Annotated in this window: 55 protein-coding genes and 1 pseudogene (2 of these 56 running past the window's edge); 16 read left to right on the top strand and 40 right to left on the bottom strand. The window is 55.7% G+C overall.

The features are described 5' to 3' along the window. From smc to CCASEI_RS05800, 6 genes are all read right to left on the bottom strand, one after another. Window positions 1-2,152: the 5' portion of a chromosome segregation protein SMC gene (gene smc, locus CCASEI_RS05825; protein WP_025387440.1), read on the bottom strand. 1,307 nt of this gene lie to the left of the window's left edge; 2,152 of the gene's 3,459 nt are visible here — the first part of the coding sequence; it begins with the start codon at window positions 2,150-2,152; its stop codon lies off the left edge, out of view. 42 nt (window positions 2,153-2,194) lie between these two features. Then, window positions 2,195-2,473, bottom strand: a complete 279-nt coding sequence (locus tag CCASEI_RS05820) for an acylphosphatase (protein ID WP_006821675.1) — start codon at window positions 2,471-2,473, stop codon at window positions 2,195-2,197. Beyond that, window positions 2,474-3,958, bottom strand: a complete 1,485-nt coding sequence (locus CCASEI_RS05815) for an alanine/glycine:cation symporter family protein (protein ID WP_006821674.1) — start codon at window positions 3,956-3,958, stop codon at window positions 2,474-2,476. A gap of 607 nt (window positions 3,959-4,565) precedes the next feature. Then, window positions 4,566-5,366 carry a bifunctional DNA-formamidopyrimidine glycosylase/DNA-(apurinic or apyrimidinic site) lyase gene (gene mutM, locus CCASEI_RS05810; protein ID WP_006821673.1) on the bottom strand — a complete coding sequence of 267 codons (801 nt, stop codon included), beginning with the start codon at window positions 5,364-5,366 and terminating at the stop codon, window positions 4,566-4,568. A gap of 21 nt (window positions 5,367-5,387) precedes the next feature. After that, window positions 5,388-6,122 carry a ribonuclease III gene (rnc, locus tag CCASEI_RS05805; protein WP_006821672.1) on the bottom strand — a complete coding sequence of 245 codons (735 nt, stop codon included), beginning with the start codon at window positions 6,120-6,122 and terminating at the stop codon, window positions 5,388-5,390. Continuing rightward, window positions 6,119-6,634: a YceD family protein gene (locus CCASEI_RS05800; protein WP_006821671.1), complete on the bottom strand. Its 516-nt coding sequence runs from the start codon at window positions 6,632-6,634 to the stop codon at window positions 6,119-6,121. Before CCASEI_RS05800 ends, rnc begins: the two co-directional genes overlap by 4 nt. A gap of 127 nt (window positions 6,635-6,761) precedes the next feature. Here CCASEI_RS05800 and CCASEI_RS05795 point away from each other — a divergent pair, with 127 nt between their 5' ends. Next, window positions 6,762-7,259: a hypothetical protein gene (locus tag CCASEI_RS05795; RefSeq protein ID WP_006821670.1), complete on the top strand. Its 498-nt coding sequence runs from the start codon at window positions 6,762-6,764 to the stop codon at window positions 7,257-7,259. Window positions 7,260-7,307: 48 nt separating this feature from the next. On the opposite strand, the gene CCASEI_RS05790 is transcribed toward CCASEI_RS05795, so the two are convergent. Further along, window positions 7,308-8,009: a DivIVA domain-containing protein gene (locus CCASEI_RS05790; protein ID WP_006821669.1), complete on the bottom strand. Its 702-nt coding sequence runs from the start codon at window positions 8,007-8,009 to the stop codon at window positions 7,308-7,310. A gap of 132 nt (window positions 8,010-8,141) precedes the next feature. Beyond that, complete coding sequence (gdhA, locus tag CCASEI_RS05785) at window positions 8,142-9,482, bottom strand: NADP-specific glutamate dehydrogenase (RefSeq protein WP_006821668.1); 1,341 nt, start codon at window positions 9,480-9,482, stop codon at window positions 8,142-8,144. A gap of 188 nt (window positions 9,483-9,670) precedes the next feature. On the opposite strand from gdhA, the gene CCASEI_RS05780 reads away from it, so the two are divergent. After that, the gene (locus CCASEI_RS05780) at window positions 9,671-10,798 is read left to right on the top strand and encodes a glycerate kinase (protein WP_025387439.1); all 1,128 of its coding nucleotides are present in this window, start codon (window positions 9,671-9,673) and stop codon (window positions 10,796-10,798) included. Window positions 10,799-10,812: 14 nt separating this feature from the next. On the opposite strand, the gene CCASEI_RS05775 is transcribed toward CCASEI_RS05780, so the two are convergent. Then, window positions 10,813-11,211 (bottom strand): hypothetical protein, encoded by a 399-nt coding sequence (locus CCASEI_RS05775; RefSeq protein WP_006821666.1) that lies wholly within the window; start codon window positions 11,209-11,211, stop codon window positions 10,813-10,815. 34 nt (window positions 11,212-11,245) lie between these two features. Between CCASEI_RS05775 and CCASEI_RS05770 the strand changes: the two genes are divergently transcribed. The 4 genes from CCASEI_RS05770 (at window position 11,246) to CCASEI_RS05755 (ending at window position 17,548) form a co-directional block, all read left to right on the top strand. Then, window positions 11,246-12,454 carry an amidohydrolase gene (locus tag CCASEI_RS05770; RefSeq protein WP_006821665.1) on the top strand — a complete coding sequence of 403 codons (1,209 nt, stop codon included), beginning with the start codon at window positions 11,246-11,248 and terminating at the stop codon, window positions 12,452-12,454. Between the two features lie 139 nt (window positions 12,455-12,593). Next, complete coding sequence (locus CCASEI_RS05765; protein WP_006821664.1) at window positions 12,594-15,086, top strand: glycogen/starch/alpha-glucan phosphorylase; 2,493 nt, start codon at window positions 12,594-12,596, stop codon at window positions 15,084-15,086. Between the two features lie 69 nt (window positions 15,087-15,155). Further along, window positions 15,156-16,247 carry a PrpF domain-containing protein gene (locus CCASEI_RS05760; RefSeq protein ID WP_006821663.1) on the top strand — a complete coding sequence of 364 codons (1,092 nt, stop codon included), beginning with the start codon at window positions 15,156-15,158 and terminating at the stop codon, window positions 16,245-16,247. A gap of 194 nt (window positions 16,248-16,441) precedes the next feature. Then, entirely contained in the window at window positions 16,442-17,548 is a 1,107-nt protein-coding gene (locus CCASEI_RS05755) for an HNH endonuclease signature motif containing protein (protein ID WP_006821661.1), read from the top strand. Here the strand turns inward: CCASEI_RS05755 and CCASEI_RS05750 are convergent. The 17 genes and pseudogenes from CCASEI_RS05750 to CCASEI_RS05670 form a co-directional block, all read right to left on the bottom strand. Continuing rightward, window positions 17,537-18,157, bottom strand: a pseudogene (locus CCASEI_RS05750) (copper homeostasis protein CutC); the annotation flags it as partial. The gene CCASEI_RS05755 and the pseudogene CCASEI_RS05750 overlap by 12 nt on opposite strands. 156 nt (window positions 18,158-18,313) lie before the next feature. Next, window positions 18,314-19,732 carry a pyruvate kinase gene (pyk, locus tag CCASEI_RS05745; protein ID WP_006821659.1) on the bottom strand — a complete coding sequence of 473 codons (1,419 nt, stop codon included), beginning with the start codon at window positions 19,730-19,732 and terminating at the stop codon, window positions 18,314-18,316. A 145-nt stretch (window positions 19,733-19,877) separates the two neighbouring features. Continuing rightward, the gene (lgt, locus tag CCASEI_RS05740; RefSeq protein ID WP_025387437.1) at window positions 19,878-20,843 is read right to left on the bottom strand and encodes a prolipoprotein diacylglyceryl transferase; all 966 of its coding nucleotides are present in this window, start codon (window positions 20,841-20,843) and stop codon (window positions 19,878-19,880) included. Between the two features lie 36 nt (window positions 20,844-20,879). Next, complete coding sequence (locus CCASEI_RS05735; RefSeq protein ID WP_025387436.1) at window positions 20,880-21,707, bottom strand: indole-3-glycerol phosphate synthase TrpC; 828 nt, start codon at window positions 21,705-21,707, stop codon at window positions 20,880-20,882. 89 nt (window positions 21,708-21,796) lie between these two features. Continuing rightward, entirely contained in the window at window positions 21,797-22,432 is a 636-nt protein-coding gene (locus CCASEI_RS05730) for a TIGR02234 family membrane protein (protein ID WP_006821656.1), read from the bottom strand. Between the two features lie 17 nt (window positions 22,433-22,449). After that, the gene (hisI, locus tag CCASEI_RS05725) at window positions 22,450-22,869 is read right to left on the bottom strand and encodes a phosphoribosyl-AMP cyclohydrolase (RefSeq protein WP_025387435.1); all 420 of its coding nucleotides are present in this window, start codon (window positions 22,867-22,869) and stop codon (window positions 22,450-22,452) included. Further along, entirely contained in the window at window positions 22,866-23,630 is a 765-nt protein-coding gene (gene hisF, locus CCASEI_RS05720; protein ID WP_025387434.1) for an imidazole glycerol phosphate synthase subunit HisF, read from the bottom strand. Before hisF ends, hisI begins: the two co-directional genes overlap by 4 nt. A gap of 33 nt (window positions 23,631-23,663) precedes the next feature. After that, window positions 23,664-24,455, bottom strand: coding sequence for an inositol monophosphatase family protein (locus tag CCASEI_RS05715; RefSeq protein ID WP_025387433.1), 792 nt, complete (start codon window positions 24,453-24,455; stop codon window positions 23,664-23,666). Then, entirely contained in the window at window positions 24,452-25,237 is a 786-nt protein-coding gene (priA, locus tag CCASEI_RS05710; RefSeq protein WP_025387432.1) for a bifunctional 1-(5-phosphoribosyl)-5-((5-phosphoribosylamino)methylideneamino)imidazole-4-carboxamide isomerase/phosphoribosylanthranilate isomerase PriA, read from the bottom strand. The genes CCASEI_RS05715 and priA overlap by 4 nt, the downstream gene beginning before the upstream one ends. Window positions 25,238-25,252: 15 nt before the next feature. After that, window positions 25,253-25,888, bottom strand: coding sequence for an imidazole glycerol phosphate synthase subunit HisH (gene hisH / locus CCASEI_RS05705; RefSeq protein ID WP_025387431.1), 636 nt, complete (start codon window positions 25,886-25,888; stop codon window positions 25,253-25,255). A gap of 3 nt (window positions 25,889-25,891) precedes the next feature. After that, window positions 25,892-27,253 carry an MFS transporter gene (locus CCASEI_RS05700; RefSeq protein ID WP_025387430.1) on the bottom strand — a complete coding sequence of 454 codons (1,362 nt, stop codon included), beginning with the start codon at window positions 27,251-27,253 and terminating at the stop codon, window positions 25,892-25,894. 3 nt (window positions 27,254-27,256) lie between these two features. Continuing rightward, window positions 27,257-27,418: a hypothetical protein gene (locus CCASEI_RS15015; protein ID WP_006821649.1), complete on the bottom strand. Its 162-nt coding sequence runs from the start codon at window positions 27,416-27,418 to the stop codon at window positions 27,257-27,259. An 8-nt stretch (window positions 27,419-27,426) separates the two neighbouring features. Continuing rightward, on the bottom strand, window positions 27,427-28,029 hold the full coding sequence (gene hisB, locus CCASEI_RS05690) for an imidazoleglycerol-phosphate dehydratase HisB (protein ID WP_006821648.1): 603 nt from the start codon (window positions 28,027-28,029) through the stop codon (window positions 27,427-27,429). A 1-nt stretch (window position 28,030) separates the two neighbouring features. Further along, window positions 28,031-29,143 (bottom strand): histidinol-phosphate transaminase, encoded by a 1,113-nt coding sequence (locus CCASEI_RS05685; protein ID WP_025387429.1) that lies wholly within the window; start codon window positions 29,141-29,143, stop codon window positions 28,031-28,033. An 8-nt stretch (window positions 29,144-29,151) separates the two neighbouring features. Continuing rightward, entirely contained in the window at window positions 29,152-30,465 is a 1,314-nt protein-coding gene (hisD, locus tag CCASEI_RS05680; protein WP_025387428.1) for a histidinol dehydrogenase, read from the bottom strand. Window positions 30,466-30,606: 141 nt separating this feature from the next. Continuing rightward, window positions 30,607-31,161 carry a hypothetical protein gene (locus tag CCASEI_RS05675; RefSeq protein WP_006821645.1) on the bottom strand — a complete coding sequence of 185 codons (555 nt, stop codon included), beginning with the start codon at window positions 31,159-31,161 and terminating at the stop codon, window positions 30,607-30,609. A gap of 28 nt (window positions 31,162-31,189) precedes the next feature. Then, window positions 31,190-31,909: a hypothetical protein gene (locus CCASEI_RS05670; protein WP_225868446.1), complete on the bottom strand. Its 720-nt coding sequence runs from the start codon at window positions 31,907-31,909 to the stop codon at window positions 31,190-31,192. 211 nt (window positions 31,910-32,120) lie between these two features. Here CCASEI_RS05670 and CCASEI_RS05665 point away from each other — a divergent pair, with 211 nt between their 5' ends. From CCASEI_RS05665 to CCASEI_RS05645, 5 genes are all read left to right on the top strand, one after another. Beyond that, on the top strand, window positions 32,121-32,690 hold the full coding sequence (locus tag CCASEI_RS05665) for a TetR family transcriptional regulator (RefSeq protein ID WP_006821643.1): 570 nt from the start codon (window positions 32,121-32,123) through the stop codon (window positions 32,688-32,690). 79 nt (window positions 32,691-32,769) lie between these two features. Further along, window positions 32,770-35,028, top strand: coding sequence for a glycogen debranching protein GlgX (gene glgX / locus CCASEI_RS05660; RefSeq protein WP_025387427.1), 2,259 nt, complete (start codon window positions 32,770-32,772; stop codon window positions 35,026-35,028). 27 nt (window positions 35,029-35,055) lie between these two features. Continuing rightward, window positions 35,056-36,507 (top strand): exonuclease domain-containing protein, encoded by a 1,452-nt coding sequence (locus CCASEI_RS05655; protein ID WP_025387426.1) that lies wholly within the window; start codon window positions 35,056-35,058, stop codon window positions 36,505-36,507. A 167-nt stretch (window positions 36,508-36,674) separates the two neighbouring features. Beyond that, on the top strand, window positions 36,675-37,343 hold the full coding sequence (locus tag CCASEI_RS05650; RefSeq protein ID WP_006821640.1) for a hypothetical protein: 669 nt from the start codon (window positions 36,675-36,677) through the stop codon (window positions 37,341-37,343). A 26-nt stretch (window positions 37,344-37,369) separates the two neighbouring features. Continuing rightward, on the top strand, window positions 37,370-38,359 hold the full coding sequence (locus CCASEI_RS05645; RefSeq protein ID WP_006821639.1) for a GTP pyrophosphokinase: 990 nt from the start codon (window positions 37,370-37,372) through the stop codon (window positions 38,357-38,359). A gap of 29 nt (window positions 38,360-38,388) precedes the next feature. Here the strand turns inward: CCASEI_RS05645 and CCASEI_RS05640 are convergent, their stop codons facing one another. The 5 genes from CCASEI_RS05640 to ilvA form a co-directional block, all read right to left on the bottom strand. Further along, complete coding sequence (locus CCASEI_RS05640) at window positions 38,389-38,943, bottom strand: hypothetical protein (protein WP_006821638.1); 555 nt, start codon at window positions 38,941-38,943, stop codon at window positions 38,389-38,391. A 289-nt stretch (window positions 38,944-39,232) separates the two neighbouring features. Then, window positions 39,233-39,631, bottom strand: coding sequence for an RNA-binding S4 domain-containing protein (locus tag CCASEI_RS05635; RefSeq protein WP_006821637.1), 399 nt, complete (start codon window positions 39,629-39,631; stop codon window positions 39,233-39,235). Beyond that, window positions 39,603-39,845: a hypothetical protein gene (locus CCASEI_RS05630; protein WP_006821636.1), complete on the bottom strand. Its 243-nt coding sequence runs from the start codon at window positions 39,843-39,845 to the stop codon at window positions 39,603-39,605. Before CCASEI_RS05630 ends, CCASEI_RS05635 begins: the two co-directional genes overlap by 29 nt. Window positions 39,846-39,863: 18 nt before the next feature. Beyond that, window positions 39,864-40,514 carry a YigZ family protein gene (locus CCASEI_RS05625; protein WP_006821635.1) on the bottom strand — a complete coding sequence of 217 codons (651 nt, stop codon included), beginning with the start codon at window positions 40,512-40,514 and terminating at the stop codon, window positions 39,864-39,866. After that, window positions 40,514-41,809, bottom strand: a complete 1,296-nt coding sequence (ilvA, locus tag CCASEI_RS05620) for a threonine ammonia-lyase IlvA (RefSeq protein ID WP_006821634.1) — start codon at window positions 41,807-41,809, stop codon at window positions 40,514-40,516. Before ilvA ends, CCASEI_RS05625 begins: the two co-directional genes overlap by 1 nt. A 185-nt stretch (window positions 41,810-41,994) precedes the next feature. On the opposite strand from ilvA, the gene CCASEI_RS05615 reads away from it, so the two are divergent. Beyond that, on the top strand, window positions 41,995-43,974 hold the full coding sequence (locus CCASEI_RS05615) for a choice-of-anchor I family protein (protein WP_006821633.1): 1,980 nt from the start codon (window positions 41,995-41,997) through the stop codon (window positions 43,972-43,974). A 115-nt stretch (window positions 43,975-44,089) separates the two neighbouring features. Next, a complete protein-coding gene (locus CCASEI_RS05610; protein ID WP_006821632.1) occupies window positions 44,090-44,623 on the top strand; it encodes a hypothetical protein in 534 nt (177 codons plus the stop codon). Window positions 44,624-44,724: 101 nt separating this feature from the next. Here the strand turns inward: CCASEI_RS05610 and CCASEI_RS05605 are convergent, their stop codons facing one another. Both CCASEI_RS05605 and dnaE read right to left on the bottom strand, forming a co-directional pair. Then, the gene (locus CCASEI_RS05605; RefSeq protein WP_025387424.1) at window positions 44,725-45,927 is read right to left on the bottom strand and encodes a cobalamin-independent methionine synthase II family protein; all 1,203 of its coding nucleotides are present in this window, start codon (window positions 45,925-45,927) and stop codon (window positions 44,725-44,727) included. Between the two features lie 110 nt (window positions 45,928-46,037). After that, window positions 46,038-49,607, bottom strand: coding sequence for a DNA polymerase III subunit alpha (dnaE, locus tag CCASEI_RS05600; RefSeq protein ID WP_025387423.1), 3,570 nt, complete (start codon window positions 49,605-49,607; stop codon window positions 46,038-46,040). Window positions 49,608-49,800: 193 nt separating this feature from the next. Between dnaE and rarD the strand changes: the two genes are divergently transcribed. Beyond that, the gene (gene rarD, locus CCASEI_RS05595) at window positions 49,801-50,724 is read left to right on the top strand and encodes an EamA family transporter RarD (protein ID WP_006821629.1); all 924 of its coding nucleotides are present in this window, start codon (window positions 49,801-49,803) and stop codon (window positions 50,722-50,724) included. Here the strand turns inward: rarD and CCASEI_RS05590 are convergent. From CCASEI_RS05590 to lspA, 4 genes are read right to left on the bottom strand one after another with little or no spacing between them, the layout of a single operon-like run. Then, window positions 50,702-50,953, bottom strand: coding sequence for a hypothetical protein (locus tag CCASEI_RS05590; RefSeq protein WP_006821628.1), 252 nt, complete (start codon window positions 50,951-50,953; stop codon window positions 50,702-50,704). The two genes, rarD and CCASEI_RS05590, sit on opposite strands and share 23 nt — an antisense overlap. Next, window positions 50,937-51,626, bottom strand: coding sequence for a hypothetical protein (locus tag CCASEI_RS05585; protein ID WP_006821627.1), 690 nt, complete (start codon window positions 51,624-51,626; stop codon window positions 50,937-50,939). The genes CCASEI_RS05590 and CCASEI_RS05585 overlap by 17 nt, the downstream gene beginning before the upstream one ends. Beyond that, window positions 51,619-52,545 (bottom strand): RluA family pseudouridine synthase, encoded by a 927-nt coding sequence (locus CCASEI_RS05580; protein ID WP_006821626.1) that lies wholly within the window; start codon window positions 52,543-52,545, stop codon window positions 51,619-51,621. Before CCASEI_RS05580 ends, CCASEI_RS05585 begins: the two co-directional genes overlap by 8 nt. Next, window positions 52,502-52,999, bottom strand: a complete 498-nt coding sequence (lspA, locus tag CCASEI_RS05575) for a signal peptidase II (RefSeq protein WP_081466606.1) — start codon at window positions 52,997-52,999, stop codon at window positions 52,502-52,504. The genes CCASEI_RS05580 and lspA overlap by 44 nt, the downstream gene beginning before the upstream one ends. 59 nt (window positions 53,000-53,058) lie before the next feature. On the opposite strand from lspA, the gene CCASEI_RS05570 reads away from it, so the two are divergent. Beyond that, window positions 53,059-53,988, top strand: a complete 930-nt coding sequence (locus CCASEI_RS05570; RefSeq protein WP_006821624.1) for a hypothetical protein — start codon at window positions 53,059-53,061, stop codon at window positions 53,986-53,988. A gap of 38 nt (window positions 53,989-54,026) precedes the next feature. Here the strand turns inward: CCASEI_RS05570 and CCASEI_RS05565 are convergent, their stop codons facing one another. Continuing rightward, window positions 54,027-54,593 carry a hypothetical protein gene (locus CCASEI_RS05565; RefSeq protein WP_006821623.1) on the bottom strand — a complete coding sequence of 189 codons (567 nt, stop codon included), beginning with the start codon at window positions 54,591-54,593 and terminating at the stop codon, window positions 54,027-54,029. Between the two features lie 136 nt (window positions 54,594-54,729). On the opposite strand from CCASEI_RS05565, the gene CCASEI_RS05560 reads away from it, so the two are divergent. Next, window positions 54,730-55,644: an asparaginase gene (locus tag CCASEI_RS05560; protein ID WP_006821622.1), complete on the top strand. Its 915-nt coding sequence runs from the start codon at window positions 54,730-54,732 to the stop codon at window positions 55,642-55,644. On the opposite strand, the gene CCASEI_RS05555 is transcribed toward CCASEI_RS05560, so the two are convergent. Both CCASEI_RS05555 and xylB read right to left on the bottom strand, forming a co-directional pair. Further along, the gene (locus CCASEI_RS05555) at window positions 55,641-56,972 is read right to left on the bottom strand and encodes a DNA polymerase IV (protein ID WP_006821621.1); all 1,332 of its coding nucleotides are present in this window, start codon (window positions 56,970-56,972) and stop codon (window positions 55,641-55,643) included. The genes CCASEI_RS05560 and CCASEI_RS05555 overlap by 4 nt on opposite strands. Window positions 56,973-56,982: 10 nt before the next feature. Continuing rightward, on the bottom strand, window positions 56,983-57,671 hold the 3' portion of the coding sequence (gene xylB, locus CCASEI_RS05550) for a xylulokinase (RefSeq protein ID WP_006823525.1). The gene runs 682 nt beyond the window's last position; the window shows 689 of its 1,371 coding nt (coding positions 683-1,371); its start codon lies beyond the right edge, outside the window; the stop codon is at window positions 56,983-56,985.

Raw genomic sequence — 57,671 nt, 5'->3', positions numbered from 1 at the left:
CGAGCTTCTCATGGTCACGCTGGCTGCTGTCGACTTGCGATACCAAACGCCGGTAGTCGCGCTTCCAGGCAGATACCTGCGCGTCGTGCTCACGCAGTGCAGCTTTTGCGCCGGCGGCAGTAACTCGTGCATCTTCGGCCGCAAGTTTCGCGCCTTCTAAGGTGCCGGAAAGTTCTTCTAAGTCCTGAGTTGCCTGTTCCAGTTCTTGTTCAGCAGCCTGAATTTTGGAAGTAACCTCCACCGTGGACTGCGAACCGGTACCGGCGGATACCCAGCCCTCACCCACCATGACGCCATCGGGAGTCACCGCGCGCAAGCGAGGATCCTCTTTGACAAGATGACGCGCTGTGGCGAAGTCCTTGACCAAGACGACATCGGCAAGCACGCGGGTCAGGCCCTGCGATACTTCTGGAACCGCCACAATATGATCAAGCAACCATGCGGCGTCCTTTGGCAGATTCGCGTCCATGCGCCATTTAGCTTCAGATCCACCGGAAGTATCAAAGACGGTTGTGCGCTGCGCATGTTCCAGAGCTCCAATGAGGTCATCGCCCACTTCACCAGCTTGCGACTCAGCGAAAGCGCCCAGCGCAACAGCAACGGCCACGTCATACTTGGTGGAGATCATCTGTGCCAGTGGTTGGAGGTCATAGCCAATTTCTGCCGTTGGAGGAATGGTGCTGTTCAGCGTTTCAATACGCGAACGCAACGTGTACACAGCACGCTCACGCACACGCTGTTCATCGCGCAACTGCTCCAATCGCAGATCCGCTGCCTGAGATTCACTCAACGCACGAACATGTGCCTCATCCAGTGGTGTGCGCTCACGGTCGAAACCAGCGAGCTTTTCTTCCACTTCACTGGCTTCCTGCCGGGAGGTGCGCAGCTTCTGCGCTGATTCGTTGACGCCATCTTCGCTGCGCGAAAGCTCTTGTTCAGAGGCTTCAGCCTGACGGGACAAAGCTTCTTCTTCGGCGATAAGACGCACGACGCCCTCGCGCCTATCGGCGATTGCGCGCAACTGCGCCGCATGCTCTTTATCCGCAGCATCGAATGCTTCACGGCGCTCGGCGACTTCTTCGCGGATGGACTCCAAGGCTTCCGCTGCTTCTTCGGCAGCCTCAACTAACTCAGCGTGTTCTTCATCAGCCTGGTTAGCGCGTGCCTCTAAGTCTTCTGGGTCCTGGCCTTGATAGCGGGCAACCGCGCCAGCGTTGTTCGCTCGTTCTTCGGCAATACGCAAAGTCGCTGCAAGACGCTCCACCAACGTGGAGAGGTCGAACCACAATTTCTGCGCGGCTTCAGCCTGAGGAGCTACTTCATTGAGCTCATCTTCAAGCTCCATTTGTTGCCCCGAAGCTTCTTCAAGGGCCTCAGTTGCGACCGCTACCTGTTCGTCTAGCAGTTCGGCTTGGCGCTTCGCATCCGCAAATTCGGCGCGCACACGCACAACGCGGTCACCTGCCAACTGCAGGCGAGCATCACGCAGGTCCGCTTGGACAGTCGCAGCACGCTGTGCTGCTTGCGCCTGACGTTCCAGTGGTTTGAGCTGCTTGCCCAGTTCTTCCGTCAAATCTGTCAGGCGGTCCAAGTTTGCCTGCATGCCGATGAGCTTGCGCTGCGCTTTTTCTTTGCGCCGACGGTGCTTGAGCACGCCAGCCGCTTCTTCAATGTAGCTGCGGCGGTCCTCGGGCCGGGACTCTAGAATTTCTGCGAGCTTTCCCTGCCCGACAATGATGTGCATTTCGCGTCCGATGCCAGAATCAGACAACAGCTCCTGGATGTCCATCAAGCGGGCTTTAGCGCCGTTGATTTCATATTCGCTGGCGCCGTCGCGGAACATGCGTCGCGTTACGGATACTTCCGTGTAATCAATAGGAAGCGCGCCGTCGGCGTTATCAATAGTGAGGGTGACTTCAGCACGGCCCAAAGCCTTGCGTTCACCAGCGCCGGCAAAGATGACGTCTTGCATCTTGCCACCGCGCAGCGTCTTCGCGCTGCCCTCACCCATAACCCAGGCCAGGGCATCCACTACGTTGGATTTGCCCGAGCCGTTGGGCCCAACCACGGCACAGATGCCGGGTTCAAATTTTAGGGTCGTCGCGGACGCGAAGGACTTGAAGCCTTTAAGCGTCAACGATTTCAAATGCATTTGGATAATTCTACAGGCCGAACCTGCAGTGGATTCAAACTCTTAGCGTTCGATGAACCCGGACTCGCCTTTAGGCTCAGCCCACTGCTCTACTACCAATTCCACATGGCCGGGGCGGTTAGTAGTAGAAGGTTCTTCTTTGAGCAGCTGCAGAAGTTTCTCGCAGTCTTCTTTAGAGCCTTCTGCCACAACCTGCACGCGTCCGTCTGCCTTATTGGTGGCGTGTCCCGCAAGACCCAACTCTAGGGCGCGGGAGCGTGTCCACCAGCGAAAGCCAACTCCTTGAACATTGCCACGGACGAATGCGGTCATGCGTTGCATTTAATCTACTCGATTCTTGTTTTCAATCATTTCCAGGCCACGGCGAGTAACCGGGTCAGAACCATCCCAAACCTCAACATTCTCGAGTTCAGGCAGCATGTCGCGGTGGAAGACCGGATCGATACCCTGGCGACGCTGGTCATTGAAGTTCTTCAACAGCTTCAACGCGACGCCCGAGAGCGGCACAATCGCCAGAATGTTGAGAATAACCATAGTACCTGCGCCGGTATCTGCCAGTGCGAATACGAGTGGCAGGGAGCCAACCGCACCGAACCAGACGAAGAAGATAACTACAGCGCGGAAGAGAAAGAGCCAGATTCGGGACTGAGTGAGGTACTCAACATTGGCTTCAGCCAAGTAGTAGTTACCCAAGATGGAAGAAAATGCCAGGAAGAAGAGGATGAAGGTCACCATGTGCGCGCCCCAGTTACCAACTTCGTTGGACAGCGCCAACTGGGTCAGGGATACGCCTTCTGCTTCGCCGCCGTATTCCAGGTCGGTGCCCAGCAAAATAATGAAGGCAGTGATGGAACAAACAACTAGGGTGTCAAAGTAAACGCCCAGGCTCTGAACCAGACCTTGCTTGACCGGGTGGGACACAGTTGCGGTAGCCGCAGCGTTTGGCGCGGAACCCTCACCAGCCTCATTGGAGAACAGGCCACGCTGAATACCCTGCATCATCGCAGCACCCAAACCAGCACCGGCAATCTGCTGGAAGCCAAGCGCGTGGGTGACAATGTCAGAAATAACACCAGGAACTGCATCGATGTTGGTGATGACCACGTACAAACCAATGATCAAGTACGCAACCGCCATGAATGGAACGATGATCTGGGTCATGTTCGCAATACGCTGAACGCCACCGAAGATGATGCAGCCGGAGACCACAGCGATGACGACACCGACAATCGCGCGGAAAGTAAAGGAGTCATTGTCGAAGGAAGTAGCAAGCGATTCAGCGATAGCGTTGGTCTGGAAAGCGTTGTAGACAAAGCCGAAAGTAAAAGAAATTGCTACCGAGAAGATAATTGCCAGCGGGGTCCAGCCCAGGCCCTTCTTCATGTAGTACGCCGGGCCGCCGCGGTAGTTATCACCGTCGCGGATCTTCCATAGCTGCGCCAGGGTGGACTCGATGAAGGCGGTAGCACCGCCAAGGATTGCAATCATCCACATCCAGAAGACGGCGCCCGGGCCACCAACGGAAATAGCCACCGCAACACCAGCGACGTTGCCGGTGCCAACGCGGGACGCAGCGGAGATGGTAAACGCTTTGAAGGCGGAAATTCCGCCGTACTCTTCGTCAGCGTCCTTACCGGGTCCCTTCGGACGTTCCACGACGGACTTGAGCATGGACGGAATCATCCGAAGCTGGACCAGCGCGGTGCGGAAGCCAAAGAAGATGCCCGCACCCACTAGAAGCCACGGAACAATGTAGGTCCATAGGCCGTCGTTAAACGTGCCCACAATATTTTCGAGGAAACTCATAGGGATATTAAAGGGGATCATTAATAGTTGGGGCAACCTGAGTCACACAATGGAGTGGGCTGAAGCAAACAATTTTCGCAGTGTTTTATCTCCGACAGGTTCCGTTTATTCCCCCTTTACAACTATTCATAGGCAAATGCCTAAGCATTCAAAGTGGTTTTTCTATTACTCAATCAGAATGCGTCGTAGTCCCGCATTCGGTTCACGCTTGAAGCAATGCTATCCCTCGTGTGAGATTCACTGATTTCACTAAAGCGCGCATGACAAAACCAAGGTGCACATATCAACAATCTCTTCCTGCACGTCACGCGGCCAAGCCTAAGTTTTTCACTTTCCCGGACAGGCAATGCTTCCAGAATCAAAACCATTCACACCAGTCGCCCCTCTGCCAAGTTCGCAGCATTGGAGGCTTTGGCTACAGTATCCAGAGGTACTAGCTTGCCGATACCCCACCGGACTCATCCCGCTTCCCACAGTGACAAATATCGCCCTGAAGATTTTTACATCTTTTCCCGCAAATGACAAGAATATGATTTGTAGCACTAATCCACTAAAGGGGGTGCTGAATTAAAACGGGTGATCTCGCTTTTACATTTGTCGGAAGGTCCTAGTACTGGCAAGCAGGACAAAAATGCGAGGAGCGCGCATTCAAGATGACGCGAGCGATGGGAGTTCCGCAGTCGTCGCAAGGTTCATCGGTGCGGCCGTAGGCATGTAAGGATCGGGCAAAGTACCCGGATTCACCGTTGACATTGACATACAGTGAGTCAAAGCTGGTGCCGCCCTGCGCGAGGGCCTCAGTCATCACAGCAGCGGCAGCCTCATAAATCGCGATGGCTTCGCGTTGCAGTAAGCGGTTGGCTTTGCGCAGTGGAGATACTTTGGCACGCCACAGTGCTTCATCGGCGTAGATATTGCCGATACCAGAGGCAATTGTTTGGTCCAGCAGCGCGGTCTTCACGTGTGTCTTTTTGGTCCGCAGCTTGCGCGCCGCGGCGACAATATCGAAGTCCGGGCTCAGTGGATCGTGGCCAATATGGTCAATCTTTGACAAGGGTGCTGCGAGCCAATAGCCGAAAGTGCGCTGGTCAATAAAGCTTAGATCCACCCCATCGGTGAGATGGCTGCGGATGCGCACGTGCTTGGAATCAGTATGACCAATTCGAAGTTGCCCCGACATCCCTAGGTGCACGAAGAGGACATCGTCTTCCCCATTGAGCTCACACCACAAGTATTTACCCCGACGCGCAAGGCCGCTAATAACGCGACCTTTTAGGAGAGCACCAAGTGGTGCGTCCTGTCCCCGATTCGCACGCGGATGTAGAACCTCCACTGCCTCGAAGGCACGACCAACGACGTGAGGTTCTAGTCCACGGCGGACTACTTCAACTTCAGGTAACTCAGGCATAAGAGATTGCTTTAAGTAGCACTACTTCACGCGAATGATCAGCGAAGCCTTTTCAGCAGCATGCTGCTCAGCCTGCTTCTTGTTTGGGCCCATGCCTTCACCGAGCAATTGCCCTTCGACAAATACCTGAGCGGAGAACAACTGATCATGCTCAGGACCGGTCGATGTGGCGGTGTACTCCGGCATCGGCATCTTGCGCTCCGCGCACAGCTCCTGCAGGGTGGTCTTCCAGTCCATGTGGTTACTGGTGGACACAGCAGCTTCCAGCTTCTCAGCAAAGAGGTTCAAAATGACGCCACGCGCAGTCTCAAATTCGTACTGCAGGTAGATAGCGCCAAACAGCGCCTCCATGGTGTCCGAAAGGATGGAATCCTTCTCACGCCCCTTGGAGTTATGCTCACCTTTGCCCAGCAAAATGTAGGCACCGAGCCCGATTTCACGCGCAACGTCAGAAAGCCCATAACGGGAGACGATGGATGCGCGCATCTTCGAAATGTCAGACTCGGGGCGCATTGGGAACTTCTCATACAGCCGGGCTGCAATCGACAAACCCAGAACAGCGTCGCCGAGGAACTCAAGGCGCTCATTGTTCGGCAGATGCCCATGCTCATTCGCGAAAGAACGGTGGGTCAATGCCAAGCGCAGGTAGTGCTCGTTGATATCCACACCCAAGCTCTTGAGTAGCGGAGCCTTATCAACCGCGGCGTAGGCCTCTTCTAAGGCCTGCTCACCGCTAATCTTCTTTTTCCTACTCACAAGAACTTCTCCAAGCCGGACCAGCGTGGATCAACGCGCTCTTCTTCCTCCCCGGATACGCCAACTTCAACGCCTTCTGGAGTGTTGATGTCGCAGCCGCCCTCACACGTTGGTGCGAAAGGCAGGACTACTCCGGCTTCATCGATGACGGTCTGAAGCAAATCAATCTCATCGCCGACTACCGATGGAACATCATCCTCTTCATCAGCGGGATCACCAGTGATGAAGCCTTCACTGATGGCAAAGACCTGGTTGACTTGGAGATCGAATGGGCGCTGCAAAGGCTTGAGGCAGCGTGCACATTCGCCGTCCAAAGTGCCGGTGATACGTGCATCAACCATTAGTCCTTCACCCAGTGGGGTCAGGTCAGCGTTAACAGTAATTTCGCTTCCCTTTGGAACCGCAATCATTTCCAAGCCAATGCGCTCGGGCGCGGGACCAGTCTGTTCGCGTTGTTCAAAAGTGTTGGCACGCAACAGTTGTGCCACGTTGAATTTCAGTGGAGAGTTCATAACATCCTTAAGCCTACCCTGGATTCTGTACTTCACCTGTCTAGGAGGTCACAATGCTCTATGTACAGGTGATATAGGCGTTTGTCGGCTTTATTTCTTAACCAATTTCGCTCTAGGATTGCTAAACATGAATGGTCAGGATTTAAGTGCGACACCACTGATTTTTGGGTCGCTGCTCCCCGCGGCAATCCTGATCATTGTCAGTTTTATCTTGGGCCGGATTTCCAAACGCAGGTTCCGGCACGCCATCAATAGCGACGGCGTGAACCAAAAAGGCGTTGTGCGCTGGTCAGTCATTTCTGGGCTGGTCATTTTTGTACTCACGTTATTCCCATTGCCCAATGACATCGCCATCATGGTCATAGCCTTGGTATTTTCTCTGGCTACCGCTGCCATTACCTTCTATGCACGCAACATGGTCGCCACAGCGCTGCTCAGTGTCGCCATTATCGGCGGCATCATCAGCGCCGGCACTGCCTTAAACGCACTGGCCACTGATTCACTCAATCAATTTCAACAACTCGGTCTGGTTTTGTCCACCTGGCCAATTCTCGCAGGACCTGCCTTCGTCGCAGCCGCGATTTCGGCGGCGTTGAGTGCCTCTGCAAAATCCCCCTCCTACTAAGTATCTGCACGCTTAACGGCAGCACTCAGTAGGAGTAATGAATATGTGTTACTCGCGCTCGTAAGAGGAGTAACCGCCGCGGGCAGCACGGCTACCGGAAGCGCCAGCACCACGGCGCAGCGCTGCGCGGTCAGAATTTACGGTTCGCAAGATGCCAGTTAGTGACTCTTCGAATTCACCAAGCTTGGAATCCACAAATTCATCGCACTCATTGCGCAGACGATTGGATTCTGAGTGTGCGGAGTCAACAATGCGGTTGGCTTCTTCATTGGCGCGGCGAACAACCTCAGACTCAGAGACCAGACGCTCTTGCTCAGCGTGGCCTTCTGCAACGGAACGCTCATAAGACTCGTTGCCCTTGGCAACGGTGCGCTCTGCCTCGGCACGTGCGCCTTCAACAATGCTTGCAGCCTTATCCTGAGCCTGACCGATGGCGGTGGTTGCGCGGTGGTTCGCGTCATCAATCATCGCCTGGGAATCAGCCTCAGCGCGGCCGATGGTTTCATCAGCCTGTGCTTCAGCATCAGCAATAGTTTGTGATGCGCGCTCTTCTGCCGCACGGATAATTTCGTCCTGGTTATCCAGAACGTCTTGTGCGTCATCCAGTTCTACAGGAATGGCATTACGCATTTCATCGAGCAGTGCCAACATTTCATTTCGTGGCACCATGCAGTTGGAGGTCATGGGAACACCCATGGCCTGTTCGAGGTGGTTGACCAGCTGATCCATGCTTTCAAATACGCGGTACATGGGAGCCAAGTATATATAAACTTCAACTTTAGGTTCATCTCCCACGCCACAACCCACCTGAAGTCTCGCCGCGGGCGAATTTACAGGTGGGTTGGAGGGAGAATATCCAGGCCATAGGCCTAGAAAAAGTGCTTAGATGACACCCTGCGCGAGCATGGCATCTGCAACCTTCTTGAAGCCAGCGATGTTTGCGCCAGCAACGTAGTCACCTTCACGGTCGTATTCAGATGCCGTGGTGGAGATGTTGACGAAAATGCGGGTCATAATCTGCTTCAGACGCTCATCGGTGTACGCGAAGGACCAGGAATCGCGTGATGCGTTCTGCTGCATTTCCAGCGCGGAGGTTGCAACGCCGCCGGCGTTTGCTGCCTTACCCGGAGCAAATGCGATGTTTGCGGACTGGAAGACGTGAACTGCATCTGGGGTGCTTGGCATGTTCGCACCTTCAGCTACGTAGCGAACACCGTTCTTCTTCAGCAGCTCAGCAGATTCGCCGTCGAGCTCGTTCTGGGTCGCACAAGGAAGAGCAACGTCTGCTTCAACTTCCCAGATGTTTCCACCCTCAACGAACTTCACGCCAGCTTCCTCGGCGTAGGTGTTGATGCGCTCACGACGGTTTTCCTTGATGTCCTTCAACAGGTCTACGTCAACACCGTCTGGGGTGTAGATATAGCCAGAAGAGTCAGACATTGCCACCACGGTCGCACCGTGTTCCTGAGCCTTCGCCGCAGCGTAGATTGCAACGTTGCCAGAGCCGGAAACAATGACCTTCGCGCCGCTAAGAGATTCACCGTGGGTGCGCATCATTTCAGCTACCAGGTAGACGGTGCCGTAGCCGGTTGCCTCGGTACGAACCAAGGAACCGCCCCAGGTCAGACCCTTGCCGGTGAGAACACCGGACTCATGCTGGTTGGCAAGACGACGGTATTGGCCAAAGAGGTAGCCGATTTCGCGGCCGCCAACGCCGATATCGCCGGCAGGCACGTCGCGGTACTCGCCGATGTGGCGATGCAGCTCAGTCATGAAGGATTGGCAGAAGCACATGATTTCCAGCTCAGACTTACCCTTTGGGTCGAAGTCGGAGCCGCCCTTGCCGCCGCCGATTGGAAGACCGGTCAGAGAGTTCTTGAAAATCTGCTCAAAGCCCAAGAACTTGATGATGCCAAGATTGACGGATGGGTGGAAGCGCAGGCCACCCTTGTATGGGCCGAGTGCGGAATTGAATTGCACGCGGAAGCCGCGGTTTACGCGGACCTGGCCGTTGTCATCGATCCAAGGAACGCGGAAGATGAGCTGGCGTTCTGGTTCACACAGACGCTCCACCAGGCCGTAATCAGCGTAGTGAGGGTCTTTTCCCAAAACAACCTTGAGCGAGTCCAAGACTTCTGAGACTGCTTGGTGGAATTCTGGTTCTCCGGCATTGCGCTTGAGAAGCTTGTCGTAATACTCAGAAATCGTGTTATCTACGGTCACTTTGGGCTCTTTCCTTCGTGTCTTAAAGGCACTGTTCCTTATTCTTCGATGCCCTCTCTAAAAGGCAACTGCCAAACCATTTATATCGGTTAATAGAAACAAATTTACCTATTGCTCAACCAATATGGCAAGTGTCAAAGGTAAACGAGCATATTTGGGCGCGAGATTCAACAGTTATAATCAACCGCATGCTCATTGTTGTCGCCCCAGATTCGTTCAAATCCACAGCCACCGCCTCCGAGGCGGCCCGCGGTATCGCTCAAGGTGTCGCAGAGGTGCTTCCCGATGCCACCATCAAGCAGCTGCCGATGGCCGACGGCGGCGAGGGCACCGCTGAAGTAGTCGCGCAGACTTTAGCAGCGTCGAAGTCATCCCCCGCAGTTGAGAAGGTTGAGATTCCCTCCACTGACGCGCGCGGAAGACTGATTTCTGCGTCTTATTTCCTGCATGAAAAGACTGCCTACATTGATGTTGCTGCAGCGTCGGGTTTGCCCGCCGTGGAAGACGACAAGGACGCCCTGCATGCCGATTCCTACGGCACGGGAGTATTGATTGCGGACGCCGAATCTCGCGGGGCAACCCACATTGTTTTGGGCCTGGGCGGTTCGGCCACCGTGGACGGCGGTATGGGAATTATCACTGCTTTGGGCGGTGCCCCGATGGATGATCGCGGCTATCCGCTGCCCAAAGGCGGCGCCCCTTTGGTCATGTTGGATTCCATTGATACGGCACAGCTCAACATAAAGGCGGCGGGTCTGAAGTTCACTTTGTTGGGTGATACCACCTGCCCGCCATTGCATGCAGCCAGCATGTACGGCCCACAAAAGGGCGCCTCGGATCAGTATGTTCCACTGCTCACCGGTGCGCTGATGAAACTGTGTGAGGTCACGGGCATCGACGTGGAACGCGAGGGTTTTGGTGCCGCAGGTGCGACTCCTGTCGGCATGACCTGGTTGTCAGCACTACTTTACGGCTCTGAGTCCAACATTGAGTTGCAGCCCGGCGCGCAGTTTGTAGCAGAACTGCTTGGGCTGCGGGCCGCGCTCGAAGAAGCACAGGCCGCAGGCGAGCAGGCATTGATTATTACCGGCGAGGGCGCCTTTGATGAGCAGTCTCTCACCGGCAAGGTCGTGGGCACCATCGCGGATATCGCTGACGCTTCAGGCGCAAGCCTCGGCATCGTCGCCGGACGCTTGGACTCCCCAGTTCCCGAAGGTGCACTATCCGCGCAGTTGTCACAAAACGGCCGGATGCACGATCAGCTCAAAGAAGCTGGCCGTGCAATCGCGGAAGGCCTCAGAGGCGCATCGCGGTAAAAGCAATATTGCTTTTACTGGCTGACAGCGAGGGTCCAGGGGAAGATGGCAGGAAGCTCGTGCGCTTCCTCGTCTTCCAAAAGCACCCAGTCCTTAGGAAGAACCGCATGTGGAGTCAGTAGACGTCCGAGGACCATACCTAGCTCATTGAGGGAGCCTTTAACGCCTTCGAGCTTAATGAGGTAGCGGTATACCTCGGCATCTTCTAGGTCGTGATCTTCGTGTTCATCGCGGTAGGTCTGTCGAAGCTGTTCTTCCAAGCCTTCTTGCAGGCGTGGGGTATCGTTGATTTCTACCTGTGCGGAATCAATACGTTCTGCTGTGACCAGGCGGTTTAGCGCTTCATCGAAGACTTCGCCAACGCGCTTGGCTTGAGCGTGTGGAACCAAAACATCAAACTGAATAAGTGGCATAAAAGTAAGCGTACCCTAACTAAAAAGATGGATCATGAATCAGTCGAATTCTATTTCTCAACTCCTAGCTTCTCACAGTGCCGACCTGGATTGGCAGCGTGAATTTTATGAGGATCTTCACCGTCATCCAGAGCTGAGCCACCACGAGGAGCGCACAGCGTCGAAGATTGAGGCGAAGCTGGCGGAGTTTGATTGTGAACTGGTCACCGGTATCGGTGGCTTTGGCATTGCTGCTATTTTCCGTTCTCCTGATGAGGGTCCAACGGTGTTGATGCGCGCTGATTTTGATGCCCTTCCGGTAGTTGAACAGACTGGGGTGGATTTCGCCTCAATGAATGGCAATATGCATGCGTGTGGTCATGACATGCACGCAACCGCACTGTTGGGCGCCTGCGCAATAATTAATTCCTTGCGTGGTAAGTGGTCAGGAACGTTCATCGCGTTGTTCCAGCCGGCAGAGGAGACTTCGGATGGCGCAAAGCGCATGCTTGCCGATGGCCTCATTAGCCTCATCCCCCGCCCCGATGTCTGCTTGGCGCAGCACATCATGCCCGGCCCAGCTGGCCAGGTGCAGACCGCCGCGGGCCCAATTATGGCCGGCTGTGATTCTATTCGCATTCGCATTGCGGGCCGCTCTGCGCATGCCTCCATGCCTGATAAATCCATCGATCCGACACTGATTGCAGCGATGATCGTGGTGCGCTTGCAAGCGATTGTGGGCCGCGAGGTTCCTCCCGGTGAATTCTTTGTCATCTCCGTCGGCGAATTACATTCCGGCGATAAGAACAACATCATTCCCGACTCCGCAGAGCTGGTTCTCAACACGCGCTACTACGATCCCGCGTTGGCCGAGCGCGTATACGCAGCGTTGCACCGCGTGGTGGAGGCGGAATGTGCGGCATCGGCAAGCCCTGCGCAACCTACCTTTGAGTACTTTGCCCACGGCGAAGTTACTGACAACGACCCTGCCACGGCCATAGCCGTGCGTGCAACCTTCGACGATGTCTTTAGCGACAATGTCATCGATGCCAAGCCCTCAACTGCCTCCGAGGACTTCTGCTACCTCCCGCAGGCCTGGGGCGTGCCCTATTACTTCTGGCTCGTCGGCTCCACTCCGGAAGAACTGCTGGACAACCCACCGGTCAACCACCAATCCAACTTCATCCCGGATTTCGAGCCAACCTGCCACTCCTCCACCCAAGCTGGCGCCGCTGCAGTCTTAAGCTTCTTGGCCAAAGCCTAAAATCTGGGTTCCCCACCCCATGGCGAAATGGGAAGCTTGCTCACCTTAAACTCCACTTTCCCAGCAACGCGTGAGTTTTTCAATTAGGCTTCAAGCGGTTACACCTTAGGAACCCTAGTCATAAGGAAGTCTCACGTTCATGAATACCTCACGCTTTGAACGATCTTTGCCTGGTCACATCCGTGCTGCCGCTGGCGTCTCCCCATCCTCCGCCACCAACCGCAAGGCCTGGTCTGGCTTGTCCTCGGCCGTTATGGAGCAAATCGCCGATGACTGGGAGAAGACCAAAGAGGCTTATGTCAAGGGCCGTCAGCAACACTACTTTTCCGCAGAATTCCTGCAAGGCCGCGCGTTGCTGAACAACCTCACCAACTTAGGTCTTGTTGAGCAGGCTAAAGAAGCCATGGATGGCACGGGCCACGAGCTTGTCGATGTCCTTGAAGCCGAACACGATGCCGCCTTGGGCAATGGCGGCCTGGGCCGTCTGGCTGCGTGCTTCCTCGATTCTGCTGTCACCCAGGACTACCCGGTCACTGGTTATGGTCTGCTCTACCGCTACGGACTTTTCCGTCAGTCCTTTGACAATGGTTTCCAGAAGGAAGAGCCAGATGCGTGGATGGAAAACGGCTATGACTTCATTGTCCGCCGCGCATCTGAGCAGTGGCGCGTGCATTTTGATGACATGGAAGTCCGCGCAATTCCTTATGACATGCCGATTACCGGCTACGGCACCTCCAACGTGGGCACGCTGCGCCTGTGGAAGGCCGAGCCGATTGATGAGTTCGACTATGACGCGTTTAATTCCCAGCGCTTTACCGAAGCGATTGTGGAGCGCGAAAAGGTCATGGATATCTGCCGCGTGCTGTATCCGAATGACACCACCTATGAAGGCAAGGTGCTGCGCGTGCGCCAGCAGTATTTCTTTGTCTCAGCCTCCCTGCAGGAGATGATTAATAGCTTCCTCAAGCACCACGGTGATGACCTGACGAAGTTTGATGACTTCAATTCCATTCAGCTCAACGACACACACCCGGTGCTGGCTATCCCTGAGCTGCTGCGCATCTTGTTGGATGAGCACGGCATGGGCTGGGATGAGGCGTGGAAGGTTGTCACCAACACCTTCGCGTACACCAACCACACCACCTTGGCTGAGGCGCTGGAGACCTGGGAAGTATCCATCTTCCAGAAACTATTCTGGCGACTGTGGGAGCTCATCGCTGAGATTGACCGCCGTTTCCGTGAGGACATGGCGCAGCGCGGTCTGGACCAGCAGCGCATTGAATACATGGCGCCGGTCTCTAATGGTTATGTGCACATGGCGTGGATTGCGTCTTATGCCGCCTACTCCATCAACGGCGTAGCCGCCTTGCACACCGAAATCATCAAGGCTGACACCTTGAGTGAATGGCATGAAATGTGGCCGGAGAAGTTCAACAACAAGACTAACGGTGTGACTCCACGCCGCTGGGTGGACATGTGCAACCCGGGTCTTTCGGCTTTGCTCACGCGCCTTTCCGGTTCAGATTCTTGGGTCACCAACCTGGGTGAGCTCAAAGAACTGCGCAAGTATGCCGATGATGACGCAGTGATGAATGAGCTAATGAGCATCAAGAAGGCCAACAAGGCTGACTTCGCTACTTGGATTCACAACCACCAGGGTGCAGAAATTAACCCTGACACCATCTTTGATGTGCAGATCAAGCGCCTGCATGAGTACAAGCGTCAGTTGATGAACGCGCTCTATATTCTGGACGTCTACTTCCGCATCACCGAAGACGGCGAGGAAGTACCCCCACGCACCTTCATCTTCGGTGCGAAGGCCGCGCCTGGCTATGTCCGCGCAAAGGCGATTATCAAGTTGATTAACACCATCGCTGACCTGGTCAATAATGACGAACGTACCCGCGACATCATCCGCGTGGTCTTCGTGGAAAACTACAATGTCTCCCCCGCTGAGCACATCATTCCTGCCGCAGATATCTCTGAGCAGATCTCCACCGCCGGTAAGGAAGCTTCCGGTACGTCCAACATGAAGTTCATGATGAACGGCGCTCTGACCTTGGGCACTCTGGACGGCGCCAACGTGGAAATCGTGGAATCCGTGGGCGAGGAAAACGCCTACATATTCGGCGCTAAGAATGAGGAACTTCCGGGACTGAAGGAAACCTACAATCCTGGTGAGCTCTACAGTTCTGTGCCGGGTCTCTCCCGCGTTCTGGACGCACTGACCAACGGCACCTTGGGTTCTGAAAACACCGGCGTCTTTGGCGAAATCCGCTCCAGCTTGCTCGACGGCTTCGGACCTCACGCGGAAGACACTTACTACGTCCTCGGCGACTTCGCGGACTACCGCGAGACCCGTGACCGTATGGCCAATGACTACGTCAATGATGAACTGTCTTGGGCTCGCAAGTGCTGGATCAATATCTGCGAATCCGGCCGCTTCTCCTCAGACCGCACCATCGCCGACTATGCGCAGGATGTGTGGAAGATTAAGCCAACCCCTATCGCTTCCGCACCAGCTGCTGCCAAAGCCGACAAGCCTGCGGCCAAGAAACCAGCCAAGACCGCCGCCGATAAGAAGGCAAAGCGTGCGAAGGCTACTAAGACGGTTCCTCCGAAGACTTCTTAGTTCAGAGTTAAAAATTCCACATACCAAAGCGTCCAAATGACGTGATGTTCACCACTAGTCTTAGTGTGTATGACGGAATGGATTAACGCGTGCTTCATTCGTGGCGGCACTAGCAAAGGCCTCTTTTTCAACGCAGCAGACCTCCCAGCTGACAAAGCTGAGAGAGATGCTGCGATATGTGTTTTCATTGGCTCCCCTGATACACACGGCCGCCAGCTCAACGGCATGGGCGGCGGAATTTCCTCGCTGTCTAAAGTCATGCTGGTCTCAGCCAGCACTCGCGAGGGATTCGACTTGGACTACACCTTTGGCCAAGTTGAGGTCGGAGTTGAGCACATCGACTACTCCGGCAACTGCGGCAATCTTTCCTCCGGCGTTGTGCCATTCGCGCTGGAGGCCGGCATCATTGACGCCCCTGATGGCACGCATGAATTCACCTTGTTCAACACGAACACCTCCAAAACGGTCAAAAGCACCCTGGAGGTTGTCGATGGCCGCGCCGCCACAACCGGAGATGTGGAAATCCCCGGGGTTTCTGGCACGGGCTCAGCCATCACGTTGAGCTATCCGCAACCAGCCGGCAGCCGCACTTCCGGGCTTTTGCCCACGGGTTCCGCGACCGATGTTTTAGGTGGCGATGGCACTCCGATCACTGTGTCCTTGGTGGATTCCACCTTGCCGGTGGTCATCGTGCGCGCTGAAGATGTTGGACTCAGCGGAGCTGAGCTACCCGGTGAGATTGATGCCAATAAACCGGTGAAGTCGCTTCTGGAACGCCTGCGTCAAGCGGGTGCCGCCGCCATGGGCTTTAGCAAATGTCCTGAAGTAGTTCCCAAGATTGCCGTTATTGCTCCCGCACAAGATTCCACCACCTTGGACGGCGCCGTTTTGGAAGCAGACTCGGTGGACATCATGGTGCGCATGATCTCCATGGGCAAGGCGCACCTGGCGATCCCTGGGACCGGCGCCATGTGTTTGGCTGCAGCAGCTGCGACTCCTGGCACGCTAGTTGCCGAAATCGCCGGAGTGAAAAATACCGTTCGCCTTGGTACCCCATCCGGCGCGGTTATCGCCGCTGCCGAATACAAGGATGCCGAATTAGCCTTCACATCTCTTATCCGGACTGCCCGCGTGCTTATGCGCGGACAGGTTCCGCTCTAAAGAATTCTGGCGTTCTGAAAACTTCTTAGGCAAACCCCGAAAGCACCGCACCACAATGGATTTTCGGACCAATTGGGCTCCCGCAGCACATCTTTGGATAACTTGCCCTGTTGAGTGACGTGTCAACGTAGTTATCCACAGCTTTTCAGACTTGCTCTGTTGCGGGGTTGCGCTTTCGGTTTAGCGTCGAAGTCATGAAAAACTACAAAGCATTCATACGACAAGCCACCCAGGCGGTGAGCGTTTTAAGAGACATGGCGGAACTATCCGTTTATGACATGGCCGCCGATGACATGGCGTTAAAGACGGCGAGAAAGTACGCCAAGTTAGCGGATGTCTTCTTCGGCTCCACCGACTCACCACGCCTTCAGCACGAGTCCGTAGCACTCGCCGAAGAGCGCGGGTTGAGTATGGAGCGCCTTCAGATGATTGATAGTCACGCTCAGAAGTTAAAGAAAAAGCGCGGTGCCGCCTGGAAACTCCGTGCTGAGTTAATTGCACATGAGGGCACTTATGAAGAAGTCAATGCTCTGGGCAACCAGCGCGTCGACGGACTCGTTGGTGACAAACCAAAAGAACCCGGTATGCGTATAAGCCGCCCGAAAAATGGCATGGTCACTATGAGCATCACCGATACTCAACGTCGCATCATCGACTTTGAGAAGACCCTTGATGCCATAGAGACCTCATCAGAGCCGAGGTCGAAGGCACTGTTAGAAGCGTTTTGGAAACATATCGATGGTGGCGGTGGTGTGCTCAAACCCGAATACCGCACTGTTATTGCTATTGGTTTGGATCAATCCGCAACGATTATTCGCGGCGAAGGCGACGAATCCATCATCGGCGCCTCCGACGGCACGACGATGACTGGAGCCGAAATCGTTAACCTTGCGATGTCCGGCGCCCTTGGCGACAAGATTTACGCCGGACTCTTCCACCCCACCGCCGGACCAGTCAATCTCTACGAAGCGCGGTTCGCGTCAGGCAAACAGCGAATCTTGGCCATCGCAGAAAACCTGGTGTGCCCATGGCCAGACTGCAAAGTACCGGCAGACCGATGCCTGGTCCACCACATCGACGCGCATAAGAACGGCGGCCAGACGAACCCGTCAAATCTGTCCGCGCTGTGTGCTTACCACAACGGTGTCAACGACGACGGCGCCCGGGCAAGGCGCCGCGAGAAAAATCGAGGTCGGATGATGAGCCACCGCAGCAAGGTCAAGCTTGTTACCTCAGGTAGAAACCTGCTGGGCAACACACATGAGCTAAGCACGGTGGGAGCTATGGATTTAATCAAATAGCCTAGGTTTCTCGGTCAGCTCAACCCAGCGAGCCACTGCCTTCGGGTCAATGCGCTCATCGAAGCTGCCGTTGAGCCGCGCTGCTGAGCCAATATGAAAATTCCTGATACCCGCTGCTGTGAAGCGCGGCACGAACTCAGCTTTTAATCCACCACCGGCCAGGATCAGCTCGGGGGTCGCTTTGGCGCGGGCAAGTAAGGTTTCAATCCCCTCTCCTACACCGAGTGGGCTTCCGGCGGTCAGGACATGCCGTGGTGGATGTTCTAGGGCCAGCAACGTTTCCCTCGCGCCTTGTGCTGCATAGTCAATCGCACGATGAAACGTGTAGTCCATCCCTGGAGCCGTGGAACTCAGGATGTCTTCTAGGACCGCAATGTCGATCTGTGAATCTGGCGTGAGAAATCCTAGGACCACACCTGCCGCGCCCGGGTCTGCGTACTGCACGGCAAGCTGTTTAAGCTGTTCAACCTCATTCGCGTTGGTGGCAAATCCGTCGCTAAGGCGCAGCATCGACCGCACTGGGATGTTTACCGCTGTAACGACGTCTGCAGCCAGCGCCGGTGAGGGTGACAGTCCATCTTTGTCGATGGTGCCCACGAGCTCTAATTGGTGTGCGCCACCTTCTTAGGCCTTGCGGGCATCATCGACGTTGAGCGCAATGACCTCAAGCATGAGTTCCTCCTCGTGCGATCTAACTCGTGCGATCTAAACAGCCGCTGCCCGCCACAATACGTGTGGAACAGACAGCGGCTGATTAGCAAGTGCTTAGTTAACTACTTCACCAAGACCGTGAGCGTGAATCATGTTAGTGTTACCAGCGATACCGGCCGGAGTACCAGCAACGACCACAACCAGGTCGCCCTCTTCGTACTCATCCATGGAAAGCAATGCTTCATCCATAGCCTGCATCATCTCATCCGTTGTCTCCACATTTGGAGCCAAGAATGTACGAGCACCCCAGGTCAATGCGAGCTGGGAACGAACCGCCTGGGTTGGGGTAAAGACCAACAATGGCAACTGTGAGTGCAGACGCGCCACGCGCTTCGCGGTATCACCCGAGGTGGTAAACGCTACGATTGCCTTCGCGTTCAAGCGCTCTGCGATATCGCGTGCGGAGTAAGAAATAACACCGCGCTTGGTGCGTGGAACGTGAGACAGCGGTGGCACGCGGCCATCGGTCTCAGCCCGCTGCACAATACGTGCCATGGTGCGCACAACGTTGTGTGGATCCACACCAACGGAGGTCTCACCAGAAAGCATGACCGCGTCAGCACCATCCAGAACAGCGTTGGCTACATCGGATGCTTCCGCACGGGTTGGACGGGAGTTCTCAATCATGGAATCCAGCATCTGTGTTGCCACGATGACTGGCTTCGCGTTCTCACGAGCAATCTGAACGGCGCGCTTCTGAACCAGTGGAACCTGCTCCAGTGGAACTTCCACGCCTAGGTCACCACGAGCAACCATGACAGCGTCAAACGCCAAGATGATGGACTCCAGAGCATCGACAGCTTCTGGCTTTTCCAGCTTCGCAATAACTGGAACGCGGCGGCCTTCCTCATCCATGATTGCGTGAACAAGGTCAATGTCTGCTGGAGAACGCACGAAGGATAGAGCGATGAAGTCAACGCCCAGCTTCAAAGCGAAACGCAGGTCAGCAATATCCTTTTCACTCAAAGCAGGAACGGAGATGTCCATGCCCGGCAGAGAGACGCCCTTGTTGTTAGAAACCGGGCCGCCCTCAGTCACGCGGCAGATAACATCATTGCCTTCGACCTTTTCGCAGACAACGGCGACCTTGCCGTCATCGATAAGCAAGCGATCTCCTGGCTTCGCATCCTGCGCCAGGTTCTTATAAGTGGTGGACACTCGGTCATGGGTGCCCTGAACGTCATCGACGGTGATGCGAACGGTCTCACCATTGGCCCAGATTTCTGAACCGTTTTCAAAGCGACCCAAACGGATCTTTGGACCCTGCAAGTCAGCCAAAATTCCGACTGCGCGACCGGTGGCATCCGTTGCAGAACGCACCCAGTTGTAGTTTTGTTCGTGGTCAGCGTGGTCGCCGTGGGAGAAGTTGAGACGGGCAACGTCCATGCCATCTTCAACGAGGCGCAAAATGGCATCCTCGCTGGCTACGGCAGGGCCAAGAGTACAAACGATCTTAGTTCTTCTATCCAGCATGTTTGAGCCTAACCTCTTCATCTCTAGCAGTATTCAACGTCTCCTAACCTACCCGCAGTTGGAGCCCGCTGCTACTAATACCGCATATCTCAATACAAAAATGATCCAACCGAATCGGAAATACCCGGTCGGAACTGATTAGCTACTAGAAATTGGGCTTGGACGCATCTGACGTTCCAGCAGAACCGTACGCATCCGTCGCTTCCGCTTCATCGTTTTCTTCCGATGCTTCCTCTGCCAACTTTGCTTGGTATTGCGGATCCACTTCTTCCGGGGTTTCTTGCCCCTTCTTTAGCGAGAAGAACACAATGACGGCGATGATAAAGACCACGACGGAAACAATTGCGTTGATGCGGAAACCAAAGACCATGGTGGCTTCATCGGTACGCATGTTCTCAATGAAGAAACGGCCCAGGGTGTAGCCGGCGACATAGAGCGCGAAGATACGGCCATGGCCGAGCTTCCAGGCGCGGTGTGCCCAAAGCAAGAACAAGCAGACTAGGACGTTCCAGATCAGTTCATAAAGGAATGTTGGGTGAACGGACGCAATAACTTCACCGGTGGAGCGACCTGAGATTGGTGCGTAGCTGCCCGCTTCGTCCACGCGGTAGTAGATATCCAGCGCCCACGGAACGGTGGTCTCGGCGCCGTAGAGTTCCTGGTTGAACCAGTTGCCCAGACGGCCAATACCCTGTGCCAGGACCAAGCCTGGCGCGACGGCGTCGGCGAACGGTCCCATCGGGATACCCTTGATTTTGAACATCACCCAGATAGCCAGCGTGCCCAAGGCGACTGCGCCCCAAATACCTAATCCGCCGTTGGTGAGTTTGAACGCATCCACGGGATTACAGTCGGCACAGAAGTACTTATCGTAATCTGTGGCCACGTGATAGATACGTCCGCCGATGATGCCGGCGGGAATGATGACAATGGCTGCGTCCCACACCGTGTCAGGGTTGCCACCCGCCGCGGTATAGCGGCGCTGTGTTAGCCACAAAGCCACCAAAATACCGACGATAATGCACAAGGCATAAGCACGAATGGGAATAGGACCTAAATGCCACACGCCTTGCGGCGGGGACGGAATATTAGCCAAAATCATCGTTTGCACATAGTTTAGTGTGCCATACTTCTTTGGCTTTGGGCACTAGAGCTTGCGTGACGGGCAGGCTGGATGTTGGCCGGTAGCAACAAGGCCGCGCGCCAACGCCGATGGGCTCTGTGCCGTCATTACGGACTCGCCCACCATGACGGCATCTGCGCCGGAGGAGGCATAGCTTAGAAGGTCTTTCGGGGATTCAACGCCGCCCACGGCGATGCGGATAACACTTTCCGGTAGCCCCGGCACGATTTCCGCAAATGCTTCCCGATGCAACGCGTCTGAAGTCAATGACCACGCGTTTATCCCCACGACTGTTCCCCCGGCGTGCATGACTCGGTCTACTTCTTCTGGGTTTCGAACTTCTAATAAGGCCACCATGCCTAAGGACTCAATGCGGTCCAGCAATGATTCCAGGCGGGCTTGTTCCAAAATCCCAACTTGAAGCGGCACTACGTCAGCGCCATAACATCGAGCCTCATGGATTTGGTACGGGTCCACTATCAGGTCGCGGCAAATCATTGGCACCGTTGTGGCTTCACGTGCTGCGGTCATGTCCGCGAGCGAGCCGTGGAAACGCCGCCGCTCAGTCTGACAGGCCATCAGATGCACGCCGACTTGCTCGAGTTGAATTGCGAGGTTCGCCATTGACTGCGGCGATTCCAATTGTGCAATCTGGCCACGGTATGGGACTGCACGCTTGAGTTCAGTAATAACGGAGCAGCCATTGCGCAGCAAGGCGGCGCGGGCATCACGCGGTGGTTCCATGCTGCGCGAGCGAGCTTTGACGTCTTGGAAAGACACCTTTGCCTCGCGCGCAGCGACGTCATCTAAAACGTCGCGTAAAATACTTTCCACCGCGATCGGGGCTGGCACTCCACACCTCCCGTTCTGAACTCAAGAATAAGTGAAGTCTAGATCACAACTAGGCTATCGCGCGCAGTGAGAGTTTAAGAAATCGTGCCCTATTTTTGGCTAGGAAGGTCCGTCGGATCGATGTCCGCATCCAGCGCATCCCACATAACGCGGCCTGAATCTGGAGAATTCTGCAGGTCTTCGGCCAGTGCTTCTTCACGCGCCGCAGAAGTCTCATATTTGTGGGAGCGTGGTTTGTCTACCCCCGGCTGTATGGCCAACAAGACTCCACCGAAGACTGCGGCCGCACCGGCAATCACGGCGAAGATAGGTCCCAACTGAGAAACCTCAACGGAGACTACTTGCGCCCACGCCGAAATCGACACATTGTCCACGGCGTTCTGGTTGGCTTCACTGGCTTGGAGCAGCTCCTGCGCGCGGACCGGGTCGGCACCAGTGGTCAGCAACTGCAACGGTCCCCATGCGGCAGCAGCACCGGCGAGTGCCACAATGATGCCCACGATTCGGCGACCGATACGACGCAACGCAAGACCAGCGATTGAGCCAGCCAACAGCAGCAAGGTCAGGCCCATCAGTTCCAGCGACCAGAAGCCACCGTTAAGCGGCAAGGTTTGCGCACCAGACAGCTCATCTTCCACGTGTGCCGTGACCCAGGTAGCGCGGGAAGACAGCCACAAGACAATGGCGGCTACTGCAAATAGGAGGGGGCCAATACGCCTGCCCATAAAAAGATCACTTCTCCTTAAGAAGGATTCTTAGATCGCGGATGAAGTAAGTCGTCTGCATCAAAGCAGGTCCTATCACCCGTATGGCAGGCACCACCCGACTGACGCACGGTCAGCAAAATGGTGTCGCCATCACAATCTAGTCGTGCACCGACTACCTCTTGTACATTGCCAGAGGTCTCCCCTTTTACCCAATACTCATCACGAGATCGGGAAAAATATGTGCCTTTGCGCGTCATCAGAGAATGCGCCAACGCGTGGTCATCCATCCATGCCATCATGAGCACCTCACCGGACTCTGCTTGGACGATGGCGGGGACAAGTCCCTGCTCATTGCGCTTGAGACGCGCGGCAATATCTGGCGCTAGGTCATACTCGGAAGGATTGGTGCGTTCTGCGTCTTGAGCAGCCTCACTGCTCGAGGTGTTATTACTCACTTGCGTACCTCAAATCCCGCATTCACCAGTTCATCCTTTACTTCCTCAATGGTAACTTCACCGAAGTGGAAGATGGAAGCCGCCAGCACAGCATTGGCGCCGGCTTCAACTGCCGGTGGGAAATCAGCAGCCTTGCCTGCACCGCCGGAGGCAATGACGGGAACGGAAACTACTTCGCGCACTGCCTTGAGCATTTCGATGTCAAAGCCGCTGCGGGTGCCGTCCCCATCCATGGAGTTGAGAAGGATCTCTCCCACGCCGAGTTCTTCGCCACGGCGCGCCCACTCCAGTGCATCTAGGCCAGCGGACTTGGTGCCACCATGGGTGGTCACCTCAAACCCGGAAGGCTGCTCTGCGGAACGGCGTGCATCAACGGACAGGACAATGCACTGGGAACCAAAGATATCGGCCAGCTCGCGCAGTAATTCTGGACGCGCGATAGCGGAGGTGTTGACAGAAACCTTATCCGCGCCAGCGCGCAGAAGCTCACGCACATCGTCTGCGGAGCGCACTCCACCGCCAACCGTCAGCGGGATGAAAACCTGGTCTGCGGTACGGCGGACAACATCCAGCATGGTTCCACGACCGTGCTTGGAGGCAGAAACGTCCAAGAAGGTCAGTTCATCAGCACCAATATCGTTGTAGCGCTTGGCCAGTTCAACTGGGTCGCCAGCGTCGCGCAGGTTTTCAAAGTTGACGCCTTTAACCACGCGGCCTTGATCAACATCGAGGCATGGAATGACGCGGATTGCCACAGACACGGCAGACTCCTTATTTAAAAAGTGTGTAAAAGATTAGGACTGGCGGTTGCCTACGCCGGTGCGTTCAATGGCATCAAGGATGGTGGCGTGAACTTGCTCAGTTCCCACAACGAGTCCTTTGGACGCGGTGGTCCACGGATTGCCCTGCGGATCGGTAGCTACACCGCCGGCGGATTGAACAAAAAGTACGCCAGCCGCGTTATCCCACGGGTGCGGCGAGAAGTTCACCGCACCATCGAATACGCCTTGGGCAACGAATGCCGAATCCAAGCAGACCGAGCCGGACATGCGGGGGCGCAGTCCGATGCTGCGCAAATCATCAAAAAGCGTGGTTGGAAGATGCGAAGAGCAACCAATGTGGCCACGCGAATCTTCAAAAGCGAGCGCATCCTGGCCACCACCAAAGCCGGACTTCGGCCCACCCAGGGTGCGAAGTTCCATGCCGTGGGCTGCTACTAAGCGTCGGCCCACGAGCGGGAAATTCGCGATAGCAACAATCGGTTTACCTTCATGCACCAAAGAAACCACAGTGCCGCACATCGGGTTACCGGCGGCGTAATTCGCTGTGCCGTCGATAGGATCTACTACCCACGCTGTCTGGTTGAGATCAGCATCCCCGCCGCCTTCTTCGCCATAGACTCCAATGCCAGTCATCTGGGTCAGCGTACTACGCAGGTGCGCCTCAATAGCCAGATCGACTTCGGTGGCAAAGTCACCTTCGCCTTTAAACCGGGCAGGAGGTGCGCCGAGGCCATCGATGAAAAGCTGCTCTACGTCATCAACAACAGCTTCTGCCATGGCAACCAGCTCTAATGGTGAGGTCATTCGCGCGACTCCAGCAAATCAATAGGGGCTTCTTCTGGCAATGGTTCAACCTTAGCCACTGCGTCAAGCGCTGTCGTGAGATCGAAACGGCCCTCATACAAAGCTTTACCAATGATGGCAGAATCAATGCCCTCATTTTCATACAGCGCAAGCTCCGTGACGTCCTCGAGTTTGGAAATGCCGCCGGAAGCAACAATCTTGGCCTCAGTTGCCATGGCTACCTCGCGCAGCAGCTCCACGTTTGGGCCGGTCAACGTGCCATCCTTGGACACATCGGTGACCACAAAGCGAGTACAGCCAGCGGAGTCTAGACGCTCCAGAACTTCCCAGAGATCTCCGCCGTCAGATACCCAACCATTGCCACGGGTACGCCACTCGCCGTCAATCTGACGCACAGCTAAATCGACGGCAATCTTATCGCCGTATTCCCCCAGCACCTTGGCAATCCACTCTGGATTCTCCAATGCCGCGGTTCCAATGTTCACGCGCTGCACGCCGGTATCTAGTGCGCGCTTGAGCGAAGCATCATCACGGATGCCACCGGTCAGCTCCACCTTGATGCCAAGGTTAGAGATAACCTCCGCCATCAACTCATGGTTGGAACCACGATTAAACGCTGCGTCTAGGTCAACAAAATGCAGCCACTGCGCACCCTGCTCCTGCCATTTCAGGGCAGATTCCAAAGGCGTGCCATAGGACTTTTCAGTTCCTGCTTCGCCTTGATCAAGGCGAACGGCCTGGCCGTCAACAACGTCTACTGCGGGCAATAAAGTAAAGGTCATGGTGTCCTATCCTACCTAGAGTTGTCCCAACCAGTTACGCAATAAATGCAGGCCGGCTTCCCCTGATTTTTCAGGGTGGAATTGGGTTGCCCACAACGGGCCGTTTTCTACTGCCGCCACGAAAGGATCGCTCTCATGGCGTGACCAGGTCACGGTCGGCGGAATAGTGATTTCAGTTTCCAGCTCCCAGCGGCGCACGCCATAGGAATGCACGAAATAAAAGCGGGTGTCTTCATCCAGCCCTGCGAACAGTTCGGAGTCCGCGTGCATGTCCACCGTGTTCCAGCCCATGTGCGGCAAAACATCGGCATGCAAGCGCTCTACTAACCCCGGCCATTCGCCGCAGCCTTGGGCATGCACGCCATGCTCATTGCCAGCATCGAACATGACCTGCATGCCCACGCAGATGCCTAAGACCGGGCGGCCGCCAGCAAGGCGCTGGCCGATGATCCGTGGTCCCTGAATCGCATTCAGTCCTTCCATGCAGGCGGCAAAGGCACCCACGCCTGGCACCAGAAGGCCATCGGCTTCCGCTGCCACCTTGGGATCGGAAGTCACGGTGACATTCGCGCCAACGTGTTCTAAAGCGCGCTGCGCCGAGCGCAGGTTGCCTGCCCCGTAATCCAACAGGGCGACGTTGTTATTGGCCATAATTTATCTGTCCTTTCGCAGGCGCTTGAGGCGAGTTTTAATATTGTCATATTCACTAATTCGATGCTTGCCCATAAACCTGTCCAGGCTGGTCAGACCAACACCAATGACGATGACCGCGGCACCGGCAGCGTAGCCACCGGCATAACCGGCACCTGCAACAACACCGGCAAAGACCATGGAGCCAAGCCCCGTTCCGCCGTCATAGGCGATATTCCACAACGCCGATGCCTCGGATGATCGGTTGCGAGGCAGGCGCTGGAACATCGACAGCAATGCTTCTTGCTGCACCACACCAAAGCCCAGGCCGAACAGTGCGGCCGCAACGACCAGCCACCACACGGACCAGCCTGCAACAATCGCACCAGACATCAGTGCCATGCCGAAGAAGGACACCAGCTGTCCTGGGATATACAGCCGTCCTGCTTCCCCGAAGCGGTCGGCCGCAGAGCCAGCCAAGTAGCGCGAAATCATGGCCGAGCCACCAACGATGGACAACATGATGCCGCCCAAGGTGGCGCCCGTGAGCGGGTCAAGCTCGGTGACAGTAGCCGGCAAGAAGGAAGACACCACGCCGTAGCTCATGGAAATTGCGCTCAGCCCAAGTGCAGGCACCAGAACAAGTTTCCACATCGACACCCGTCGGCGTGCATGCTCGCTGGTCCCCTCACCTGCTGAATTTTCCGACTCATTCTTGGGATGAATATCAGGGATTCTAAAGACCATGCCGACTGCGACAACGGCGATGACAGCAGCCGCAATGTAGGTGATGTCATAGCCCCACGACGAGGACATGAAAAGACCGATTGGGAGGAAGACCATTTGGGCAGCACCCACGAACACACCCAGCAGGCCGGTGGCTTTGCCCAGGTACTTCAGCGGAACGAGCTCCGCCATCAACGCTGCCTCAGCAACAGTTAACGCGCCGAAACCAGTGCCGCGCAAGGCCGAAAACAGCAAGACCGCCCAGGCTTCAGTACCAAACAGGTGACCTAAAGCTGGCACACCGAGCATGAAAGCGGATACCGCCATCAACGGGCGATATCCGAATTTGCGCAGCATCCACGGGGTAAATATCTGCGTCAGCACGGTAGCAGCCATGAAAATGCCGGTGGATGCACCCGCGAGTGCAGGTGCACCACCGTTTTCAATGACCTGGGTTGGTACAACAGGCAACAAGATTGACCAAGCACCGAATGCTGCCGCCACGGCAACCATGGTGGGTGAAAAGCCAGGGACTTTCCACAGACTCATCTTTTCCGGAGCCTGGGAAGCATCCGGCCCCAGCTTGGGCGCTGGGGTATTCGCGTCATCGACGGTGTGAAGGCGGATCTCGTTGTCGGCGTTCTTGCGGTTTTTAGCCAATTACTACATCTCTCCTATCATCCATGCAATAGCAGTCGCCGAAGCTGCCAGGGCCAGGATTGCGGCAATCGCTGTCCAAAACTTAGCGCCTTGTTTATACGCTGTCCACGCTCCTCCCACCAACATGCCGGCGACGAGGAACATCAAAATTACAACTAGGTACACGGCGGAGTCTACAGAGCTCCCTTGGTGGATGGAATACCTGATTGACGTGGGTCATTTTCCACCGCTTGGCGCAACGCGCGGGCCACAGCCTTGTATTCTGCTTCGGTGATGTGGTGCGGGTCGCGGCCGTAGCGCACATTGACGTGCAGTGTGGTCTGCGAGTGGATAGCAAAGGTTTCAAAGAAGTGGCGGTTGATCACGGTGGCATAGTGACCGCCGATGATCTGCCAGTCCATGTTTTCTGGCTCGCCGTTCATGACGTAGTAGGCGCGGCCAGAGATATCGATGACGGCTTCAACCAGCGCCTCGTCCATCGGCAGCCACTGCGATCCGAAACGACGAATACCCTTCTTATCCCCAATGGCTTCGCTAAAAGCGCGGCCTAAGACAATCGCGGTGTCTTCGACGGTGTGGTGGGCGTCGATCTCTACATCGCCTTTCGCGTGCACCTTCAAGTCGAAGCTGCCGTGCGTAGCAAACGCGGTGAGCATGTGGTCAAAAAATGGCAGCCCAGTGGAAATGTCGGACTTGCCGGTACCATCCAGGTTGATTTCAACCGTGATGTCAGATTCAGATGTTTTGCGTTCCGCCATACCTACTCGTTGCGCCATATTAAATCTCCTTAACAATCGCCGCTGCTGCCTCTAAGAAGGCGTCATTTTCCGATGGCAACCCGATGGTTGTGCGCAGGAAGCCAGTAATTCCTACATCACGAATCAGCACATCGCACTCTAGGAACTTCTTCCAGATCTCGTGCTGGTCTTCAAATTCACCAAAGAACACGAAGTTGGATTCACTCGGAATAACTTTAAAGCCCAGCTTATCCAATGTTTCTACCACGCGAATTCGTTCCGCAGAAAGCTTCGCCACGGTAGAGAGGGTGTCTTCGCTGTGGCGCAGTGCCACCACCGCTGCCGCTTGGGTCAGGCTGGACAGGTGGTACGGCAGGCGCACCAGCATGACGGCTTCAATAAAGGCCGGTGCCGCTACGAAGTAACCCAAGCGGCCACCGGCGAAGTCAAAGGCCTTAGACATGGTGCGCGAAACCACCAGCTTGGTGGGGTATTTCTCCAGAAGGGTTACAGCCGATGGGCTGGGGCTAAACTCCGCATAAGCTTCATCCACGATAACAATTCCGGGTGCGGCTTGGATGAGGGTTTCAATGCCATCCAGGCTGGTCACATCGCCGGTTGGGTTGTTCGGGGTGGTGATAAACACCACGTCGGGAGCATTCTTTTCGATGCTTTCTAAAGCCTTCTCAATATCAATAGTGAAGTCTTGAGCGCGTGGGCACTCGATGAATTCCGTTTGGGTTCCACCGCTAAGAATCGGGTGCATGGAATAAGACGGGGTAAAGCCCAGCGCCTTGCGGCCAGGACCAGCAAAGGCTTGAAGTAGCTGCTGCAGGATTTCATTAGAGCCGTTGGCTGCCCAGACTTGTTCCTTGGTTACCGCTACCCCAGTTTGGCCCGTGATGTACTGAGCCAATGACTCACGCAACTCCACTGCATCGCGCTCTGGATAGCGGTTGAGGTCGCTTGCAATCTTGCGGATTTCTGCAATCAAATCAGCGATCAGCTCATCCGATGGCGAATAAGGATTCTCATTGGTGTTGAGCTGGTGCGCCACGTGCAACTGCGGTGCACCATAAGCTGACTTGCCGCGGAGTTCGTCCCGCAATGGCAAGTCATCCAATGTGATGTTCTGCAAAGAATTTTCAGTCATGGCGTCCTTTAAAAGTTGTCTTCAAATCGTGCACGGATTGCCTCACCGTGTGCTGGGAGGTCTTCGGCATTAGCAAAATTGACCACGGCATCTGCTACCTCTGCGAGCCCCTGGCGGTCATACTCAATGAGGTTGACCGGGCGCAGGAAGGTGTGGGTGGACAGGCCTGGGTTAAAGCGCGCGGTGCCGGAGGTGGGCAGCACATGGTTGGAACCTGCTGAGTAATCACCCAGCGGCACCGGCGAGTAGTCGCCGACAAAGATCGCACCGGCGTGCTTGATACGTTCTGCAACTGCGCGGGCATTTTCCGTGTGCACTTCTAGATGCTCGGCGGCATAGGCATCCGCAACAGCAATACCGTGCTCGAGGTCATCAACTAGAACGACTCCAGACTGCTCACCGCGCAGGGCTTCCTCAGCGCGTTCTGCGTTGGCGGTTGCGGTGTAGCGCTGCTCGATTTCGCGCGAAACAGACTGCGCCAATTCTTCAGAATCCGTGATAAGAACACTCGCTGCCATCGGATCGTGCTCAGCCTGGGAAATCAGGTCATAGGCCACGTACACAGGATTCGCGGTGGCATCCGCCAGCACTGCGATTTCGGTTGGACCTGCTTCAGCATCGGTCCCGACGAGTCCACGTACCAGGCGCTTTGCGGCCGTGACAAAGATGTTGCCTGGACCAGTGATCATATCCACTGGCTCAAGCTCAGCATCATCATCGCCATACGCTAGCAGCGCAATACCCTGGGCGCCGCCGACAGCCCAGACTTCATCCACGCCCAAGATGGCGCAGGTAGCCAACACGGTTGGGTGCGGCAAACCGCCGAATTCTTTCTGCGGAGGTGACGCCACAACTAGCGTGGATGCGCCAGCTTCTTGTGCCGGCACGGTGTTCATGATGACCGAAGATGGGTACACGGCCTTACCACCTGGCACGTACAAGCCCACACGTTCTACGGGCAGGAAGACCTCAGTTACGGTCGCGCCCTCAGCCAACGTGGTGGTGTGGGAATCTGGTTTTTGCTCAGCGTGCACCTTGCGCACGCGCGCAATGGAAGTCTCAATGGAGTGCTTGACCTGTGGGTCCAGCTGCTCAAGCGCGTCGAGCAATGCTTGCTCTGGCACACGGACAGCATCAGGGCGGATGCCATCGAATTGCTCGCAGTAGTCGAGCGCGGCTTCGGCGCCACGATGCTGGATATCGCTAACGATCGGTGCGACTTTTTCCACGACGGAGGCGACTGAAACGCCACCGCGGGGAATTACTCGGCGCAACTGGGAGGTAGTTAATTTCCGACCTCTAAGATCGATGACGCGCAACATTGAGCTGGCCTTTCCAACGAGTGTTATTAGGTGCTTTAACCTATCATACGACCGCTATTCCTCTTCTTAAGAATGAACACCCGTATTCCATGCACAACCACGCATATCAACCCTTAGACTCACGCCTCAATGCAACCGAAATCAATAAAGGGGTTGTCCTACTTCAACGGGCTGTGAGCTCCCCAACCCACCGGCTGCGTCATCATCACGGGAGTCGCCAATAACCAAGTAGAGCCCCGACCAATACACCAGTAAAGATAGAAATGGTGCTGCGCTCAAGCCAAGACCAGGCGCGAAGGTCGGTGTCCATTCCACCTGGCTTCCCACTTCAGAACTGACATCCGGCATTGTTTGGGCAACGAATCCGCCCACGAGCCAAAAAGCCAGCGAACCAATGACTGTCAAAATAGCTAGGTACATCATGGTGCCAAGTCCGCGGCGGGCTTTGGCGTACTTAAATACACCGAAGGAAATGACTCCGGCCAAAAGTGCGGTGGCGACAACAAAGGTGCCGAAACCTTGAAATTGCGCATTGGAGGTTGAATCGATGGCGAAACCGCCGCCTTCAACAGCGGTCGCTGTCATTGTTGGGCGCCATAGGCCCCACAAGATTCCGAATACGGAATAGACAACCAAAACTAATGCAAGAAGCCCCGCACCAAAGCCGACGGTGCGGGGAAAAATTGAACGTGCCACGGTTGCTAAGAGTAACTAATTTCTTGCCTTAGTTACAGAATAACCAGCTACCGCCCTCATTCTTGAAGCGCATAACTGAGGTGTCTACGCCTTCACCGGTGTTAACGGTGACTGTTGCAGAAGCATCATTGCCGTTGACAGTCAGGTCATCAATGGACTGAACGCCAGCAGCGTTCCAGTTGGTGCTCACCTGAGCCATAGGGATCTGCGGGAACATGTTGTAATCAACATTGTTCACGTCTGGGTTTTCTGCCAGAACCTGGGAGCAAGTGTTGTCCGGGATGTAGCGCATGTAAGCACGCATATCCGGAACCTCATACCAGCCGTTCACCAGCGCGGAAATCTGGCCACTAGTTGCTTCATCGGCAGCCTGGCCGCCTTCGACTGGCTGAAGTTCTTCGGTACCCAATGGGTTACCAGCAGCTGCGTCTGCCGCAGCACCGGCACCGGCAGCAGCGCCGCCATCTTGTGCGGCTGGCTCTTGCGGAGCAGCCTGTGCCTGAGTATCTGCCTCAGTGGTTTCCGCGGCCTCCGACGTGGTGGTTTCCTCCGACGTGGTGGTTTCCTCCGACGTTGCTTCCTCAGAGGTGGTCTCCTCTTCGGAGGTAGCTTCTACGGTCGAGGTGACTGCGGACGTGGTTGCCGCAGCTTCATCCTCGCTTTCGCCGGAGCTACAAGCAACAAGCGCTAATGGTGCTACCAGTGCGAGCGCGGCGGTGGACAATTTCATCGGGCGTGGAAAAGACAAGTTTTCTCCTGAATTAGTTTGTGCTTGCTGCGTTGTACGAAGTTTTGAAAAATCTCAGACGCCAAAACATCTTACTTGTACATCGTGGCAGACATCGTGTGCGTTATATCCTAACAATTCAATGTTCCCCAGCCCTTTAAGGAAACCTCAAAGCTCCCTGTGAACATGTCAACTAATCTCAGCTATCGCACATTGGGTAGACTCCGGTGCTGTGCAGTTGACCCGCGAAGACATCATCACAACAGCCGTAGAGCTCCTAGACACCTACGGTTTTGCGGACATGACTATGCGCCGAATCGCCACCACACTAGGGGTTGTGCCCGGCGCGCTGTACTGGCATGTCGCAAACAAGCAGGCGCTTATTGCGGAAATCGCTTCAAGTTTTGTTGCCCACCTAGATGGGGATTCAACGCTGGACTTGGTAGCAAAGCTGCGCAAGATATTGTTGTATCACCGTGACGGTGCAGAGCTTGTCACCGCAGCGCTTTCCCAAGCAGACTCCCCCACATGGACGGTTCTAACGCAGAAGTTTGCTGATTCTCTGCGGGAGGTCAATGCAGAAGAATCGACCCGCATCGTTGCCGCGCAGACACTTGTGCACTTGGTCTTGGGCGCAACAGTGATGGATCAAAACCGGGCCCAATTGGCGCAACTTATGCAAGCGGCCAAGGGTGACTCCGCTTCTGAGGACTCCAGCACGCCTGAGAATCCCTTCGATGATGCGGCACTGATGCGAGGTGCTGAGATCATCATCGCCGGCGTAGCAGCTTCTGCACACTGATTGCCTCTATCCTCTTCTAGTTTCTTTTAGGTGCTGGATAAGGCGCCAGAACGCGCCTTATGCATTAAGCTTCTCAACCATGACCTCATCTATTAGTTCATACACACAACAGTGGCCAGGAAGTTCTTATCCTTTGGGTTCTTCCTTCGATGGCGCGGGAACCAACTTCGCGATCTTTTCCGATATCGCCGAGAAAGTTGAATTGTGCCTCATTGATGAGGACATGAATGAGGCGCGCATTGAGCTCGAAGAAGAAACGGCTCATGTCTGGCACTGCTATCTTCCTACTGTGGGTCCAGGCCAGCGCTACGGCTACCGTATTCACGGCCCCTATGATCCAGAAAATGGCTTGCGTTGTGATCCCAGCAAATTGCTGGTTGATCCCTATGCTCATTCCTTTGAGGGTGGCTTCGATGGTCACGCGTCGCTGTATTCCTATGACATCGACGCTGAGCCAGCCGGCTCTGGGCGCAATGAAGAAGACTCATTGGGCCACACCATGCTGTCCGTGGTCATCAACCCTTATTTCAACTGGAAGGGCGACCGCCGGCCGCGTACGCCAGAGACGGAAACTGTCATCTATGAAACCCACGTGAAGGGTATGACGATGACCCACCCAGACGTGCCTGAGCATCTTCGCGGCACCTATGCAGGCATGGCTCATCCCTCCGTCATCAAGTACTTCCAGGACCTGGGCATCACCGCGGTGGAACTGTTGCCTGTACACCAGTTCCTGCAAGACGACCGCTTGCGCAATCTGGGCCTGCGCAATTACTGGGGGTACAACACCTTTGGTTTCTTTGCGCCTCAGCAAGATTATTCTTCCGACCGCACCCCGGGCGGCGCGGTAGCGGAGTTCAAATCCATGGTGCGCGCCTATCACGCCGCGGGCATTGAGGTCATCTTGGATGTGGTGTACAACCACACCGCTGAGGGTAATCACTTGGGCCCTACCATTGCGTTCCGCGGTATCGATAACCCTGCGTACTACCGCTTAGTGGATGAAGATAAGTCCAAGTACATGGACTACACCGGTACCGGTAACTCTTTAAACGTTCGTCACCCACATTCTTTGCAGATGCTCATGGATTCCTTGCGTTACTGGGTGAAGGAAATGCGCGTCGACGGCTTCCGCTTCGACTTGGCGGCAACACTGGCCCGTGAACTCGACGACGTGGATAAGCTAGCCACCTTCTTCGATCTGGTGCAGCAAGACCCCGTGGTCAGCCAGGTCAAGCTCATCGCGGAGCCGTGGGATATTGGCCATGACGGCTATCAGGTGGGTAACTTCCCTCCGATCTGGAGTGAGTGGAACGGTAAGTACCGCGACACCGTGCGTGATTTCTGGCGCGGCGAGCCCGCCACTTTGGGCGAGTTTGCATCGCGTCTAACGGGTTCTTCGGACCTTTATGCCAACAACGGCCGTCGCCCAACCGCGTCCATCAACTTCATCACCGCCCACGACGGGTTTACCTTGCGTGACTTGGTTTCTTATAACGAGAAGCACAATGATGCCAACGGTGAAGATGGCCGCGACGGCGAGTCCCATAACCGCTCGTGGAATCATGGGGTTGAGGGCCAAACTGATGACGAGGACATTCTGCGTTTGCGCCGCCGTCAACAGCGCAACTTCCTCACCACCTTGTTGTTGTCCCAGGGCACGCCCATGATTTCACATGGTGATGAAATGGGTCGCTCCCAAGACGGCAACAACAACGTCTATTGCCAGGACAATGAAATTGCGTGGATGGACTGGTCACTGCTGAACATGGCGAAGCCATCGGAGCTGTACGCCTTTACCAAGCGAGTGATTGCCATTCGCCGTAACCACCCAGTCTTCCGTCGTCAACGTTTCTTCTCCGGCGGCCCCCTCGGCGCGGATGTACGCGAACGTGATGTGGCATGGTTGGTGCCTTCCGGCCGGCTGATGACGCAGGACGATTGGGATCATGATTTCGGCAAAGCGCTGATGGTCTACCTCAACGGCAACGCGATTACAGAACGTGACCGCTCGGGGCAAGAAATCAAGGATGATTCCTTCATCATGATGTTCAACGCGCACGATGAAGAAATTGAGTTCCGCCTGCCTACCAAGGATTTGGGCGCGAAATGGCAACTGATCGTTGATACCGCTTTTCCTGGCGGGTACCCCAAAGAGGACACCATCCATGACGCAGAGGGTACGATTTTAGTTCAACCCCGTTCGACTCTTGTTCTGAAGCAGACCGAACCACCGGTATTTGAATCCGCAAACTCAAGTCTGGTTGGCGCAGATTCACATTCTGAGGCAGAAGCTGAATCTGAGTCAGAGTCTGAATTTGGGGAACAAGAGCAGTAATTTCGCAGAAAGGCGTGAGCACTTAACGTGACGGTTTCAGCACTCGGAGCCTCTTTGTCCATATCGCAGGGCAACTTGGTCTATGTTCCATCGCAGCTTACGGCCTCGCTCAACAGCGAAGAACGCCGCGACATCGCTCTTGATGAGATCAAGAGCGTTAATGCCATGCAGCCAAGCGCAACCTCTAACGGTGAGATTGTCATTTCTTTCACAGGCAAGGCTGCCGATGCCTTGACGATCGTGTTCGCGCCGAACCAGGACGCGGAGGCCTGCGCGCGCTGGATTAATGATGTGCGCTCTGGCAAGGCATCGACAAGCTCTGCACCTGCTGGCGCCGATAGCGAACGCGTTTTGGCTGCTACTGCTACCCCTGGCTTGGACTTTGTCGCCGTCGACGTGGAAACCGCCAATGGCAACTGGGGCTCTATCTGCCAGATTGGTGCCGTGCGTTTTGTAGCCGGTGAGGAAACCGAATCCAAGGTCTGGCTGTGCAAGCCACCAGCGGGCATTGAGCACTTTGATGACATCAATATCTCCATCCACGGCATCACCGCCGACGACGTCAAAGACGCCCAGACTTTCGCGGAAGCAGCCTCTGAGCTGTTGACGTTTATGCGTGATGATGTGTTGGTCGCGCACAATGCACAGTTTGATTCCACTGCGCTTCGCTCAGCTTTCCTTCGCTCCCAGATGCCGGTTCCAGAAATGAAGCTGGCGTGTTCTTTGGCATTGGCTCGCCATGCTTCCAAGTCCAAGGTTCTCGCAGTTGCTAACCACAAGCTCCCAACCGTAGCGAAGGCCGTGAGCTTTGGTGAATTCAAGCACCACGATGCCTTGGATGATGCCCGCGCGGCTGGCCACATCATTTCGGCTTTGGCACCGGCGTTTGACTCCCCTGTGGAAGGTGAGCAAAGCATCCGCGACGTATTTGATGCACAGGGATTCCAACTGGGCACCATGACCCCGGAGCACATCATGCCGGTGCTGCGCAAAGACACCGCGCCAATTTCTCCGGAAGATTTGGGCGCAGGAACCGACTTCCGCGACCGCACATCCTCGGACCCTTGGAGTTCTTCTGAATCTCCCGCCACGTCTGAGAAAAAGTCTGCAGGTGCCGGTGAGAAGAAGGCCCAGCGCCGTCCAGCACCTTGGGAGTCGGTGGCAACGCCGGATACTATCCCCGATCCGAACCCGGACGCGGACAAGGATTCCCCACTCTATGGCCAACATGTCACGTTGACCGGTGACTTCGAGCCCTTTGACAAGGGCGTGTTGTGGAACGGTATCGCGCACCACGGCGGTCAGATTGGCAAGAACGTGACGAAGAAGACCACCGTTTTGGTCCTCGGTGAGTGGGCCACCACCACGTCGAAGGAAAAGCGAGCGGACGAGCTCAATGAGAAGGGCCAGAGCATTGAAAAATGGCCGGCTTCCAAGCTCTTTGAGGTCCTTGAGCTAGAAACTGAACCTCCGTTCTAGGAATCTAGGTTTTCAGCGAGGCCCTCCCCAACCGCTTCATTTAAGGTGCAGAGACACGATAGTCTCTGCACCTTTCGCATTGCTGAGGGAACCTTTCCTATGGCGTGAGCAGTCCATAAAGGCATAAACCCTATTTAGCCCTTTTTGGACACCCTTGGAGAACAACAATGCTGTCTCACGCAACCACCGTTATTGACCACGCCACCGGCGAGCTTTCCCTGAGTGACTCCCCGAGCCCCTTGTCCCAACCACTCATTGATGTAGAAGTCTCCAGTGCACTCTCTGTCCGAGAAATCACTCCGAAGCTGCATGCGAAAGATTGGGTGGATACCCGCCCACTTTCAGATGATGGGTTTTCAGATTCGCTTGCAACTCTCGCATTGTCCCCGGGACTGCGCCTAGGTTTGCAGGCTAATGAGCTCAACATCAGCCAGCGCGGTCTTGACCTTCTGGGGCTAAGCATTCACACCGCCTGGGACTTGGCGGCCTTAAACTTAGAACGAGCCGCACGAACCCCGGCAGGACTAGAGTTCTCTACGCGTTCTGCTTCCGTCCGTCTGGGCCGTGGCATGCCGACTGGGGTGGAAGTCAAAGTTCGCGGTGCTGCTGCACAAGCATGGTTGGCACACCCTCAGACCTTCACCATTTTGCACCACCACTTGCTGCGTGTCCTGCGCGTTCAGTCATTGGTTTATGTTTTGCCGGACGCGAATTCGCTGCTAGCTTTCATTGATTTACCCGCAAAAGCTTTACTGGGCTTGGCAGCGTCACGGCCAAGCCCATGCTCATACCCGTTACTATGGTCACATGGATTTCCACAGGAATTCCGTGGCTAGCCTTTGTTCAAGGAGGACCAATCATCATGGCTGAATCCCCCATCTCGAAGCTGAGCAATCAGTACCACGAATGGGTTCGCGTGCACCCTCGAGCAGCACGCGAATTTCGTGATGCCATTGAAGACCTCCTCAATGACGCCGGCATTATCTTTGATCGCGTCGCAGCCCGCGTCAAGGGCTGGCCATCACTAAAGGCCAAGGCGAAGAAGCGCAATATTGATGGCGAATTAATGTATCCGAATCCGTGGGATGACATCCAGGACATCGTTGGTGTGCGCGTCAATGTCTTTCACTCCACCGTCATCCCGGAAGCCATCACTATTTTTGGTGACTCCTTTGAAGTAATTAAGTCCGTGGATAAGGCCGCTGAAACTCGTGTGGCTGGCGGATTTGGTTATGGCTCCCACCACCTTGTGCTGCGCGTGACCGAAGATATGGAAGACCTAGCGGACTTTGTGGGTATGCGCTTTGAGGTACAGATTCGTACCGTGCTGCAGCACGCGTGGGCTGAGTTTGAGCACGATATTCGCTACAAGCAGGGACTTGGCGCGCCATCGCCACAGGTGGACCGCTTATTCACCTTGGCCGCTGGGCTCATTGAACTGGCGGATAACCAGTTTGATGAGATTGCTGCGCTAAAAGACCCTGCCCATCACGCGGATTCAGATATTGAGATCTCAGCAGAAACACTACCGGGCATTCTTGCAGTGCTTCTCGATGGCCGCTTCCCGCGCTCACGCTCGGAGCACTACCGCTGGCTCGCGGACTTGCTGGAAACCAATGGCATCACCACCATGAACCAGTTGGAGAACCTGCTGTCTGAACGCGATATCGAGACTGTCCACGACGCCATGAAGTACCGTTTCCGTCCCGGGCAGGTGCGTCTGATTGATGATTTGCTGCTCAACCGCTTTGGCAAGGACCACATTGAGGCAACCGGTGATACCGGTACTCGCCGGGATCGTCGCCAGCGGCTTGTCTCCCGCCTCAAAGCCTTGCGTGCCACGCGCAAGTAAAGCGCTCAATCGGCACGGCGGCTTCTCCGCTATTCTGCGGCTGCGGGACGCACTTTGCCGTGTCGCGCGGTCTGCTCAATCTTCGACAAGGTCGGAATGAGCAGCGCTGCCATGCGTTGTGGAGACAGTTCCTTCCCCGATTCTGACAACGTCTCCCCTGTCATCAGCATCCGCTCAATCCAATCGCGGGTTCCAGGTGCATCTTCATGGGGAACGCGGTCTTGAGTCGTGGCTAAGAAGCCCAGAAATTCCTCCGAACTCTGTTCATCGCCGGACGCACTGTGGGAGCCATGGGAAGTATCTTCTGGCGCGCTACTTATTGCATCGGCTTCGCCAATAGAGCTTTTCTGCCTGTCGGTCAGACCATAACGCGCAGCCTGTTCAATCTTGGACAGCGAGGTAATCAGTGGAGCAATCACGCGTTCAATGCTGAGTTCATCGCCATTTTTCAACGCGGCTTCCCCATTGATAATCATCGCTTCCACCCAGTGGCGAGTCCACGGCGTTTCTTCTTCAGGAATGTCGCTAATTCTCATGGCGAGAAACTCGACGAAGCTCTCGGTTTTTGTTTCCTGGTCCGACATGGGTATTCGGTCCTCTCCGATAGGCGTTGTTCAAAATGCACGGGTAAAGAAGCAGCCTTCACTTTGGATTGATGCTTCCCCCATTCAGCGCCACCGTATCAGCAACGATTTTCAAGTGGATGCCATTTAAGAATTCACCCTAGATACGCACGATAAATTCATTTCCGCCCCGCGCGCAGAATTCTCTCGCAATGTCGTTTAGCCGCAAACCTACCCCGCGAATAGTGGAGGGACTTCCCATTCGAAACAGGAAGTCCCTCCACCATGTTTGACGCAATTGCAGTCCCCGCTAGCGGCGTTTGCCGAAGAATTTCTCCATGTCGCGGCGGTCCTTCTTTGTTGGACGCCCGGTGCCTGGGTCGCGTCGTGGCACGGCCGGCATAAACTCACGCGGTGGAGGCGGCGGCGCGTGATCGGTGTAGCAGGTGCGGGCAATAGGTGCGCCGACACGCTTGCGGACAGTGCGCAGGATTTCTAAGTCATGCTCATGGTGGTTCTTCCACACCCGCACACGGTCACCGGGTACTACTGGTTGCGCAGGCTTGACCGCATTGCCGTTGAGCTTGACGTGCCCGGCACGCACGGCATCGGCTGCCTCACCGCGCGTTTTGAACATACGCACGGCCCATACCCAGGCATCGATGCGTACGGGCAGTCCGTCAGTATCCGCTGTTGTTTTCGTTGACAATCTTTTGAATCTTTACCCAGTTAGAAACGCCACCGACAACTGCCACGACTAGACCGATGGAAAGCCAGATCCATGAGCTTCCTGCCAGCACAAGTGCACCAAGAAGGCCGCCGCCAACACCAGCAGCGACGGAGATTACGCCGTTGCGGGCATACTTGCGAACTTTTTGCTTCTTAAGCTCAATGGGATTATTCGGACGGGGCTGCATTGTCATGGGATATATCCTAATCGATTAACTGTTTTGTGCTATTTCCACCCATTGGGTGCCGGCTTCTTTTGCCTCCGCGGTGGCCTGAGTCAGCGCGGCGATGGTATCAAACAACGCGTCTTCCTCACCGGGCGCCACAGCCAAAGTCATGGTGGCTTGAGAGCCGTAATCTACTCCTATTACTTCATAACCACGGTTACGCAGTTCTGATTCCCACCTACCGGCATCAGCATGCGGCGCATCCAAAGTAAAAAGGTGCCGGGTAGTGCGAAGCACGGGCTTAACCAAGTCGATGGCTTCGCTAACAACGCCACCATAGGCGTGAACCAATCCCCCTGCGCCGAGTTTCACACCACCGAAGTAGCGGATAACCACCGCGGCGATATCCATCAAGCCGGAGCCCTTGAGCACGTCCAGCATCGGTTTGCCGGCGGTGCCGGAAGGCTCACCATCATCGGAGGAACGCTCCACCGGATGGGAGTCGTCCACATGGTAGATATACGCAGAGCAGTGATGGCGCGCATCAGGAAAACGCGAACGCGCCTCATCAATGAATGCGCGTGCGGAAGCATCATCGGTGACGCGGCCGATAAGACAAATAAAGCGTGAGCGCTTGATTTCAATCTCATGTTCAACCGTCACATCAGCGGGTGGACGTTTATATTCTGTGTGCACTAAGCCACCAAGAAGTCATACTCCGGTGTGCCCGGCTTGAGCTGACGGCAATCAATGCGTGATGCCTCCATGCGCTCGAGCAAACCGTCGATGTCAGCGGCGTTGCCCAGTTCCAGGCCAACCAATGCCGCACCGGTTTCACGGTTGTTGCGCTTGAGGTATTCAAACAGCGTGATGTCATCATCTGGGCCGAGTATATTGACCAGGAAATCACGCAGCTGGCCAGGTTCCTGTGGGAAGTTCACCAAGAAGTAATGCTTCAGGCCTCGGTGGACCAGGGAGCGTTCCATGATTTCGGCGTAGCGCAGCACATCATTATTGCCGCCGGAGATCACGCAGACCACGGTGGAGCCAGGACGCAGATTGATTTTGCGCAGGCCAGCAACTGAAAGTGCACCGGCAGGCTCAGCGATGATGCCTTCGTTTTGGTACAGCTCCAGCAATTCTGTGGATACTGCACCTTCGGTGACGGTGTCCCAGTGCAGACGTCCGCGGTTCGCGTCCAGGATGTTGTACGGGGTTTGGCCGATTCGCTTGACTGCAGCGCCGTCGACGAAGGGGTCGACGGTGTCGAGGGTGACAGGTTCGTTTGCTTCGAATGCAGCGCTTAACGATGCCGCGCCGGCTGGCTCAATGCCAACGATGCTGGTGCGCGGCGCCATATCCGCCAAATAGCTGGTGATACCGGACAGCAGTCCGCCACCGCCAACTGGCACCACCACGGTGTCCAGGGCACGGCCCTGGGAGGAGAGCTGGGAAATGATTTCTGCGGCGACGGTGCCCTGGCCGATCACGGTATCCCGGGCATCGAAAGGCTCGATGAATGTTGCACCGCTGGCGTCAGCATCTTCGTGTGCGGCAGCAGCAGCTTCATCAAAGTTCGCACCGATGACGACAAGCTCGACCATGTCGCCGCCGTGCACCAAGATGCGGTCGCGCTTTTGCTTTGGTGTTGGGCCGGGGACGTAGATTTTGCCCTTGATTCCCATGGTGCTGCACGCATATGCCACGCCTTGCGCGTGGTTGCCTGCAGAGGCGGTTACGATGCCCGCTGCCTTTTCTTCTTCGGTGAGATTTGAGATTGAAAAGAAGGCACCACGAATCTTGTAGGAGCGCACACCTTGCAGGTCTTCGCGCTTTAGAAAAACGTCACAGCCAGTCTGTTCCGACAGCCGAGGGCAGTATTGCAGCGGCGTCGGCGCAATCTCAGAAGAAATTCGTGCTTGTGCCAGCTGAATATCGCTTGCGCGAACTGGGACGAATTTTTCTGCATTGACCTTCTGGCTAGTACTCATGAGCAAGCATTTTAGTCTCTTGCACCAAACTGTGTTGGCGTTGCCCCCAGCAAAATCGAATTCATGTGAAATTCAACTGTCGGACACAGACACTCAACATTAAATTTGCCGCGAAATCATGTTGCTCAGCGAAGATTACCCAGGTTGTTTTCAGAACCTTTTTAACTATTCCCAAGGAGTAATTAATGTCCATTCGTCGTCGCGCCATCTCTCTGTGCGCTGCAGCTGCCCTCACCGCCGGCATCATCTCCCCTGCTATTGCCAATGCGCAGGATTTCAATGGCATCGTTGATTCTATAGCTACCGATTCCGCGGCAGGTGCCGGGGTTTCTATGGCTCCCATCGGCAGCTATGCCTCTGGCCAGCTGGCTGAGTCTGCAGCTGAGATTGTTGCATTCCACGCTGATTCCCAGCGCATCCTGACGGTGAATGCACTGTCCGGTGAAATTGACGTTTTGGACGCGTCTAACCCGGAGAACCCAACCAAGATTGGTTCGATCTCTGCGGGTGCAGACAAGGAAATTAACTCCGTGACCGTTCGCGAAGATGGCTTGGCCATCGCTGCAGTACAGCAGAGCGACAAGCTGCTTGAGGGCGAAGCACTCTTCTTCGATGCTTCCGCAGAAGACTTGGGCTCTGCCGAGCTGGGCCGCGTCACCATCGGCGCTTTGCCGGATAACGTGCACATCACCTCTGATGGCGCGTATGCATTGATTGCTAATGAGGGTGAGCCTTCCAACGAACTTAACGCTGAGGGCACCGCTTATGTCGCAGACCCTGCAGGTTCTGTTTCTGTCATTACCTTGCCTGCAGTGGGCACCGTGGAGGCAGCATCCCAGGCGGACGTTCGCACCGCTGGCTTTGAGGCTTTCGATGCCCCAGGCGCGCTGCACGAAGATATCCGTATCTTTGGTCCAGAGGCTCACCACAACCAGCCTTCCCTAGACTTGGAGCCAGAGTACGTAGCCTCTGCTTACGGCAAGGCTTTTGTCACCCTGCAGGAAAACAATGCGATCGCCATCATCGACATTGCTTCTGCAACCGTTGAGAAGATTGTTCCAGCGCACATCACTGATCACTCGCAGATTGCTATTGACTCTTCCAACAAGGATGACGCTGCTGAGCTGCGCACCATCCCGGTTAAGGGGCTGAGCATGCCAGACTCCATCCACGCTTTTACCTCCAATGGCCAGACCTACTTCGCTACTGCGAATGAAGGCGATGCCCGCGAATGGGGCGTTGATGAAGATGAGGGCGGCTCCGGCATTTACACCGATGAAGTCGAGCTGGCTGATGTTGTTGAAGATGGCCAGGTCTGTGAGGGCGCTCTGGGCGATGTTGATCTGGAGGAGCTTGCATCCAAGGAAGTAGCGGGCAATCTGAAGCTGTCCAATGCCTCTGGCTGGAATGAAGAAGAGCAGTGCTTCGATGAGCTCTACGCTTATGGTTCCCGTTCCTTCTCTATCTACGACGCTGAGGGCAATGTCATCTTCGATTCCGGTTCCAAGTTTGAAGAAGTCACCGCGTCACTAAACCAGGCGGGCGTCTTCCACCACAACGCGGACAACGAAGGTCCTGAGTTTGATGACCGTTCTGACAACAAGGGCCCAGAGCCAGAGGCATTGACCATTGGCCAGATTGGTGACCGCACCTACGCATTCATCGGCACTGAGCGCGTTGGCGGAGTCTTTGTCTACGACGTTACTGACCCAGCGAACGCGAAGTACCAGACCTACGTCAACAACCGTGACTTCACTGTTGACTTCGATGAGGACAACTACGAGTCCACCAAGTTCGCGGGCGACCTGGGCCCAGAAGGCTTCGCTTTCATCGATAAGGAAGACTCCCCTAATGGTGAGTACCTGTTGGTTATCGGCAACGAGGTCTCCGGCACCACCACCATCTTCCAGATTGAAGACCCGCTCGCTGATAGTGAGCATCCGATTGGCAAGAATGAGACAAGCGCTGAAGGTTCTTCAAACTCTTCCACAGGATCCTCTGAATCCAATTCTGGTTCCGCGCTCGCCGGCGGTGCCCTCGCAGCCATCGTTGCAGTAATCGCTGGCGTCGTCGCTGCACTGGGTGTCATTCCAGGCGCTAAGGACCAGATGCTGAAGGTTCTGCCACAAGAAGTCCGCGCGCAGGTAGAAGCGTTCTTGAACTAACCTGTCGCGCACCGGCGGCGTTAGGATTTTTTCATTGCACTATCGGGATACGGGTCGGCCTGCTACATTCATTGGAGTACAAATTGGCCCGTCTGCCTTCCAAGGAGAAATTTCCATGCGTAACTCCCGCCTTGCTGTTGCTGTTGTTGCAGCTACCAGCGTCGCTGTCTCAGCCTTGACTCCGGTTGCTGCAACTGCACAAACCATCCCGTCTTCCAGCCAGCTGTCCTCCGGTGGCCACATCAACGCGGATGGCTACTCCGACGAGTGCCAGGAAGCTGTAGAAAACGCCCGTGAATACCACGAGCAGGCTGTTGAAGACGGCACCGTTGGTTCCTCCTTCATGGGCCCACAGGAGCTCGCCTTCGGTATCGCTAACGGCTACGGTTCCTCAGGCATGCCAGAAGAGCCAGACTGCATCGAAGAAGAAGATGAGCAGGCAGAAGACGAGCGTTGGGAAAATGTCCCAGATTCTTTGAAGTCTATGCGCGGCAATGAAACCACCGACATGATATTCGCTGTTGTCGGTGCCATCTTGGCAGTCGGCGGCTCCCTAACTCAGGCAGCAACCATCCTGGCAGCATTCTCCCCAGAGGCACGCGACCAGATCGCTAGCGTCTTGCAGCAGTTCGGTTTCCGTCTGCAGTAACCCTACCTGACGCAATACTGCCTGACGCAGAAGAAAGGTGCTGCAACAGTTTCAAACTGTTGCAGCACCTTTCTTTATGTTTTAGCGCTTAGCGCTTGGTACTAGTACAGGCGAGACGAAGCGATATCCGCACCCTTGACCAGAGAATCCAGCTTTGCCCAAGCAATCTGGTGGTTCAGGCGGCCGCCAAGGCCACAGTCGGTGGATGCAACAACCTTGTCGGGGCCAACAACCTCAGCGAAGTTGGAAATGCGGTCTGCAACCAGCTCTGGGTGCTCAACCACGTTGGTGGAGTGAGCAATCACGCCTGGGTATAGCAAGGTGTTTTCTGGAAGTTCAACGTCCTTCCAAATCTTCCACTCGTGTTCGTGGCGTGGGGATGCAGCCTCGAAGGTGTAGCCGCCAACCTCTGCGCGCAGAATCTCTTCCAAGATGACGCCGAATGGAACATCGGTCACGTGTGGTCCGTGCCAAGAGCCCCAGCAGATGTGCAGGCGGGTCAGTTCCTTAGGAATGTCCTTGATGGAGTCATTGAGTACGTCAATGCGCTCACGGACGAAGCCACGGAAGTCTTCGATGGAAGGCTCAGGGTTGATCTGGTCCCACGCTTCCGCCAGGTCTGGTGCGTCGAACTGAACGGTCAGGCCAGCGTCAGTAATTGCCTTGTATTCGTGGGACAGTGCTTCACCACAAGCCTTGATAACGTCAGACTCGGTTTCATAGTACTTGTTTGCAAGGCGTGCTGCGGAGCCTGGGGAAAGCGCTGCGACAAAGCCGTCGGAAACGTTGTGCTTCGCCATTGCATCCTTGAGCAGCTTGACGTCTGCTTCAACTTCTTTCTGGCCAACATAAGTAATTGGGCCGGTGAACTCAGGGTTTCCCACCTTGGCGCGGCCGGTGAAGATGCCGGACTCTGGATCTTCATAAGCCTCGGAGAAGAGCTTACGGTCGCGGCGGTCAGAGAAAGAGGTAAGACGTGGCTTGCCTGGCTCAGAGCGAACTACTTCTTCACTAGCCCAACGGTCAACGTCGGTCATGGTCAGGCCACCCAGGCGGGAGAAAGAGTAGTTCCACCAAGAGCCGTAGTCCACCGCACCGGAGGTGATGTGGCCGTACTCGCCCTCGTTGATGATGTCGATACCGAGCTCGACCTGACGAGCTACAACTTCATCGACTGCCTTTTCCAACAGCTCGAAAAATGCTTCATCTGGAACGGAGCCGGATGCGCGATTCTTGTTTGCTTCCAGCAGTTCTGGGGTGCGTGGGAGTGAGCCAACATGTGTGGTGCGGATTTTTTGTGCCACGAGGTTTTTCTCCTTTAAAGAAATAGACTGTGCTGTCTACCCTATCGCAGATCCACCACCACGCATGATTTTTATTCACGCCCGCGCATAAACCTTGGAGAGATGGGAGGTTAGCCCAAGATGCCGGTGCCCATCGTTGCCTTCAAATCACCCATCAAGCTGGAGGAACGCTCCACCCGCAAGTGGTCAGCCAAGACCATCATGGTGGATTCATCGCCATTGAGCAGAGTCAGATAAACATCTGAATCACCCTTGTTCTTCTCCAATACTTGCTTGAGCTTGGCAATGTTTTCCATAGTGCACTGATCGGTACGCATGCTCAGGCGCAAAGGCAGGCCAGCACCGTTGCCGGGGCCAAGTTCTGGCACGCGAATGTCATTGCAGAAGAAGCTGGTGCGCTCATCGCGCACGCGCACCTGCACCTTGGCCAAGATGATGTTGTCTTCCACAATCTGCGGAGCGACCAGAGAATAGACCTGGTTGAATACCAGGATTTCAACCTGCGCACCGTTGTGGTCCTCGATGGTGACAATGGCCCAGGGCGAGCCATCACGCTTGGAAAAGCGACGGTCCACGCCAGAGATAATGCCGCCGATGACCATCTCCTGGCCATTGCGCATCTCGCCACCAACAACGGTAGTCAGCGTGGTATCAGTCTGTGCTGCAAGTGCATCTTCAAAGCCATCAAGTGGGTGGCCAGAGACATACAGGCCCAGCATTTCGCGCTCAAGGGCAAGTTCGTGTTTGCGGTCCCAGGAATCATCGGGCACTTCAATGGCGAAAGTCGATGCTGCCCCACCGTCTTCGCCACCGAATCCAGCGAACAAGTCGAACTGGCCTTTATCGGCAGCCTTCTTGGTGGACTGTACGGAGTCAACCGCGTCTTCCTGAATCAGCATCAACCCCTTGCGCGGGTGCCCAAGAGAGTCAAAAGCACCAGCCTTAATTAAGGATTCCGTTACACGCTTAGTACAGGCAACAAGCGAAATCTTGTCCAGGTAGTCACTGAAATTCCTAAACGCGCCCTTTTCCCGGCGCGCGGCGATGATGGACTCCACCACTTCAGAGCCCACGTTGCGGATAGCGCCCATGCCGAAGCGAATGTCCTCACCAACAGCCTCGAAGTCCTCTGCGGATTCGTTAACGTCTGGTGGCAGCACCTTGATGCCGAGGTGGCGACAGTCCGCGAGGTAGATAGCAGACTTGTCCTTCTTATCCGCCACAGAGGTCAGCAGCGCTGCCATGTATTCCGGCGCGAAGTAAGCCTTGAGGTAGGCCGTCCAGAAGGACACCAGGCCGTAGCCTGCGGCGTGGGACTTGTTAAACGCGTAAGACGCGAAGGGCTCGATGGTACCCCACAGCGCGTCAACCGCTTTCTGGGAATAGCCGTTGGAGAACATGCCCTTGCTGAACTTCTCATATTCCAAGGCCAGCACTTCTGGCTTCTTCTTACCCATGGCTTTACGGAAGCCGTCTGCTTCACCAGCGGTGTAGTTAGCCAGTTTCTGGGAAATACGCATGATCTGCTCCTGATACACGATCAGGCCGTAGGTCTCGCCCAGAATCTCTGCCAGTGGTTCTTCCAGTTCAGGGTGAATTGGCGTAATTTCTTGGCGGCCGTTCTTACGGTCGGCGTAGTTCCAGTGTGCGTTCACACCCATCGGACCTGGGCGGTACAGCGCCAGGGACGCGACGATATCTTTAAAGCCGGTTGGCTTCATGCGCTTGAGCAGCTCCTGCATGCCGCCGGAGTCCAGCTGGAACACGCCAAGGGTGTCACCGCTCGAGAGTAGGTCATAAACCTTGGAGACCTTCGGGTCGTCGGCATGCAGGTCCTCTAGGTTGAGCTCAATGCCACGGTTTTTCTTGATGTTCGCTAGGGCGTCACCGATAACCGTGAGGTTACGCAGGCCCAAAAAATCCATCTTCAGCAGGCCGATGGCCTCACATGCTGGGTAGTCCAAGCCGGTGATGTACGCACCGTCGGCGGGGCGCTTCCACATGGGGATGTGGTCCATCAGGCGCACGGACGCCATAATCACCGCACAGGCGTGGACACCTGCCTGGCGGACTACGCCTTCCAGGCCGCGCGCGGTGTCATAAATCTTCTTGACATCCGGGTCGGTTTCCACCAGCTGGCGGACCTCGTTGGCCTCAGAATAACGCGGGTGGTCAGGGTCAGTAATACCGGACAGCGGAATGTCTTTCGCCATGATTGCCGGTGGCAGGGCGCCGTTAATGCGGTCAGCCATTTGGAAGCCGGGCTGGCCAAAGTGCACCTTTGCGGAGTCTTTAATGGCCTGCTTGGTTTTCACGGTACCGAAGGTAATAACCTGGGCAATCTTGTCCTCGCCCCAGCGTTCTGCGGCGTATTGGATCATTTCACCGCGGCGGCGGTCATCGAAGTCGATATCGATATCGGGTGCGGATGGACGTTCCGGGTTAAGGAATCGCTCGAACAGCAGGTCGTGTTCAATCGGGTCAATATTGGTAATGGTCAATGCATAAGCAACCAGTGCACCTGCGGCCGAACCACGGCCGGGGCCTACCCAGATGCCGATGGATCGCGCGTGCTTAATAATCTCGGCAACGATCAGGAAGTAGGACGGGTAGCCCTTCATATCAATAACGGAGATTTCATACTCCGCACGCTTGACGTATTCCTCAGGTACTTCCCCGCCGTCGAAACGGTCTTTGAGGCCTTCCATCACTTCGTGGCTTAGCCAAGACGTTGGGGTGTAGCCCTCGGGAACGTCTGCGACAGGCATGCGGTCGTGGGTGTGTTCTTCCCACAGGGAGTCATAGGACTCAACGCGCTCGGCGATCCACAGGGTGTTGTCACAGCCGTCTGGGACCATGTCATCCCACAGTTCACGCATTTGGGCGGCGGACTTGATGTAGTAGCCGGTGCCGTCGAACTTGAAGCGGTCCGGGTCCATCAAGGTCTTACCGGTCTGCACACACAGCATTGCCTCGTGCGACGGTGCCTGGGATTCCAGGACGTAGTGGCAGTCATTGGTCACCAAAGGTGGCAGGTCGAGCTTGCGGCCGATTTCGAGCAGGCCGTCGCGCGTGCGCTTTTCAATGTCTAGGCCGTGATCCATCAACTCGAGGAAGTAATTGTCGCGGCCGTAGATGTCCTGCCACATCGCGGCGGCCTCGAGTGCTTCGTCGAACTGTCCCAGGCGTAGTCGGGTTTGTACATCACCTGAAGGACAACCGGTGGTGGCGATAATGCCATCGGCATGCTCAGCGATGAGCTCTGCATCCATGCGTGGCCATTTACCCAACTGGCCTTCATAAGACGCGAGGGAGGAAAGCTTGAACAAGTTGGACAGACCAGTGGCGTTTTCTGCCAGCATGGTCTGGTGCAGGTACGCGCCGGATGCGGAGACGTCATCGCGCTTTTGATCGGGAGTACCCCACAGCTGACGTTTCTTATTAAAGCGCGAACCAGGAGCCATGTAAGCCTCAATACCGATAATCGGCTTCACTCCGGCTTTGGTCATGCGGCGGTAGAAGGCATCCGAGCCAAACATGTTTCCATGGTCTGTCATGCCCACAGCAGGCATTTCTTGCCGTGCAACCTCTTCTGCAAGCAAATCTACCTTCGCCATGCCGTCCAGCATGGAAAATTCAGTGTGGTTATGCAGGTGTACAAAAGAGGAATTCTTCGCCATGTTCGTCATTGTATCCACCCGAGTCAAATGGCGGGAATTACCTGCTAGGCGGACACTTCGCCCACAAGAGGCAATAAATGATGGTCCTGTGCGGTTGGACTAGAGTAGCGTCTTCATTGCACCATACAATTGCATAATACAATTGCGCCGTACAATCAGGTCTTCGCCAGCCAACAGCATCCGGGAGGGATATATGCCATACGCAATCGGGGCCTACCTACTGTGGGGAGTCTTTCCGGCTTTCTTCCCCCTGCTGTTGCCAGCAACCCCGCTGGAGATTTTGGCGCACCGAATTGTGTGGACTGCTGTTCTCATCATCACCTACCTGATCTTCACCGGTGCATGGCGAGAGCTCACGCAGCTGTCTAAGCGCACGTGGCTGTGGCTCACGGCTGCCTCAGTTGCCATCACCATCAACTGGGGCACCTATGTGATGGCTGTGAATTCTGGGCATGTCGCGGACGCTGCGCTGGGATATTTCATCAACCCCTTGGTCTCTGTTGCGCTGGGCGTTCTGGTGCTCAAAGAGCAGCTGCGTAAGCTACAGATTTCTGCCGTGGGCGTTGCTGCCGTCGCAGTTATTTGGTTGACGTTTATGACAGGTGAGGGTCCGTGGATTTCCCTCATGCTGGCGGCATCCTTTGGCATTTACGGCCTGTTGAAGAAGCAGGTGCAGGTCTCGTCCGCTGGCTCGGTGGCCGCGGAAACTCTGGTCATGTCTCCCGTCGCGCTGATCTACTTGGGTTATTTGAGCGTCAATGGTGAGTCCACGTTCTTGTCTGAGGGCCCAAGCCACACGGCATTGCTGATTATCTCAGGACTGGTTACTGCCCTGCCGTTGATTTTGTTCGCCCAGGGCGCGAAGATGTTGCCGCTGGCAACGATTGGCATGCTGCAGTACATGACCCCGACCATGCAGCTGTTGTGGGCAGTGCTTGTTACTCAAGAACACATGTCGACTGAGCGTTGGATTGGCTTTGTCATCATCTGGTTCGCGGTCGCCTTGTACATGATTGACTTGGTGCGCATTCGCCGTCAGTCCCGCAGGATTGCGTTGTCTTCACCGCCAGAGGAGACGACTCAGACGGAGGATTCTACTTCCTCCAAGCGCGTCTAGCTTTTTCTTCTTTTTCATCAATGGCCCACGAGGGCATGAACCAGCCGAGCACGAGGCACACGATAAAGCCCAGACCGAGTAGCACTTTGCCTTCGGCGGGCTGGTTGCCGAAGAAGAAAAAGCCCAGGCACACGAAGATGCCGACGATCACCATCGCGTACGCGAAGCGATAGTTCGCTGGCCACGAGCTAAAGGTTTCGAGCTTGCTTAAATTACTGGGTAATTTCAAGATCCATCACCGGCCTAATTCCGAAGCTTCCCCACGCGGCATCATCCGGTGCGGCTTCTACTGCAAAGACTCCCTCACGATGGGAGATTTCTTCCAACATATCGCCATTTTCGTAGACGATGACGGAATTGAGTTCCTCATCCCCTACCGCGCGGCTAAAGACATCCGCGCGGGTTTCGCCCTCAATGGGCTCGGGGATTTCCACGGGCAAGAATGCCTCTTGCGTGATGACTGAGCTCACGCGCTGTGCACCCTCAACAGCTTGCGCTGCGGTCTCTGCATCCACGGCGCCATCAAAGCTAACCAGCGCATAGGTGTCATTGCGGGCATCGACAACACTAGTGGCTGCGCGGGTTTGATATTGCTGCGCGGATTCTTCTGGCTCTGGCCCGAGTTGGTCACCCTGCAGTGTCTGGGTCGGTCCCGGACCGCAGGCGCCGGCGAGGAAGATAATCAACAGCAGCATAAACACGAAGATGCCGATGGCGGCTGCGCGCCGACGGCGATAAATATGAGGTGGATGCCGGCGCACCACTCGTGCAGGCACAGCCTGTGCAGCCTCGCTACGCCGGTCGCGGTTGCCCACAGACTGGTTGTGCACAGTCTGCTGCCACGCGGTCTCGCGCGCATTAGTGCGCGGCCTGCGGCGGGGTGGCCGGTAATCCTTATCCACGAAGAACGTCCAAAGCGTGTTGCAGGTCAGCTGGATATTCGGTCTCAATCTCGATCCACCGGCCTGTGCCGGGGTGTTCAAAGCCAAGCTTGACCGCGTGTAGCCACTGGCGGATGAGCCCTAGGCGCTTGGACAGATTGGGGTCTGAACCGTACATCGGGTCACCGCAGCACGGATGGCCAATGGCCGACATGTGCACGCGGATTTGGTGGGTGCGTCCGGTTTCCAGGTGGACATCGAGAAGCGATGCTTCGCGGAATGCTTCCAACAAGCTGTAGTGCGTAATCGCATTCTTGCCGTCTTCGGTCACTGCGAACTTCCAACCGGATGAGGGATGGCGGCCAATGGGCGCATCCACGGTGCCCTCAATCGGATCGGGCAAGCCCTGCACCAGCGCGTGGTAGGTCTTGTGCACGGTGCGCACCTTAAACGCGTGCTTCAGCGCGGTATAAGCGCGCTCCGAAGAAGCCACCACCATTACGCCTGATGTACCAACGTCAAGGCGGTGCACAATACCTTTGCGCTCTGGCGGACCCGAGTTTGAAATTCTATATCCTGCCGCGGCAAGTCCACCGACTACGGTTGGACCATCCCAGCCCACGGAGGGATGCGCTGCCACTCCAACAGGTTTGTTTACGGCAATGATGTCATCATCGGAATAGACCACGTCCATTCCTTCCACCAGTTCTTCTTTGGGAACCAGCGGTGCTGCCGGCTCTGGCAGAGTAACTTCTACCCAGCTTCCGGAGGCGAGGCGGTCGGATTTGGCTACCGCCGATCCATCGACAAGCACTGCGCCTTCAGCACACAAGTCTGCCGCGACGGTGCGGGATAACCCCAACATCTTGGCCAAGGCTGCATCAACGCGCAGCCCCTCATTTCCCTCCGGTACCGGCAGAGTCCGTACTTCCCTGTTCATTTTTCGCCCTCCTTTCCTCCGTCAGCATGGCAAGAATAAATACAATGACACCTACCGTAATAGAGGCATCCGCGATATTGAATACGGCAAAGTTTCCAACGGAAATATAGTCCACGACATGCCCGAACCAAAAGCCTGGTTCCCGAAACAGCCGGTCCGTCAGATTGCCCAACGCACCACCGGCAAGCAAAGCTAGCCCGAACGCTTCCCATCGGTCTTTCATCCGCGGTGCGGCGATGGCCACACCAATGACGAAGACCAACTGGATGGTGGTAAATAGCCAGGTCGATCCCTCTCCGCCCATGGAGAAGGCGGCGCCGGGATTGAATAAGAGATAGAACCTGAACCAATCTCCAATTACGGGGACGGCTTCACCTGGGTTGAGCCAGTTAAGCATGAGCTGTTTAACGGCCTGGTCTATCACTGCAACGGCAATAACTATCACTGCCATCATCTTCACAATTGAGCGCACCTAAACCATTGTAGAGGCAGCCATCCGGTAGGTTTGAATGCATGCGTGTGAAAGCCTCCATTGTTGCCCTTGCGTTAGTTGTGACCGGTTGCAGCTATGAGCCTCCAGGTCCTGCAGTAGAGCAAGCAGTAGCGGCCCCAGTCGACGCCGCGCGCGTGACTGTGGAAGATGCCGGTTCTGGCGACAAGAGGGTGTTGACCTTTGACGATATCGATTCTGAGCAGGACTTGAAGTTTGTGCTCACCGAAGGTTTCGCCCAAGATGTTGTGGATGCCAATGCCCCGACTGATTTTGAGTCCAGCGCCCCGGAAGAATCCACCACCTCTTTTGATCTGAACGCTGAAGTTTCTGAAGCAAGTGATGATCCGGAGCAAACCCCGGCCACACGCAATGCTTTTATGACGTTGAGCAACCCGACTTATAGCGGCACTGATGCGCTGAATGTGGAATCCGGCGATGGTTTCCAGTTCGGTTGGCGCGCCGATGATGCCGGCCAGGTTTCTTCCCTGCGCTTGGCCGCCCCACAGGCCGCGAATGATGATGCTCGTTCCATCTTGGAACAAGCGATTGTGGAATTAACGTCCATGCCGATTGTCTTCCCCGATGAAGAAATCGGTGAAGGCGCCATCTGGACCTTGGATTCGCGCACTTCCGGTGACTCCACCTTGCTTCAGACCACCACCTACACCTTGGACAAGCTCACTGAGACCGGTGCGGAGTTGTCCCTGGATATCAGCCAACGCCCTGCCCTGGGTGCTTTGTCGATGGAAGATGGCGGCGAACTGGAAGTCATGGACACCGAAACCCGTTCCTCTGGCAATCTGACTATTGATTTCTCGCAGCCACTTCCTACCTCCGGCAACATCGACATTGCCACCCGCGTTACCTACGGGACCCAGGAATCAGAAATCCGCGTGTTGCAATCAACCAACACGCGGATGCAGTTCAGCCCAGCAGCTCAAGAGTCTTAAATAACTCCCAAGCGCTGGGCTGAGTGAAGGACTACGTCCTACTGAGTGACTTCGTTGGCCCCGGTATCAACGGTTCCGTCGGTGCACATTTCTGGGACCTGGTCTGGGGTAACGGTGTTGGTAATCAGGGTGCAGGCCCAGGACTGGGACAGCTTCCAGGTGCCTTCTTCGAAGACGAACTCAACGTTTTCAGCGGTCTGGGATGGCTCTTCTGGAACGGTGAAGTTCACGGTTGCCAGGACGGAGTCTGGGGAGTAGCCAGGGATAACTGGGTCTACTACCTCAAAGTTGGCGCCTGATTCGGCCTTGGAAGATGCCATGGTTTCAAACAGCTCAGGGGCGGTTTCGCCACCCTGCACGGTCTTGACCTTGTCCTCTTCGGAGGCAGCGGAGTCAGTTGCGGTGGCCAAGATGGCGTTGAGGTCCGTTGCGGTTGGCAGCTCAGAAGAGGCTGGCGCATCTGAAGTTTCTTCAGCCTGGGTTTCTGGGGCTGCTGCGGTGTCTGCGGAGTCTCCAGACTCTGATTCTGAATCAGAGGAGCACGCGACCAATGCGGTTGCAGCGGTGGCGGCTAGGAAGCCGGCGGTCAGTTTACGAAAAATCAACTAATCTCCTTCAACGAATTTATTCTTTGCCAATCCTACCGGCCACCTTGCGCGATATAAGAACCTGCGCCTTAATTCACAGGGTTTCTTCAAACTTTTGCCCAACCTCTTTACGGCTTTGATTTAAGCTTGCTTTATGTCTGAAACGATTGCAGTAGTAGCTACCGGTGGCACGATTGCGTGCACCCTTGATGAACATGGCGCGCTTGTCCCCACGGTCTCCGCAGCCGAATTGGTTGACGCAGCACTTTCTTTGTCTGCAGTACCTCGCGTGAATACGCGTGCTATTGATTCGGTGCGCTTGGATTCTTCTTCGTTGACTTTGCCGGACTTAGATGACCTTTTGCAGCGGGTACACGCATTGCTTGCTGATGCTTCCATCGCCGGCGTCGTCATCACCCACGGCACGGATTCCATGGAAGATACCGCCATGGCACTCGAGCTTTTCCACATTGGAGATAAGCCAGTAGTTATTACCGGCGCGCAGCGGTCTTTTGACCACCCTGATTCAGACGGCCCGCAAAACTTGGCGGATGCCATTGCCTACGCCACCACCGGCGCGCCGGGCGTGAGCATCCGCTTCGGTGGTTTGACCGTTCCAGCCCGCGGCGCTTTCAAGTCCCACACGTCATCGTTGGAAGCTTTCGCTGCGGTGCCCACCCCAATGAAGACTCGCCCGACATTGGCGCTGACTCCCCTGGCGGGCAATGACGTGGTCATTATTTCTGCCTGGCCAGGCGCGTCGCGAACCATGGTTGATGCAGCGGTAGCTTCCGGTGCGGGCGGCATCATTGTGGAAGCCATGGGTTCCGGCAACATGGGCTCACAAATGGGTGAAGGCGTAGCCGACGCGTTAGAAGCCGGCATCCCAATTCTTATCACCACGCGTGTTCCAGAAGGCTCAGTGTCTTTGGCTTATGGCGGCAGCGGCGGCGGCGCAACCCTCGCGCGCAACGGCGCACTTGGCACCGGCATTTTGCGTGCAGGCCAGGCTCGCATGATGCTACTCGCGGCCCTAGCTACGGGCACTGATGTAGCTGAGCTGCTTTAGTCCTGCTCCGCTAGGTCCACGTCCCACGCCAAAGAATCCACGGGGTCGGCGGGCTGCAGCTGCTCATCATCGGCATCAAAAGACTTGAAGGGGCCAGGTCCGGTAGCGCGGGTTTCAAAGCGCACGCTGACAAAGCCGTGCCCGGTGCCTTGAATCCAGCCGTGTCCGTAGTCGGGGTGAAACACGTCTTGGGTGGCATACCACGTGCGTTTAATGGGAGAAGGTTCTTCTTCGAAGGTGGTTTCCGTGCTGATCACTGCTTGGTCGAGTTCGGGAAAGAGCACGTCTTGGCGTTCTAATTCCAGACCGGAGAAGCCAACGCCGACTAGCCGAATGGGGCCAAGTTCGGCTGGATAGCGTGCCAGAGATTGCATCGCTTTGCGTAGTGTTGCAATGTCATCGGTGGCATAGGCCAGTGTTAAAGACCTGGTTTCACTATGAAAATCGGCCATGCGCATTTTTACCGTGACGGTACGGGCACCGCGTCCATCTTTGAGCAGGCGGCCGTGAGCACCGCTTAAGGCACGCTCGAGAGCGGCATCCACGGTTTCTTTCGTGGTGAGGTCCTCCGGGTAGGTGTGCTCAGCTGAGACTTGCTTGGATTCGGCACGTGGTGCCACTGGGCGGTCATCCACCCCGCGCGCCATCATCCACAGTGCTGGACCGATGGTGCTGCCCAGGGTGATTTCAACTTCGCGTTGACTCAAGGCCGCCAAGTCACCAATGGTCTTGACCCCGATGGAGTGCAGCTTTGTGGCGGTAACTGGACCAACACCCCACAGCTCATCCACGTCGAGCGGATGCAGCATGGCTTCTTGTTTTTCCACGGGAATCACATAAGCGCCATCGGGCTTGGCTTGCCCGGATCCAATCTTGGCAAACTGCTTACCGGAACCAGCGCCAATCGAAGCAGGAAGCCCCACTATGTCCCTAATGGCAGCGCGCAGCTCATGCGCCCAGGATTCAACCTCTTCTGCGGTGGCACCAATAAGTTCCGCCGGTTCCATATAGGCCTCATCAATACTGAGCTGTTCAACCAAGTCCACGCGGGACTCAATGAACTTAAAGACCCGCTGCGAGGCTAGGCGGTAGACCTCAAAACGTGGGCTGACCACTACGGCTTTGGGCCCAATGAGTTGCTGCGCACGATACATGGGCATGGCCGAATGCGCGCCGTACTTGCGTGCTTCATAGGAAGCACCAGCCACAACACCACGGCCGGACATGCCGCCGACCAAAACTGGTCGGCCCATCAAGGTAGGCCGGGTCAGCTGTTCACACGATGCGAAAAACGCATCCATATCAATGTGAAGAACCCAACGTTGCATACCAACAAGTCTAGAAGTTTGCGGTCAAATCCCTAATTTGTTGATAACGCGCCACCGTATCCGGGTTCGCCTCCCCGCGGTAGGTGGTGGTACCAGCAACATCCCATTGCGGTGGCTTATCCGCGCCAGACAATGCCCACGCGGCTTGGCGGGCAGCACCAAGCGCAACATATTCGCTCGGTGCAGGCAAAGCCACATCCACGCCAAAGATGCTGGGGGCAAACTGTTGCATAGCCTCGCTGCGCGCAGCACCACCGGTGAGCAGGACGCGGTTGGCCTTGTGCCCCATCGCCTTTTCTACTGCCTCGATAGCATCAAGCATGGAACACAGCAAACCTTCCACCACACCGCGAGCAAAGTCTTCCCGCGTGGTGTCGGTGCGCAGGCCTGTCAAAAGCCCCGTTGCGTGCGGCCGGTTCGGGGTGCGCTCACCATCGAAATAAGGAAGCAACGTTACCGATGACTTCCCGGCCAGGGCCATTTCCGACAGGCCCTTGTGATCGACTCCCAAAAGGTTTGCTGCGAAGTCCAGAACTTTCGCGCCGTTGAGAGTGCACGCAAGCGGAAGATATGCGCCTGTGGCATCAGAAAATCCGGTGACCAGACCGTTGTCGTCATGTACGCTGTGCTCACTCCACGCGCTGGCCACACCCGAGGTACCAACGGACACACAGACATCCCCCGGCTGCAGGTCCAAGC

The organism is Corynebacterium casei LMG S-19264 (assembly GCF_000550785.1).
Classification (GTDB): Bacteria; Actinomycetota; Actinomycetes; order Mycobacteriales; family Mycobacteriaceae; genus Corynebacterium; species Corynebacterium casei.
Note: the sequence above shows the minus strand (reverse complement) of the source record. Positions and strands in the feature narration are given on the sequence as shown.

Bases quoted from the DNA above. Each gene is read 5' to 3' on its own strand.
- CCASEI_RS05820 (WP_006821675.1), bottom strand. From the start codon at position 2,473: ATGCAACGCATGACCGCATTCGTCCGTGGCAATGTTCAAGGAGTTGGC.
- CCASEI_RS05815 (WP_006821674.1), bottom strand. From the start codon at position 3,958: ATGAGTTTCCTCGAAAATATTGTGGGCACGTTTAACGACGGCCTATGG.
- mutM (WP_006821673.1), bottom strand. From the start codon at position 5,366: ATGCCTGAGTTACCTGAAGTTGAAGTAGTCCGCCGTGGACTAGAACCT.
- CCASEI_RS05800 (WP_006821671.1), bottom strand. From the start codon at position 6,634: ATGAACTCTCCACTGAAATTCAACGTGGCACAACTGTTGCGTGCCAAC.
- CCASEI_RS05795 (WP_006821670.1), top strand. From the start codon at position 6,762: ATGAATGGTCAGGATTTAAGTGCGACACCACTGATTTTTGGGTCGCTG.
- CCASEI_RS05790 (WP_006821669.1), bottom strand. From the start codon at position 8,009: ATGTACCGCGTATTTGAAAGCATGGATCAGCTGGTCAACCACCTCGAA.
- CCASEI_RS05780 (WP_025387439.1), top strand. From the start codon at position 9,671: ATGCTCATTGTTGTCGCCCCAGATTCGTTCAAATCCACAGCCACCGCC.
- CCASEI_RS05775 (WP_006821666.1), bottom strand. From the start codon at position 11,211: ATGCCACTTATTCAGTTTGATGTTTTGGTTCCACACGCTCAAGCCAAG.
- CCASEI_RS05770 (WP_006821665.1), top strand. From the start codon at position 11,246: ATGAATCAGTCGAATTCTATTTCTCAACTCCTAGCTTCTCACAGTGCC.
- CCASEI_RS05765 (WP_006821664.1), top strand. From the start codon at position 12,594: ATGAATACCTCACGCTTTGAACGATCTTTGCCTGGTCACATCCGTGCT.
- CCASEI_RS05760 (WP_006821663.1), top strand. From the start codon at position 15,156: ATGACGGAATGGATTAACGCGTGCTTCATTCGTGGCGGCACTAGCAAA.
- CCASEI_RS05755 (WP_006821661.1), top strand. From the start codon at position 16,442: ATGAAAAACTACAAAGCATTCATACGACAAGCCACCCAGGCGGTGAGC.
- pyk (WP_006821659.1), bottom strand. From the start codon at position 19,732: ATGCTGGATAGAAGAACTAAGATCGTTTGTACTCTTGGCCCTGCCGTA.
- CCASEI_RS05730 (WP_006821656.1), bottom strand. From the start codon at position 22,432: ATGGGCAGGCGTATTGGCCCCCTCCTATTTGCAGTAGCCGCCATTGTC.
- CCASEI_RS05715 (WP_025387433.1), bottom strand. From the start codon at position 24,455: ATGACCTCACCATTAGAGCTGGTTGCCATGGCAGAAGCTGTTGTTGAT.
- priA (WP_025387432.1), bottom strand. From the start codon at position 25,237: ATGACCTTTACTTTATTGCCCGCAGTAGACGTTGTTGACGGCCAGGCC.
- hisH (WP_025387431.1), bottom strand. From the start codon at position 25,888: ATGGCCAATAACAACGTCGCCCTGTTGGATTACGGGGCAGGCAACCTG.
- hisB (WP_006821648.1), bottom strand. From the start codon at position 28,029: ATGGCGCAACGAGTAGGTATGGCGGAACGCAAAACATCTGAATCTGAC.
- CCASEI_RS05685 (WP_025387429.1), bottom strand. From the start codon at position 29,143: ATGACTGAAAATTCTTTGCAGAACATCACATTGGATGACTTGCCATTG.
- hisD (WP_025387428.1), bottom strand. From the start codon at position 30,465: ATGTTGCGCGTCATCGATCTTAGAGGTCGGAAATTAACTACCTCCCAG.
- glgX (WP_025387427.1), top strand. From the start codon at position 32,770: ATGACCTCATCTATTAGTTCATACACACAACAGTGGCCAGGAAGTTCT.
- CCASEI_RS05650 (WP_006821640.1), top strand. From the start codon at position 36,675: ATGCTGTCTCACGCAACCACCGTTATTGACCACGCCACCGGCGAGCTT.
- CCASEI_RS05645 (WP_006821639.1), top strand. From the start codon at position 37,370: ATGGCTGAATCCCCCATCTCGAAGCTGAGCAATCAGTACCACGAATGG.
- CCASEI_RS05640 (WP_006821638.1), bottom strand. From the start codon at position 38,943: ATGTCGGACCAGGAAACAAAAACCGAGAGCTTCGTCGAGTTTCTCGCC.
- CCASEI_RS05630 (WP_006821636.1), bottom strand. From the start codon at position 39,845: ATGACAATGCAGCCCCGTCCGAATAATCCCATTGAGCTTAAGAAGCAA.
- ilvA (WP_006821634.1), bottom strand. From the start codon at position 41,809: ATGAGTACTAGCCAGAAGGTCAATGCAGAAAAATTCGTCCCAGTTCGC.
- CCASEI_RS05615 (WP_006821633.1), top strand. From the start codon at position 41,995: ATGTCCATTCGTCGTCGCGCCATCTCTCTGTGCGCTGCAGCTGCCCTC.
- CCASEI_RS05610 (WP_006821632.1), top strand. From the start codon at position 44,090: ATGCGTAACTCCCGCCTTGCTGTTGCTGTTGTTGCAGCTACCAGCGTC.
- dnaE (WP_025387423.1), bottom strand. From the start codon at position 49,607: ATGGCGAAGAATTCCTCTTTTGTACACCTGCATAACCACACTGAATTT.
- rarD (WP_006821629.1), top strand. From the start codon at position 49,801: ATGCCATACGCAATCGGGGCCTACCTACTGTGGGGAGTCTTTCCGGCT.
- CCASEI_RS05580 (WP_006821626.1), bottom strand. From the start codon at position 52,545: ATGAACAGGGAAGTACGGACTCTGCCGGTACCGGAGGGAAATGAGGGG.
- lspA (WP_081466606.1), bottom strand. From the start codon at position 52,999: ATGATGGCAGTGATAGTTATTGCCGTTGCAGTGATAGACCAGGCCGTT.
- CCASEI_RS05570 (WP_006821624.1), top strand. From the start codon at position 53,059: ATGCGTGTGAAAGCCTCCATTGTTGCCCTTGCGTTAGTTGTGACCGGT.
- CCASEI_RS05560 (WP_006821622.1), top strand. From the start codon at position 54,730: ATGTCTGAAACGATTGCAGTAGTAGCTACCGGTGGCACGATTGCGTGC.
- CCASEI_RS05555 (WP_006821621.1), bottom strand. From the start codon at position 56,972: ATGCAACGTTGGGTTCTTCACATTGATATGGATGCGTTTTTCGCATCG.